The organism is Salinivibrio sp. MA607, assembly GCF_001996245.1.
GTDB lineage: Bacteria > Pseudomonadota > Gammaproteobacteria > Enterobacterales > Vibrionaceae > Salinivibrio > Salinivibrio costicola.
The window spans coordinates 57,672-111,930 of record NZ_MUFJ01000007.1; the positions used below are offsets into that span (position 1 = coordinate 57,672).

50 protein-coding genes and 5 tRNA genes (1 of these 55 running past the window's edge) are annotated in these 54,259 nt (G+C 49.0%); 19 read left to right on the forward strand and 36 right to left on the reverse strand.

Annotated elements, in window-relative coordinates:
• Positions 1 to 96: the start of a bifunctional NUDIX hydrolase/phosphatase PAP2 family protein gene (locus tag BZG81_RS15540; RefSeq protein ID WP_158075530.1), read on the reverse strand. The gene continues 1,386 nt to the left of window position 1, outside the view; the window shows 96 of its 1,482 coding nt (coding positions 1–96); its start codon is at positions 94 to 96; the stop codon falls past the left edge of the window.
• 48 nt (positions 97 to 144) lie between these two features.
• Here BZG81_RS15540 and BZG81_RS05165 point away from each other — a divergent pair, with 48 nt between their 5' ends.
• Entirely contained in the window at positions 145 to 1,776 is a 1,632-nt protein-coding gene (locus tag BZG81_RS05165; RefSeq protein ID WP_077669877.1) for a VRR-NUC domain-containing protein, read from the forward strand.
• 44 nt (positions 1,777 to 1,820) lie between these two features.
• Here BZG81_RS05165 and BZG81_RS05170 read toward each other — a convergent pair whose 3' ends face one another.
• Positions 1,821 to 2,561, reverse strand: coding sequence for a flagellar brake protein (locus BZG81_RS05170; protein WP_077461288.1), 741 nt, complete (start codon positions 2,559 to 2,561; stop codon positions 1,821 to 1,823).
• A gap of 164 nt (positions 2,562 to 2,725) precedes the next feature.
• Entirely contained in the window at positions 2,726 to 4,012 is a 1,287-nt protein-coding gene (locus BZG81_RS05175) for a DUF945 family protein (protein ID WP_077576535.1), read from the reverse strand.
• A gap of 360 nt (positions 4,013 to 4,372) precedes the next feature.
• Here BZG81_RS05175 and BZG81_RS05180 point away from each other — a divergent pair, with 360 nt between their 5' ends.
• The 3 genes from BZG81_RS05180 (at position 4,373) to BZG81_RS05190 (ending at position 7,496) form a co-directional block, all read left to right on the forward strand.
• The gene (locus tag BZG81_RS05180; RefSeq protein WP_198533628.1) at positions 4,373 to 6,316 is read left to right on the forward strand and encodes an ATP-binding protein; all 1,944 of its coding nucleotides are present in this window, start codon (positions 4,373 to 4,375) and stop codon (positions 6,314 to 6,316) included.
• Entirely contained in the window at positions 6,313 to 6,813 is a 501-nt protein-coding gene (locus BZG81_RS05185) for a response regulator (RefSeq protein ID WP_077676886.1), read from the forward strand. Before BZG81_RS05180 ends, BZG81_RS05185 begins: the two co-directional genes overlap by 4 nt.
• Before the next feature lie 134 nt (positions 6,814 to 6,947).
• On the forward strand, positions 6,948 to 7,496 hold the full coding sequence (locus BZG81_RS05190; RefSeq protein WP_021022772.1) for a hypothetical protein: 549 nt from the start codon (positions 6,948 to 6,950) through the stop codon (positions 7,494 to 7,496).
• A gap of 87 nt (positions 7,497 to 7,583) precedes the next feature.
• On the opposite strand, the gene BZG81_RS05195 is transcribed toward BZG81_RS05190, so the two are convergent.
• The gene (locus tag BZG81_RS05195) at positions 7,584 to 8,435 is read right to left on the reverse strand and encodes a universal stress protein (protein WP_077576532.1); all 852 of its coding nucleotides are present in this window, start codon (positions 8,433 to 8,435) and stop codon (positions 7,584 to 7,586) included.
• A 370-nt stretch (positions 8,436 to 8,805) separates the two neighbouring features.
• Here BZG81_RS05195 and BZG81_RS05200 point away from each other — a divergent pair, with 370 nt between their 5' ends.
• From BZG81_RS05200 to BZG81_RS05210, 3 genes are read left to right on the forward strand one after another with little or no spacing between them, the layout of a single operon-like run.
• Positions 8,806 to 9,831 (forward strand): Preprotein translocase subunit SecY, encoded by a 1,026-nt coding sequence (locus BZG81_RS05200; RefSeq protein ID WP_077676887.1) that lies wholly within the window; start codon positions 8,806 to 8,808, stop codon positions 9,829 to 9,831.
• Positions 9,832 to 9,863: 32 nt separating this feature from the next.
• On the forward strand, positions 9,864 to 10,586 hold the full coding sequence (locus BZG81_RS05205) for an AzlC family ABC transporter permease (protein ID WP_077461281.1): 723 nt from the start codon (positions 9,864 to 9,866) through the stop codon (positions 10,584 to 10,586).
• Entirely contained in the window at positions 10,583 to 10,903 is a 321-nt protein-coding gene (locus BZG81_RS05210) for an AzlD domain-containing protein (RefSeq protein ID WP_021022769.1), read from the forward strand. The genes BZG81_RS05205 and BZG81_RS05210 overlap by 4 nt, the downstream gene beginning before the upstream one ends.
• 79 nt (positions 10,904 to 10,982) lie before the next feature.
• Here the strand turns inward: BZG81_RS05210 and BZG81_RS05215 are convergent, their stop codons facing one another.
• From BZG81_RS05215 to BZG81_RS05225, 3 genes are all read right to left on the reverse strand, one after another.
• Positions 10,983 to 11,300, reverse strand: coding sequence for a YrhK family protein (locus tag BZG81_RS05215; protein WP_077676888.1), 318 nt, complete (start codon positions 11,298 to 11,300; stop codon positions 10,983 to 10,985).
• 38 nt (positions 11,301 to 11,338) lie between these two features.
• A complete protein-coding gene (locus tag BZG81_RS05220; protein WP_021022767.1) occupies positions 11,339 to 11,572 on the reverse strand; it encodes a DUF3955 domain-containing protein in 234 nt (77 codons plus the stop codon).
• Between the two features lie 157 nt (positions 11,573 to 11,729).
• Positions 11,730 to 13,613: a methyl-accepting chemotaxis protein gene (locus tag BZG81_RS05225; protein WP_077669883.1), complete on the reverse strand. Its 1,884-nt coding sequence runs from the start codon at positions 13,611 to 13,613 to the stop codon at positions 11,730 to 11,732.
• Between the two features lie 379 nt (positions 13,614 to 13,992).
• Between BZG81_RS05225 and BZG81_RS05230 the strand changes: the two genes are divergently transcribed.
• The 3 genes from BZG81_RS05230 to BZG81_RS05240 are packed head-to-tail and all read left to right on the forward strand — an operon-like array spanning position 13,993 to position 19,547.
• Positions 13,993 to 15,537, forward strand: a complete 1,545-nt coding sequence (locus tag BZG81_RS05230; RefSeq protein ID WP_077676889.1) for a DUF3369 domain-containing protein — start codon at positions 13,993 to 13,995, stop codon at positions 15,535 to 15,537.
• A 59-nt stretch (positions 15,538 to 15,596) separates the two neighbouring features.
• The gene (locus BZG81_RS05235; RefSeq protein WP_077676890.1) at positions 15,597 to 17,555 is read left to right on the forward strand and encodes a sensor histidine kinase; all 1,959 of its coding nucleotides are present in this window, start codon (positions 15,597 to 15,599) and stop codon (positions 17,553 to 17,555) included.
• A gap of 15 nt (positions 17,556 to 17,570) precedes the next feature.
• Entirely contained in the window at positions 17,571 to 19,547 is a 1,977-nt protein-coding gene (locus BZG81_RS05240) for a sensor histidine kinase (RefSeq protein ID WP_077676891.1), read from the forward strand.
• A 50-nt stretch (positions 19,548 to 19,597) separates the two neighbouring features.
• Here the strand turns inward: BZG81_RS05240 and betA are convergent, their stop codons facing one another.
• Together betA and BZG81_RS05250 are read right to left on the reverse strand one after the other, a co-directional pair.
• Positions 19,598 to 21,289, reverse strand: coding sequence for a choline dehydrogenase (gene betA / locus BZG81_RS05245; protein WP_077676892.1), 1,692 nt, complete (start codon positions 21,287 to 21,289; stop codon positions 19,598 to 19,600).
• A 104-nt stretch (positions 21,290 to 21,393) separates the two neighbouring features.
• Positions 21,394 to 22,134 (reverse strand): FadR/GntR family transcriptional regulator, encoded by a 741-nt coding sequence (locus BZG81_RS05250; RefSeq protein WP_021022761.1) that lies wholly within the window; start codon positions 22,132 to 22,134, stop codon positions 21,394 to 21,396.
• A gap of 276 nt (positions 22,135 to 22,410) precedes the next feature.
• On the opposite strand from BZG81_RS05250, the gene BZG81_RS05255 reads away from it, so the two are divergent.
• Both BZG81_RS05255 and BZG81_RS05260 read left to right on the forward strand, forming a co-directional pair.
• Entirely contained in the window at positions 22,411 to 23,898 is a 1,488-nt protein-coding gene (locus BZG81_RS05255) for a SulP family inorganic anion transporter (protein ID WP_021022760.1), read from the forward strand.
• Between the two features lie 10 nt (positions 23,899 to 23,908).
• Positions 23,909 to 24,751 (forward strand): universal stress protein, encoded by an 843-nt coding sequence (locus BZG81_RS05260; RefSeq protein WP_077576522.1) that lies wholly within the window; start codon positions 23,909 to 23,911, stop codon positions 24,749 to 24,751.
• A 167-nt stretch (positions 24,752 to 24,918) separates the two neighbouring features.
• Here BZG81_RS05260 and BZG81_RS05265 read toward each other — a convergent pair whose 3' ends face one another.
• From BZG81_RS05265 to BZG81_RS05295, 7 genes are all read right to left on the reverse strand, one after another.
• Positions 24,919 to 25,341, reverse strand: coding sequence for a GNAT family N-acetyltransferase (locus tag BZG81_RS05265; protein WP_021022758.1), 423 nt, complete (start codon positions 25,339 to 25,341; stop codon positions 24,919 to 24,921).
• Positions 25,342 to 25,430: 89 nt separating this feature from the next.
• Positions 25,431 to 25,958, reverse strand: a complete 528-nt coding sequence (locus BZG81_RS05270) for a nucleotidyltransferase family protein (protein ID WP_241827357.1) — start codon at positions 25,956 to 25,958, stop codon at positions 25,431 to 25,433.
• 108 nt (positions 25,959 to 26,066) lie between these two features.
• Complete coding sequence (locus BZG81_RS05275) at positions 26,067 to 26,459, reverse strand: hypothetical protein (protein ID WP_077461264.1); 393 nt, start codon at positions 26,457 to 26,459, stop codon at positions 26,067 to 26,069.
• Positions 26,460 to 26,684 carry a membrane protein insertion efficiency factor YidD gene (gene yidD / locus BZG81_RS05280; protein ID WP_077676894.1) on the reverse strand — a complete coding sequence of 75 codons (225 nt, stop codon included), beginning with the start codon at positions 26,682 to 26,684 and terminating at the stop codon, positions 26,460 to 26,462.
• Positions 26,684 to 26,899: a DUF4177 domain-containing protein gene (locus BZG81_RS05285; protein WP_021022754.1), complete on the reverse strand. Its 216-nt coding sequence runs from the start codon at positions 26,897 to 26,899 to the stop codon at positions 26,684 to 26,686. Before BZG81_RS05285 ends, yidD begins: the two co-directional genes overlap by 1 nt.
• Positions 26,900 to 26,952: 53 nt before the next feature.
• Positions 26,953 to 29,037, reverse strand: a complete 2,085-nt coding sequence (locus BZG81_RS05290) for a M13 family metallopeptidase (protein ID WP_198533629.1) — start codon at positions 29,035 to 29,037, stop codon at positions 26,953 to 26,955.
• A gap of 74 nt (positions 29,038 to 29,111) precedes the next feature.
• On the reverse strand, positions 29,112 to 29,654 hold the full coding sequence (locus tag BZG81_RS05295; protein WP_077676895.1) for a GNAT family N-acetyltransferase: 543 nt from the start codon (positions 29,652 to 29,654) through the stop codon (positions 29,112 to 29,114).
• Positions 29,655 to 29,860: 206 nt separating this feature from the next.
• Here BZG81_RS05295 and BZG81_RS05300 point away from each other — a divergent pair, with 206 nt between their 5' ends.
• Positions 29,861 to 30,244 carry a hypothetical protein gene (locus BZG81_RS05300; protein WP_077676896.1) on the forward strand — a complete coding sequence of 128 codons (384 nt, stop codon included), beginning with the start codon at positions 29,861 to 29,863 and terminating at the stop codon, positions 30,242 to 30,244.
• A gap of 105 nt (positions 30,245 to 30,349) precedes the next feature.
• Here the strand turns inward: BZG81_RS05300 and yegD are convergent, their stop codons facing one another.
• A complete protein-coding gene (gene yegD / locus BZG81_RS05305) occupies positions 30,350 to 31,702 on the reverse strand; it encodes a molecular chaperone (RefSeq protein WP_077676897.1) in 1,353 nt (450 codons plus the stop codon).
• A 112-nt stretch (positions 31,703 to 31,814) separates the two neighbouring features.
• On the opposite strand from yegD, the gene BZG81_RS05310 reads away from it, so the two are divergent.
• Entirely contained in the window at positions 31,815 to 32,090 is a 276-nt protein-coding gene (locus BZG81_RS05310) for a type II toxin-antitoxin system RelE/ParE family toxin (RefSeq protein WP_077676898.1), read from the forward strand.
• 244 nt (positions 32,091 to 32,334) lie between these two features.
• Here the strand turns inward: BZG81_RS05310 and BZG81_RS05315 are convergent.
• From BZG81_RS05315 to BZG81_RS05335, 5 genes are all read right to left on the reverse strand, one after another.
• Positions 32,335 to 32,425 (reverse strand) — tRNA-Ser (locus tag BZG81_RS05315).
• 130 nt (positions 32,426 to 32,555) lie between these two features.
• Positions 32,556 to 33,308 (reverse strand): phosphate ABC transporter ATP-binding protein PstB, encoded by a 753-nt coding sequence (gene pstB / locus BZG81_RS05320; RefSeq protein ID WP_443216218.1) that lies wholly within the window; start codon positions 33,306 to 33,308, stop codon positions 32,556 to 32,558.
• 133 nt (positions 33,309 to 33,441) lie between these two features.
• Positions 33,442 to 34,746, reverse strand: coding sequence for a phosphate ABC transporter permease PstA (pstA, locus tag BZG81_RS05325; RefSeq protein WP_077576674.1), 1,305 nt, complete (start codon positions 34,744 to 34,746; stop codon positions 33,442 to 33,444).
• Positions 34,739 to 36,121 carry a phosphate ABC transporter permease subunit PstC gene (pstC, locus tag BZG81_RS05330; RefSeq protein ID WP_021023114.1) on the reverse strand — a complete coding sequence of 461 codons (1,383 nt, stop codon included), beginning with the start codon at positions 36,119 to 36,121 and terminating at the stop codon, positions 34,739 to 34,741. Before pstC ends, pstA begins: the two co-directional genes overlap by 8 nt.
• Positions 36,122 to 36,187: 66 nt before the next feature.
• Complete coding sequence (locus BZG81_RS05335; RefSeq protein WP_077676900.1) at positions 36,188 to 37,228, reverse strand: substrate-binding domain-containing protein; 1,041 nt, start codon at positions 37,226 to 37,228, stop codon at positions 36,188 to 36,190.
• A gap of 292 nt (positions 37,229 to 37,520) precedes the next feature.
• Here BZG81_RS05335 and BZG81_RS05340 point away from each other — a divergent pair, with 292 nt between their 5' ends.
• Complete coding sequence (locus BZG81_RS05340) at positions 37,521 to 37,961, forward strand: hypothetical protein (protein WP_021023116.1); 441 nt, start codon at positions 37,521 to 37,523, stop codon at positions 37,959 to 37,961.
• Positions 37,962 to 38,029: 68 nt separating this feature from the next.
• Here BZG81_RS05340 and BZG81_RS05345 read toward each other — a convergent pair whose 3' ends face one another.
• Both BZG81_RS05345 and BZG81_RS05350 read right to left on the reverse strand, forming a co-directional pair.
• Positions 38,030 to 39,646: a methyl-accepting chemotaxis protein gene (locus tag BZG81_RS05345; RefSeq protein ID WP_175993598.1), complete on the reverse strand. Its 1,617-nt coding sequence runs from the start codon at positions 39,644 to 39,646 to the stop codon at positions 38,030 to 38,032.
• A gap of 140 nt (positions 39,647 to 39,786) precedes the next feature.
• The gene (locus BZG81_RS05350) at positions 39,787 to 40,260 is read right to left on the reverse strand and encodes a DUF3429 domain-containing protein (protein ID WP_241827355.1); all 474 of its coding nucleotides are present in this window, start codon (positions 40,258 to 40,260) and stop codon (positions 39,787 to 39,789) included.
• Positions 40,261 to 40,456: 196 nt separating this feature from the next.
• Here BZG81_RS05350 and BZG81_RS05355 point away from each other — a divergent pair, with 196 nt between their 5' ends.
• Positions 40,457 to 42,130, forward strand: coding sequence for a BCCT family transporter (locus tag BZG81_RS05355; RefSeq protein ID WP_077676902.1), 1,674 nt, complete (start codon positions 40,457 to 40,459; stop codon positions 42,128 to 42,130).
• Between the two features lie 70 nt (positions 42,131 to 42,200).
• On the opposite strand, the gene glpC is transcribed toward BZG81_RS05355, so the two are convergent.
• The 5 genes from glpC to BZG81_RS05380 form a co-directional block, all read right to left on the reverse strand.
• Entirely contained in the window at positions 42,201 to 43,454 is a 1,254-nt protein-coding gene (gene glpC / locus BZG81_RS05360) for an anaerobic glycerol-3-phosphate dehydrogenase subunit GlpC (RefSeq protein WP_077676903.1), read from the reverse strand.
• Positions 43,448 to 44,755 carry a glycerol-3-phosphate dehydrogenase subunit GlpB gene (glpB, locus tag BZG81_RS05365; RefSeq protein WP_077676904.1) on the reverse strand — a complete coding sequence of 436 codons (1,308 nt, stop codon included), beginning with the start codon at positions 44,753 to 44,755 and terminating at the stop codon, positions 43,448 to 43,450. The genes glpC and glpB overlap by 7 nt, the downstream gene beginning before the upstream one ends.
• The gene (gene glpA / locus BZG81_RS05370; RefSeq protein WP_077486923.1) at positions 44,752 to 46,443 is read right to left on the reverse strand and encodes an anaerobic glycerol-3-phosphate dehydrogenase subunit A; all 1,692 of its coding nucleotides are present in this window, start codon (positions 46,441 to 46,443) and stop codon (positions 44,752 to 44,754) included. Before glpA ends, glpB begins: the two co-directional genes overlap by 4 nt.
• A 303-nt stretch (positions 46,444 to 46,746) precedes the next feature.
• Positions 46,747 to 47,427, reverse strand: a complete 681-nt coding sequence (locus BZG81_RS05375; RefSeq protein WP_077676905.1) for a YoaK family protein — start codon at positions 47,425 to 47,427, stop codon at positions 46,747 to 46,749.
• Between the two features lie 14 nt (positions 47,428 to 47,441).
• Entirely contained in the window at positions 47,442 to 48,206 is a 765-nt protein-coding gene (locus tag BZG81_RS05380) for a glucosaminidase domain-containing protein (RefSeq protein WP_198533630.1), read from the reverse strand.
• A gap of 453 nt (positions 48,207 to 48,659) precedes the next feature.
• Between BZG81_RS05380 and BZG81_RS05385 the strand changes: the two genes are divergently transcribed.
• Complete coding sequence (locus tag BZG81_RS05385) at positions 48,660 to 49,829, forward strand: MFS transporter (protein ID WP_077676906.1); 1,170 nt, start codon at positions 48,660 to 48,662, stop codon at positions 49,827 to 49,829.
• A gap of 32 nt (positions 49,830 to 49,861) precedes the next feature.
• Here the strand turns inward: BZG81_RS05385 and BZG81_RS15590 are convergent, their stop codons facing one another.
• The 3 genes from BZG81_RS15590 to BZG81_RS05395 form a co-directional block, all read right to left on the reverse strand.
• The gene (locus tag BZG81_RS15590) at positions 49,862 to 50,038 is read right to left on the reverse strand and encodes a hypothetical protein (RefSeq protein ID WP_158011828.1); all 177 of its coding nucleotides are present in this window, start codon (positions 50,036 to 50,038) and stop codon (positions 49,862 to 49,864) included.
• 48 nt (positions 50,039 to 50,086) lie between these two features.
• Complete coding sequence (locus BZG81_RS05390) at positions 50,087 to 50,749, reverse strand: epoxyqueuosine reductase QueH (protein WP_077676907.1); 663 nt, start codon at positions 50,747 to 50,749, stop codon at positions 50,087 to 50,089.
• Positions 50,750 to 50,988: 239 nt separating this feature from the next.
• A tRNA-Ser gene (locus BZG81_RS05395) sits at positions 50,989 to 51,079 on the reverse strand.
• Positions 51,080 to 51,262: 183 nt separating this feature from the next.
• Here BZG81_RS05395 and BZG81_RS05400 point away from each other — a divergent pair.
• A complete protein-coding gene (locus BZG81_RS05400) occupies positions 51,263 to 51,622 on the forward strand; it encodes a HopJ type III effector protein (protein ID WP_021023128.1) in 360 nt (119 codons plus the stop codon).
• A 67-nt stretch (positions 51,623 to 51,689) separates the two neighbouring features.
• On the opposite strand, the gene BZG81_RS05405 is transcribed toward BZG81_RS05400, so the two are convergent.
• On the reverse strand, positions 51,690 to 52,667 hold the full coding sequence (locus BZG81_RS05405; RefSeq protein WP_077676908.1) for an arginine deiminase-related protein: 978 nt from the start codon (positions 52,665 to 52,667) through the stop codon (positions 51,690 to 51,692).
• Between the two features lie 258 nt (positions 52,668 to 52,925).
• Between BZG81_RS05405 and BZG81_RS05410 the strand changes: the two genes are divergently transcribed.
• Positions 52,926 to 53,897, forward strand: a complete 972-nt coding sequence (locus BZG81_RS05410) for a sensor domain-containing diguanylate cyclase (RefSeq protein ID WP_077461232.1) — start codon at positions 52,926 to 52,928, stop codon at positions 53,895 to 53,897.
• Positions 53,898 to 53,933: 36 nt separating this feature from the next.
• Here the strand turns inward: BZG81_RS05410 and BZG81_RS05415 are convergent.
• The 3 genes from BZG81_RS05415 to BZG81_RS05425 all read right to left on the reverse strand — a co-directional run bounded on the left by BZG81_RS05415 (position 53,934) and on the right by BZG81_RS05425 (position 54,233).
• Positions 53,934 to 54,009: transfer RNA gene (locus tag BZG81_RS05415), tRNA-Gly, on the reverse strand.
• A 35-nt stretch (positions 54,010 to 54,044) separates the two neighbouring features.
• Positions 54,045 to 54,121, reverse strand: a tRNA-Met gene (locus BZG81_RS05420).
• 36 nt (positions 54,122 to 54,157) lie between these two features.
• A tRNA-Gly gene (locus BZG81_RS05425) sits at positions 54,158 to 54,233 on the reverse strand.
• Between the last annotated feature and the right edge of the window lie 26 nt (positions 54,234 to 54,259).

Sequence of the window (54,259 nt, forward strand, 5' to 3'; positions counted from 1 at the left end):
TTGCTCCTTTGAAAACGTATCGTCACCTTGTGCTAAGGCATAACTCGACACCCACCAGCTAAATACTGACAATAGTACAGCGATACTCCGTTTCATTCGGCGGCTCCTGAATGCACCTGTCCTGATAAAAGATAAGGAAAAAGAATGACACAGCCAGACCCTCTCAGTCCCTATTATTACCATCATAACTTTCAAAGCTTGATCGGTTTAGTGTCTGAACGTGACTGGGATCTGCTCACAGGCAAAGAACGGGCTTGGCTTACCTGCTTTCAACAGCTTAGCTTCAAAGCTCAATGTTTGCTGGTCCGTTTATTGATGCGCCGCCATGATTACTTCTTAGCCGACAAACTGACCTATCCCGAGCTCGGAGACACCAGGCCACTGCTCCACAACTTGGCCGATAACGGATTTGTCAGCATCACCGATACTGCCCCCGCTGACGTCTTATTTAACCTACTGAGTAAGGCGCAACTGATCGATGCGTTTCCAGCAGTGGCCTTAGCGAAAAGTGCGAGTAAGACAAAGTGGCAAACAGCGATCACTGACACCTATGACGATCCGCTCACCAGTCCCTACGCGCTAGTCGTCTGCCACCAACCAGACCTACTCCCCGTCTTATTGTTATTGTATTTTGGTAATTCACGCCAAGATTTGAGCCAATTTGTCATCGCCGAGCTCGGTATTCAGCAATTTGAATCGTATCCTGTTAGTCAGTCTGAGCGTTTATTTCAACACCGCCAACACATTGATGATTGGCTGCACTTGTCTGCGCTTACCGACACGGTCTGGCAAGCAAAAAAAGCCAAGCGCCCAGCATCGATTCTTGCGCTACAATCACGCCTTCCTCAGCCGTTTGAGTGGCCGCCACTTGAGCGCAAACGGCAACGGTTAGTTAATCGTATTGCACGTGAGTTTGAGCGCCACGATGACTTCCCTTGTGCCACATTGCTTTACCAAACCACCACGCAGCCGCCAAGCCGGGAGCGACAAGCTCGCATGTTGATTAAACAAGGTTATATTGATGACGCATCACGCATCATTGCGGCCATGCTCGATGCGCCTCACGATGAGGAAGAATATGACGTCGCCTGTCGTATCGCCAAACAAAAGCCCCTCCGAGAGCATGCCCGTTTGGTGCCGACAAACTCAGTCAATCCTGCCATTGTGGATAGTGAGACATTGACACTCCCCCTTGCACATCGGGTGGAATGGGACGTTGCGGCGTATTATCGATGCCAAGGCTGGCAAGTATGGTATAGCGAAAACAGTTTGCTGAATGCGCTGTTCGGACTCTTTTTTTGGGACATTCTGTTTTTACCCATCAGTGGCGCCTTTGTGAATCCATTTCAACGTGGCCCGCGCGACCTGTATAGCGACGACTTTGTCACCAAAAGACAGCCCCAAATTCATACGCGCTTAGCGAACATTGATCAAGCACGCGATTGGATAGCACGACACTATCAACAAAAACAGGGGCTCAGTAATGATTGGGTCAACTGGTCTGTGGTTGAATGGCCGCTGCTTGACGCCGCCTTACACGCCCTCAGCGACACGCAGCTCAGCGCGTGTTTTAAGCGTATTTTGTTCGATCGACGCCATAATCGACGCGGTCACCCCGATTTGTTTATGTGTCGAGGCGATGCTTATCAATGGGTGGAAGTGAAAGGCCCAGGAGATGTGTTGCAGCCTCATCAAAGCCGCTGGCTTCAGTTTTTTCACCAGAATGGCATTTGTACCAAAGTGGTCTATGTCACTTCAGCTACGTCAAACAGCTAGTCAGGTCTAATCGTCAATAGAAACGATCAATGTATGTGACGTTGTCACTTAGCGTCTTCAGTATGAGGATTAAAGATGTAGTGCGAGCCATCGTAAACAAGTCGTTTAATCAAGGCTTCACAGTGTTTAAGGCCACCGCGGTCAAACGATACGCCGTAGCGTTGCATTCCCCATTTTTGCTGACGGTTTTCCACTTGCCCGCTTAATACAAAGCAATCGTCGCTATCGGGCGCTTGGATTTGTATCGCGATTTGATGGTGCTTTTCAAAAACGGGCGCTATAGCATCAAAACTAAACCCACAGCCACCTGCAGAAATATCGGTAAGATTGACCAACAAACGACGACTACCTAGAGGAACTTCACCTTTCACATTTAATTCATAACGATTATCTTTGCGCTGTTGAATCAATTTGGCTTGCTGTGGTAACTCAACCACCACCAAATTAACGGGCGCTTTGAGTACGGTGGAAATTTTGGATGCAAACCGTACTTTCGCGCCTTCACCCTCATCAGAAACGGCATCCACGGCGAGGCGATAACCTTCAATAAAAAATTGATTAACCTGATTGAGGTTTTCCGTGGGCAGAGAAAAGAACAACCGTTTTTCGCCATCAAAACCGATAAAGGTACAGTCAGAGCGATATGTTTGCCCCACCGGGGTTTTAATTTGTACCTGGGTGGTCGTTCCGTGTTTCATGAATGCCACGGCTCGCAGACCAATGACGGTGTCTTCTCTTACGGTTCTATATTTTTTGGCCTTAAGCTGAGGCAAAGACTGCATCATTCTAAATTCTTGCGGTTAAGAGAACAAAGGTAACGGCAAATTCAATCCCCGTTACCACTTAGAAGCCATGACGCGCACGTAATGAGCTATTGGCACGTCCAGCTGTTGACACGTCAAGCTGTCAACACATCAAGCTATTGCACGTTAACGATAACAGCCGTTGGCTACAGCAGGTACATAACAAACTGCATTAAAGGTACTGTATTGCCGCTCGATCCAACCACTTGATTACCTTCAATCCGGGCGGTAAGCGTGGTTGTTTTTTCCGACTGCGTGACGAACCCCGCACTGGATAAGTTACTGACTTTTTCTCGCCATGGCGACCGTGAAAGCAACACGTTTGGTACCGCCACATCTAGATTGCCAGACAACTGACTCACCAGCTGATTCAGGCCAAACTCACCCGTGGCGTCGCCACCGCTTAGCTCAAGGCGCATATCAACGCTAACGTCCCCTTCTGGAAGCGTCAGGCTTGCCGGCGACAAATTAACCGATAACCCCGACTGCAACAAATCCACAACGGCTTGTTCCATCGCAGACGCACTTCCCGGCGCCTGGCCCTCTTGCCACTGTGACGATAGCAATGCGATCTGAGACATAGCCGTATAATCAAGGTGGTTAGCATCTAACGCTACCACCAAGTTGCGCCAACGGGTTTGATCTGGCAACGTTATCTCACCAACGGTGAGTTGATTGGTATTATTCAGCGACCGCGCTGACGCCGATTCAACCAGCTCATTGCCAATTTCAAGCTCAACCTGAGCAAGCTGGACCGATTGACCATTGCCGTTATCTAGCTGCGCTTGCTCAATCGAGAGCGACTGATTACCAATCCATAATCCCTCTTGCAGATAACCTTGGCCGCTCCCTGTGATGGTATCAACTTTCAACTGCTGGCCATTATCATCATTAAAGGCGAGAGCAGGCAGTGAGAAGGTTGCTTTACCGCGTCCTTTGCGGTCAATCTCGCCTTTAACACTCAGTTCACTTGCGGTTAGATTACTGTTTGACTCCGAAAGCGAGAAAGGCGCCACCGTCAGATGATAGTCAGAGGCGCCGGTCAGCAGCGTATCAAGGTCTAAGCGAACCGGTGTCGGATTACCTGGCCATACCTTTTGAGTAATTTGTTGTAGCTCTGGGGTCATTACCAAGGTATTGCTCGACGAGACCCCCAATACACCGTGAGATATCTCTGATGTGATCTCGTAGGCAACCGGCAACCCTGACTGCTCCAATAACACTTTACTCTCGCCCTTAAACTGGACACGCGTAACCGCTTGTGAGCTTAAGTAGCCTCGCTCATAGCTCTGTTCCTCGAGCGTAAAATCTGCGGTTGTGCGTTGATCCACTTCACGCTCATACATTGAATGTGCAATTTGACCCGTTGCAAATGGCCAACACGCAACCACCGCAAGGCCGCCGGCAATGGCGCCATACTTTCCTAAAAACATGTCTTTTTTGCTCCAAGGACACGAAAACCATTAGTGTAACCAAAAATGGACGCTGACGATAATATACTAATAGATTGGGATACAGGTTTAAGTCAGTCAGCAAGCATCATTTGTCTATCCATCGAATAGGTCACGATAAACACACGCATCATGCCGACGTTCATATTGTAGTCGCTGATTTAGCCAGCTGACTGCCGATGTATTAAGCGCCATACAGGATCACGATGGGCGCGCGCATTCAAGTTGCGAGGTTTAGCAGGATATGTTCATGAATGTCGACTATTTCGCATCATTGAAGCGAATAAATGCCTATAATCAAAGCGAATTCGCGACAAATCGGCAGAGTGTATGAACCCTTATGTGATATTGTGCATTGACCAAGACCCTCTCGCGGTGGAAAAGCTCTCTCACGACCTCGCGCCGTTTCGCGATGTCTTTGATCTATGCAGTACTGACACCCCTGATGATGCCTATGCGTTGTTACATGATTTGAAAGCGAACGAGCAACAGGTGGCGTTATTGATTTGTCATAACGCGCCTGGGAACAATGATGGCATTGATTTATTAGTCAACGTTGACAACCATGCCGCCAGTAAAGGGGCGCGTACTATTTTGCTCAGCGAAGCGCCGCAGTACGATGTCATTTTGCAGGCAGTCAATGAGGGTCGGTTAAATTATTGCATGCACAAGCCGTGGCGAGCAGATGAATTACAGCGGGTTGCAGAGAAAGAACTCACAACCTATGTCTTGCGGCATTGCCAACACGATTTATTGCGTTATAGCGAAGTGCTGGATCATCGCACCTTACTGGATGCGCAAGTCGAACGTGAGATAAACCAATTTCAGTCACAATTGCTCGCGCCAGCCGAAAGCAATAAAGCAGACATTGCCGACCGAGTGATTGCTGGCCTTTATGCCTTTTTTGACGGCAATGACGAAAGCCGTGCCTGCCGAACCTACAGCGCCAACCATGTACTCACGAAAGAAAACCAAGATAACGCATTTTTATGGTTTATTGCCGAAGGCGACGTTGGGCTCTATAAAACCGACGATAAAGGGCAAGTGCACCATGTCTCTACCCTCTCTGCCGGCAGTTTGATTGGTAGCATGTCGTTTGTCACTGGCGAGGTCTCTTTCTCGACTGGGCGCACACTCACTCGCACCCGAGTGATCAAAATCGACCATACGCTATTTAGCAAAATAATGACCAGCCGCTCAGAGCTGTTACCCCTGTTTATTCAATACCTACTATTGCATTTTAACCAACGCTTAAAGCGCAGCATTGATACCGAAATCCAGCTACAGCAAACACTCGCTTCGCTGGATGAGGCCAATCGCCAGTTGTTAGAAAAAGAAAAAATGGCGCTCCTGGGCCAGCTGGTCGCCGGTGTCGCACATGAACTCAATAACCCTGTTTCCGCGATTTTACGTAATAGCGACGCACTTGCCGACGCTTTAGAGCACGTCGCAAAAACGCCCCTTGATGCTGCCAGCCGCGAACAAGCCCTTACCCTTTTGCAAAACAACCGCGACAGCACCCCGCTATCAACCGCCACCGCGCGAACACATACACGTACGTTAAGTGAATTGACCGGGAGTAAACGCACAGCACGAGACCTGGTGAATATTGGCCTGTATCAACAAGATACGGTGACCAACTGGCAACAACGTTTGGGATCACATTTTGACACTGAATTGGCGACTTGGAAGCAATACGCCCGTTGTGGTCGCCTATTACGCTCTAATCATGTATGTGCAGGTCGGATCGCCGATCTCGTCAAAAGCTTACGCACCTATGCGCGCCAAGACAGTGAGCAGCGCCAGCGTACTCATATTATTGAAAGCATTGATGACACCCTGACATTATTCGAGCACCGACTCAAACCACACCAACTAGAAAAGTACTATGACTGGGTGCCTGACATTATCACTCAGCCATCAGCTTTGGCACAGGTTTGGACCAACCTTATTGCCAACGCACTGGATGCGATGCCAGAGCCGGGCACACTTACCGTGACAGTTAAAACCCTTAACGACCAAGCATCTGGCATGATTCAAGTATCGGTGACGGATACGGGGATAGGAATGACGCAAGAACAGCAAGAAAAAATGTTCGCGTTGAACTACACCACCAAGCGCGAGGGGCATTTTGGTTTGGGTATTGGCCTGACCATGTGTCAAACCATTGTTCATCAGCAAGGGGGCGATATTCAGGTCCGCTCCCAACTCGGGAACGGCACCACGATGACAGTCACCTTGCCCATAGCACTCCCCGCCTCTGCTAATAAGGAGCCTCAAGCATGAGCCAATATTTAATTTTATGTGTGGATGATGAACGCGATGTACTCGATAGCGTGATAGACGATTTGCAAGGTTTTACCGATCACTTTGAGGTCGAAGCCGCCGAGTCCGTTTCCGAGGCACGCGATGTGATTCGCGATATGGCCACGGAAGGAACACAACTGGCACTTATCTTGTGTGATCACATTATGCCAGGTGAATTAGGCGTCGATTTTCTCATTGAGCTGGCTAATCAGCCTCAAACCGCTTCGGCACGCAAGGTCTTACTCACGGGTCAAGCAGGGCTGGAAGATACAGTATCAGCGGTGAATCATGCCAGTTTGCACTATTATCTCGCAAAACCGTGGCAGAAAGACACCTTAGTGAGCGTGGTGACCGATCAGTTAACCAGCTATGTAGTTGCTCACGAACCCAATTTGTTCCCTTGGGCTAGCGTACTCGATACCCCGCGTGTCGTGGAGGCGATTAACCGCAACAAATGGAATATGGACGGCGAATAGCCCCAATTTATTGCCATAACCGCGCATTGGGTCAGAAATGCGTAAAAAAGCCTAAATGACGGGCGGATGTGCTTGTTTCAGCGCGCAATCGTCTTATAGAATGACTTCAACACCAATAACAAGTGGAATTGATAATGCGTAAATCTCTTTTAGCTAGCGCGATTGTCGCGTTGGCTTCTTTCAGCGCCGTGGCCAATGAAGAAGACGCCAACCTCACCACCATGAGTAATTTTAGTTACGATTACTTGGAAGGACGTGTCGGTGTTAGCCCCCTCACCTATGGTGCAGGATTTAGCATGTCTATTCACCCTAATGCGCACATTCGTGTTGAAGCAGATACCGAGTTTGATTCGGATTGGGATACCGCTGCAGGGATTGGTTTTCATGCACCGATCAATAACTGGGCAGACTTAACCGGTGAATTGCTTGCGCGCGGCGTCAACAAAGAGAACTTCAATAGCGATGTGGGTTTAGAAATCAATCTTGGTATTCGCCAATGGTTGGGGCCACAAGTTGAAGTGGGCGGTGAAATCGGCCTACTCACCGTGGATGATGAAGAAGATACATTTGGCTCTGCTTACGGTCGATTCCACGCAACCGAACTGTTCTCGTTAGGCGCGGCATACCGGGTTAACGAGTGGTATGGCGATCAGTTTATGTTTACGACACGCTTTAAGTACTGATAGCGATACAGCCAAGATCAAAAAAACCCGCTTTGATGCGGGTTTTTATTTTTCTGTCAGTGACGAAGGCTCGCTTCTGCCCAGCCCTCAGCGAATCAATAACATGGGTACCGTCGATTCAATCAGCAGCTTGGTGGTGTTACTTCCGACAAAGAACTGACGTAGTTTTGAATGCCCGTACGCCCCCATCACAATCATATCCACTTGATTTGACGCTTGATAATCTAAGATTGCTCGGTGTACTTCACCCGTGAGTTGCGCTTGCACAACATTGACGCCTGCCGCTTGCAATCGCTCAGCCGCCCGTTTAAAAGCAGCCAATTTCTCTTGCGAATCTTCTACCATCACTAAGTGACAAGTCATTCCCGCTAATAATGGGGTGACGAGCGCCTTCTCCACCAGCTTTTCGCTGATGTCACTGCCGTCAAATGCGAGCAAATAACTGTCAGGTGTCGAGAACTCACCATTAGCAATCAGCGTGTGTGCCTTAATTGAACGCACGACACTTTCAAGTTGTGAACCGATGGCTCTAGCATCACTTTGATGCACTTCACCAGATTTTCCCAGCACCAAGACACGCGTTTGCGCTTCCAGCTCAAGCAAGGTTTCAACCAGGTTGCCATGACGTTGCAAGGTGCTAACATCATTCAACCCCTTCGCTTTGGCGTCGTCTGCCAGCTCAGAAAGTAGCACTTTCCCATGCTTCATTTCGAGCTTAGCGCGCTGACCATCTAGCTCAACCAATTCTTGTAATAGTTGCTCTCGACTGCCTGCAGCTAAGTTACCGGATAGTTCAGGCTCCGGCTGGCGAGACGATTTATCCAGCACATGGAGTAGTGTTAAGGGTACAGACAGACGGCTTGCCGCCCAAATGCTCAACGCTGCCACTGGCTTTGAATAATGCGGGCCATCGACGCATGCTAGGATCCGTTGCTCCAAACCTTCTCTCCTCTTTGTTGAATATCGCTGCCCATTCACTCAATCATTTGCTGACAACGATCAACCTTTTATCATATTTGCTACTATGCCATTGATAGTGACAGACACACGCGTCTCGTAAAGCGTAAATCGGTAAAAAATTGATCCCGCCACTTTTATACTTAGATATCCGGTATCCTGACAGTAACAGGGCAAATCACACCTTGGTTCACCAAACTGACGATGTCTTTTTCTCACTGACGATGCCTTTTAACGCAGGTTGGTGAGGAATCAGGCGTTCATTCGAATTTTCACACCTGACTAACACACAAACGCCACGATCTGCGCTAGGCTTTGCGACTTCTTCATTTCGTCAGGATAAAAAGACAGCATGAATCCAGTTGCCGGGCCTTTCCCTCGAGATACCTATCGTTTCCCAAAGGGCCGCTTTTCGATAGTGAGTGTTTACAGCTTTACCAGTGCCGCGATTGTGGCCTCAACGATTTTCTCGCTCCTTTTATTTCTCTCGCTTGATGACAACCCGTTAATGCAGTGGTTGTTTGGCGCGCTTGCTGTCATTTTTGAAGCAGGTAAGTTTTATGCTTGGTATGAGTTTGGCGAACGTCGTGCCCACGGTAACTATACTGGCGCCGCCTCGGCACTCGGTTTTTATCTCATTTTGGCTCTAATCTCGATTGGCGGTAGCATCGGCGGCATTAACAGTGCCACGAATGCAGCACAGAGTGAGCAGCAACAAGGCCAAGCCAAGGTCGCGGCTTATGACCGCCAAATTGAAGCAATTGAGCAGCAAATTGCACTGAATAACGAGGCCGCTGAACGGTATATTGAACTAGATAGAATTGCGACAGGTGTAGCACGGCTACAACGGGAAAACACCCAGTTGCGCAAAGAACAACAACAACTGGCATTAACGCGTGACAGTTTACCGGCGGTGGCTCAAGGCTCTGTTTTAGGACTCATCAGTAATCTCGCCAATACCTTAGGGGTGAGCACTGATCAGGCCCAATCTTGGCTGGTGATATTTCTTTCAGTATTATTAGATTTATTCGCGGCTTTTTTTGTTGGCGTCATCGGTGAGGAACAACGCTTTCGCCACTGGTACCATCACCCACACAGCGGTCCTTTAAACGCGACTGCACCTGCAACATCGAGCGAGACCCAGACGGCCTCAGACCAAGCAACCTCCTTGCCTGAAACGCCTAATGATGAGACGCTTGAGTTCCCTTATACCGATATAAAAACCGCACTTGCTGCCAAAACGATACGCTGTAGTAAAAAAGCGGTAAGCACTGAGTATGCGCTAAGCCAAGACACTGTCGATGCGCTTTTTACTCAATTGCAAAAAGAGGGGCTCGTCGCCAAAAAACCTAACCATCATTATCATTGGGTCGGTTAGACTAGACGAAAAACACAACAAGAAGGTGACCTATGCATAACGCTGCACAAGAGCTGCATGCTCCCAAAGCATCGCTATGGCGAGCATTAGGCGATGTTAGTCCGCTTTGCCTCGCCGTTCTCCCGTGGGGAATTTTATGTGGTTCATTAGGGCTGCAAATGGGCTTTAGTGCCTTGCAAACACAGGCGATGTCATTACTCGTTTTCGCGGGTGCAGTGCAGTTGTCCGGCACCATGATGGTTGGCAGTGCGGCTGGCCTACCCGCCGTGTTGGGCTCTACTTTGGTGATCAGCGCACGCCACCTGTTATATGGCGCACACTTTCGTCAGTACATTACCCCTTTGCCTCTCAAGTGGCGCCTCGGCCTTGGCTTCTTATTGACTGACGAAATGTATGCACTTTCAACCGCACATACTCGCAAGCACGATAGGTTTTCTAAACATTATGCCCTTTATACCGGCGCGGCGTTTTACATCGGTTGGAATCTTGCCACCTTAGCGGGCATTTTGGCGGGGTCACAACTTAAAGCATTGGAGGCCATTGGGCTCGACTTTGCCATTGCGGCAACATTCATCGCGCTCACGGTACCCAGTATAAAAACACGGCCCGTTTTACTGTGCGCCTTAGCGAGCGGTTTAAGCATGTTGCTACTTACCTATTACCAGATCCCTCATGCGCTGATTATGGCAACCGGAATTGGCATGGCGTCGGGGTTGCTCGCTGAATCGCTACCCGCTAGGAGGATGACATCATGAACTATTGGTTAATGATCGTCGCCATGGCGTTGATCACCTTCTCCGTGCGCTACCTTCTGCTTGCACGCAGTGTGCCTGTGCGCATCGGTCCTCGATTGCAACGGCTGCTTACCTACTCAGCACCGGCGGTATTGACCGCGCTGTGGGTGCCGATTGTCTTCTTTCCCGAAGATAAACTGGCTATCTCTACTACCAACCCTTATTTGCTAGGCGCGATGGTTGCCATTGGCTTAGCGTGCACCCGTTTATCAACGTTATTAGTCGTCGGGATATCGATTGGCTTCTTTGTTGCCCTTCAGCTACAGGTGTTCGGCTAACGCATAGAAAAACAAAAGGCGGGAGCATTTACCCGCCTTTTTTATCATCTTCAATATATCTGTGATTCACATATGAACATCAGTTATTTTGAACACGTTGCTTTTGAACACATTGCTTTTGAACACCTTGCTTTTGAACACGTTGCTGCACGCGTGAGACGTGCACCAATCCTGTTAATTTGATACTCGGCTTGAGCAGAAGCTGCGCACTCCCGACGATAAAGAGCCAGGTGCCGCTTTCTATCAATGCATCATTGAGAAAAAAGAAGCTTCCAATCAAAAACCAGATCGCAATCAACAGGTCGTTAAATGCACCAAAGGCTTCATAACGACGCTGAATCGCAAAATGCTTATTACCAATATCAATATCCAGCTCTCGGCCATTACGCTGTATCATTTGCTTCCTCTGGACCTTGGTATTAATAATCGATGGCATTAACAGTCAATGTGTTGGCGTTTAATCCCCAGCATCGTCTGCACCATATTCAAGAAGAAGGTGACAGCACTCATGCCTAAAAACAACCATGCAAGAGGAATGAAGGCGAATAGCTCTTGTATCGAACTGTTTGCAGCTATTTGTGGTGTGGAAAGGTTGAAAGCGAGCAGGCAACCGATGCCGAGTAGAAAGAAGATAAAAGATGTACGAAAATGTCGCAGTAGGGTTAACATAAAACCTTTTTTAATTGCTTCAGTACCCTTTGTGACTGACTACTGTCTCAGAAGTTCCCTGTTTTTTGCATTTTTTTCAAAAAAAAGCGTTCACCATGTTGGTACCAAGGTGAACGCTGGCCTACGTGATTAGCTTAACACCAATAAACCATCGAACCTACAGCTTGTAGGTCGAGACTTTGTCGTTCAGTTTGGTGGCTTGATGACGCAGATTATCCGCCTCTTGTGAGGTATCGTTAGCGCTGTGTACTAAGTGCTCAGACACATCCTTGATTGAGGTAATATTCTGTGTGATTTCACTCGTGACATGAGTCTGCTCTTCCGCTGCCGTGGCAATTTGCGTCGCCATATCACTTATCTGATTTACCGCCGCATCAATTTCACTCAGCGCCGCAGTAGCTTTATCAACATCAGCAACCGAATCGCCCGCCAGGGATGAACTGCTTTCCATGGTCGACACAGCGCTAGCAGTTGTGGTTTGCAAGGTCTCGATCGTTGATTTAATTTCTTCTGTGGAGGCGTGTGTACGTTGCGATAAGATACGAACTTCGTCGGCTACCACCGCAAAACCGCGACCTTGTTCACCCGCACGTGCCGCCTCGATCGCCGCATTCAATGCCAACAGATTGGTTTGCTCGGCAATACCTTGAATGGTCGATAATACGGTTGAAATCTCTTGCGAGTGTTTGTCCAACTCGGCAACGATGGTGCTCGCCTGCTTGAGTTCATCCGATAAGCGTGTGATCGATGTTTTGGTATTTTCAACCACCGCACGCCCGTTATCGGTACTCTCCGTCGACGCTTGCGCTGTACTGGCCGTGTGCTCCGCGTGAGAAGCAATCTCTTGCGTGGCGGAGGCCAGTTCAGTAACCGCCGTGGCTACCATAGTGACTTCTTGTTGCTGTTGATTAATATCATCTACGTTACGGTGAGCGCGTTCCGTACTGCTATCTGATTGCGAGGTCAACTGCTGCGCTTGTTCACGAATATGGCTGATGAGCTGATGCATACTGCCAACGAAAGTGTTGAAGTTTTTTGCCAACTGCCCCACTTCATCGTCGCTTTCTACCTCAATCCGTTGCGTAAGATCACCGCTACCATGAGCAATTTGTTCCAACGCGTTGGAAACATTGGTTAACGGCCTAAACAGTATATTAACCAGTAAGTTAAATAACAGCGTACATGCAATAACAACCGCAATAGTGACCGCAATTTGTCCCCACACTGCATCAAACAGTGGTGCCACTAAGGAGTCGTAATTAATGACGGTCACCGTGATCAAGTCGGTATCTTTGATCGCTTTTGCGTAAACGACACTTTCAGCGCCGCCTACCTCAGCGGTGACACTCCCACCGGAATTCATCGCCGATTTTATCGTATTAAACGATAACCCTAGTTCACTGATGGATTGATTAAGCAGATCGGTGTTCGCATGAGTAAAGATATTGCCATCCTGGTTGGCAATAAACATATAACCACTACCAGGCAAAATAACTTTCTCCAAGCCCTCGATGATATCGCCAATCTCTACATCTGCGCCCAACACCAAGGTTTGCCCATTAAACTGCAATGCTTTACCCAATGAGACAACATTCGCCCCCGTTGCTGCAGCTACCGTTGGATTATCCATAAACACATTAGACGGCGAAGCCTTGGCATTGGTGTACCAGCCCCATTTTCTAGGGTCGTCATTACCCGGCGGCAACACCACCCCATTGGCATTATCTTGGCTACCGTCCGGATACGCGAGAAAGACATTATCAAATCCGCCCGAATCGCGAACCTGTTTGAGGTGAGTAACCATGTTGTCTGGATCCGCTTCGCGGGTCAGTGATGTCATGGCTCGCTCTTTGGATGCCACCCAATCCGACACATACTGATTATACGACGCTGTTGTACTCTCTAGTCGTTGCGCCACTTCTGTATCGAGTCGCGACAAAGAGGCTCTAAAAGAAAGCGCCTCGACCAGAAAGCCACCGATAATAATGGCAAGCCCGGCAGAGACCGCCAGCTTGTGCTTGAGGGAAAGTTTTTTAAACATAACTGCCTTGTTAGTCCGTCATAATGTGTTAATAATAATTTCAGTAAAACAGTGTTCCTGACGCCCGGCAAAATGGGCGCCAAACAACTGATAGGTCCATCACAACATTTTTGTGAAAGGGTTACTCAGTCTGTTGTTAACTGGCTATAAAACAGACCACATACTGCAACAAACCTAAGCTTACGGTCACTGTTATTGTATCGCACTCACAGCTTAACAGGCATGGTAGCGGGTTGCCTGCGCCAGATCAGATAAATGTAACAAGCTAAAGAGTTGAATATTACGTTCAACATCCAAATCCTCATTCTCACCTCGCAACTTTTAATGACCTACACTAGGCTTTAACTAATTGAGATAAACGCTAATAGGGGCGAATTGAATGGACTTGTTTGCAGATCAACGTGACGGCGCAGCGCCCAAGTCTACTGACACAAATACAGCGTCGGCGGCAACGCCATGGCGTATACTACTGATTGATGACGATGATCTGATGCATGAAGTGACACGGCTAGCGCTGACAGGGTTCACTTTTCAAGGACGCCCGCTAGAGCTGCTTTCTGCCTTATCAGGTCAGGAAGCAAAAGAGATTTTACAGCGAGAGCAGGACATTGCCTTAGCGCTTGTCGATGTGGTGATGGAAACCGAACACGCTGGACTTGACCTGGTGCGCTATATCCGTGACGAGATGAACGATCATGTTATTCGGCTAGTGCTACGCACAGGTCAAGCAGGTCAGGCGCCAGAAGATAGCGTGATTCGTGACTATGACATTGATGACTACAAAGAAAAAACCGAGCTGACGACACAAAAGTTGAAAACCTTACTCTACTCGATGCTCCGCTCGTACCGCGATCTATGTACGATAGAAGAACAAAAGCAAGGCCTTAAGCGCGTGATTGAGGCATCAGCCAATGTACAGAACACCACTAATCTTCAACATTACGCCACTGCGGTGTTAGAACAGCTTACCTCTCTGCTTTATATTCACGATTCTGCCTTTTATTGCGTGGTACAACCACGCCCTGGCGCCGAAGAAACAAGAGCGTTAACCCTAGCCGCGACCGGTGAATATGTGGACTGCTATACCGAGTGCGCGTTTGAAAAACTGCCTCCTATTGTATCAGCGCGATGCAAACAAGCCCTCGAAACTCGGACGAGTATTCAGTTTGATGATGGGTTTGTTCTATTCCATCGTGATGATGAGGATGTCGAATTTCTGTTGTACGTCAACCACGCGAAAACTCTTTCGGAATTAGATCAGCATTTACTCAAAATATATATGCAGAACATTGGTTTAACCTTTGAGAACCTCAGCCTCATGGTGGATCTTCGCGAAACCTCCAAAGAGCTGGTGTACAACCTTGCCAATGCCGTTGAAGCGCGGAGTAAAGAAACCGGCGCTCATGTACAACGTGTGTCTTTATTTTGTGAAAAACTGGGCGAGCTGTATGGGCTGGATGAACAAAAAACGATGCTGATGAAACATAGCTCACCGCTGCATGATGTGGGTAAAGTCGCCATTCCTGACGCGATTTTACATAAACCCGGTAAGCTCAATGCAGAGGAGTGGGACATCATGAAAAAACACGTTGAATATGGCGTAGAAATACTGAGCCATTCAAAGCGGCGATTAATCTTAGAAGCCAAGGAAATAGCAGCCACACATCATGAAAAGTGGGACGGCAGTGGCTATCCTAACCAGCTAGCCGCAGAGGCAATCCCGATTAGCGGGCGCATTTCAGCTTTGGCCGATGTATTTGATGCGCTAGGGTCTAAACGGTCTTACAAAGAAGCGTGGACAGATGACGATATCCGTCATGAGTTATTCGCGCAACGCGGCAAACATTTTGAACCCAAGCTCGTCGATTTACTCCTTGAGCATTGGGATGACTTCGTTGCCATTAGGGAAGCGTACCCAGATTGAACTGAAGATTTACATTTAGATTTTTCTCTTAATCATCATTACAGCGCGACAGTCTATCTATGACCCGAAGCCATAAATTCGATGACAGCATTCGTAACCCTTTCTTCAGCCTGGTAGGCCGACGCATTCTGCTAATTATGGTTTGTCTCAGCGGTTTTTTCACGCTATTGACCACAGTGTTACAGAGCTATTGGCAGTATGATGAAGCCTTTAGTCAAGTGGAAAATCGCCATGATGAAATTGAGCATATCCACGCCGAATTAATCGCGAGCTCACTGTGGATTTACGATCTCACCAGTGTTCAAGAGCGAATCGATGGATTAGTCAACCTTCCTCATGTTGACTACCTAGCCATACGGTCCGAAAACTATCTTTTTGAGGCAGGCAAGCCAGTCGACCTGAAAAAGATGGTGAATGAGTACCCACTGGAATATGATGACCCAGATACAGGTAAAACGCAGCGCGTCGGTACCGTCTATGTTGAGTCAAATATCCAGACCATCTATACCGAATTGACGCAGCGTTTTTTTATTACCTTGCTACTCAACCTCATAAAAACCTTACTGGTTTGCTTCTTCATTCTCTTAGTCTTTCATTATACCGTCAGTCAAAGAGTCTTTAAAATTGCGCAATTTCTTCGCCACTACAACCCACTCGATCCCAAAGAAGAAAAACTCATTTTGCCGAGAAAGCGCTTCATTATGGAAAGAGAGGATGAGCTCGACTGGCTTGCCGACGAAACGAATAAAATCACCAATAATATGTCAACGCTTTACCGTAATATTATGTTAGAGCGTGAACGGTTATCGGACTTTACCCATGTATCTTCTGACTGGCTCTGGGAAACCGATGCCGATCTCAAGCTCACTTTTTGTTCTGAGCCAATGCGACAAGCATTCGGTTTAGGGGCCAATCGCTTTCCCAACCTCAAAGACTTAGTGCATGGCATTGGCTGTCAGCAATTTGTGACTTATCTTAATCATCAACAAGACTTTGCCATGTGTGAAGAAACCATCCCATTCGGAGAGCAAAGCCGTTATTTTGTATTTCAAGCGATCGCCCATCATGGTGTGAATGGCTTTCGGGGGTTTCGTGGTACCGGCATTGATATCACTGAGCTCAAAGCCGCGCAATTTGAACTGGAAGCATTGAACCAAAATCTAGAGTTAACGGTGGATGAGCGAACTAGAGAGCTGCAAGAAAGTATGGAACACCTAACAGCGGCGCAAGAGCAGTTAGTTGAGTCAGAGAAACTGGCCGCGTTAGGCAGCTTAGTCGCCGGCGTTGCACATGAAGTTAATACCCCGTTGGGGATCGCGGTTACCGCCTCCTCGGTTGTTCAAGACGTCACCAAAACGCTCAATCAAGCATTTGAAAACCAAACCCTGACCAGCACGCAGTTTGCTTCTTTAATGAAGCAGGCGAATGAGAGCATACAAATGCTCGAGCATAACCTAACACGTGCCACACGTCTTATTCGCGACTTTAAACAAACCGCGGTCGATCAAGTCTCTGAAGCACTCACTGAATTCGATGTCAAACAAACCTTAGATGCATTGATTGCTAGCCTGCATCCAGAAACGCGTAAAGTCCCAGTGACGCCGCAGGTTGTAGGTGATAACAATATACGGATGTACAGTTTACCTGGTGTGATCACTCAAATTATCTCAAACCTTGTCATGAACAGTATCAATCATGCTTTTGAGGATACTCAATCGCCTGAAATCATTATTGAATTTGAAACACAAGACGACCATCTGTACCTCAGTTATCAGGACAACGGATGTGGTATTGATCCCGCTCTACATCATCGTATCTTTGAACCTTTTTATACCACTAAACGCGGACGTGGCGGATCAGGCCTAGGGCTGAATCTGGTATTTAATTTGGTTCGGCAAAAGTTAGAAGGCGAGCTTCAATTTGAATCAGAGCCAGGAAAAGGCGCTAAATTTATGTTTTTAATCCCTTTGAGCTTATCGACTCGCAGCTCGCGAAACGTATGCAAAGACAAGCACTAAGGCGATAAAAAGAGCATGGGAAAGCTGCAAAAATTTGAACAAGGGTTAAGTCATCCACTGTTTAGCATTGTTGGACGGCGGATCATTTTATTGATGGTACTTCTCAGTGGCGTTTTCACCATCATGACAACGCTCTTGCAACTATCATGGGACTATGAAGAGGCATTCAATAACGTTGATAAACGCCAATATGAAATCAAGAATGTGCATGCAGATCTGCTTGCATCCTCACTCTGGGTCTTTGATCTGGTCAGTGCGCAGAACCGCCTCAACGGTCTGGTTAATTTACCCTATATTGATTACCTATCCGTTGAGTTTGATGGGGTTGTTTTAGATGCCGGTCAACCCAACACACAAAGCACGGTCACGAGCGAAACAGTGCTGACTTACGTGCACCCAGACACCGAGCGTCGTATCGAACTCGGGGTTTTAAAGATTGAATCAGACACACAAAAAATCTATGACGTGTTGCTACAACAATTTTTAGTCACGCTGCTTCTTAATGGCGTTAAAACACTGATTGTCTGCGCGTTAATCCTGTGGGTATTTCACCAAAGTGTCAGCCAGCGAGTATTCGCCATCGCCAAGCATTTACGTCAGTTTGATCCGTTAGCACCGACTCATGAGCCGCTAAACCTAAAACATCGTAAGTTTATCATGGAAAAAAATGACGAACTGGACTGGCTCGCTGACGAAACCAATAAAATCACCTTACGGATAAGTAACCTTTATCAAAATATTATCTTAGAGCAACAACGATTAGCTGACTTTACTAACGCTGCGTCAGACTGGCTTTGGGAAACCGACGCGACACAGCGACTCACCTTTTGTTCAGAAGCAATGCAGTCTGCGTTGGCTATTTCCATTGAGCCCCCCACAAAAATAAAAGCGGTTCCAGCACTTATCCATTGCGCGTCGCTGCTAAACAAAATGGATGCCTGTGAAAACTTCACCATGTGTGAGGAGCAGATCACCCTCGACGGCAATACCCATTATTTTATTTTCCAGGGCGTCGCGCATTTCAACCATCAAGGCTTCGTCGGTTTTCGAGGGACAGCAATTGATATTACCGAGCTAAAGCAAACACAGTTTGAGCTAGAAAAATTGAATCAAACCTTGGAGGCTACCGTTGAAACGCGAACTCAAGATTTAGAACACAGTATGGCCCATCTCAAAGCGGCACAGAATCAGTTGGTCGAATCAGAAAAACTCGCGGCGCTCGGACGTTTAGTCGCCGGCGTCGCCCACGAGGTCAATACACCACTTGGGATAGCCGTAACCGCCAACTCAGTAATTAAAGAGGCCGTTTCACGCTTAAATACCGCGTTCGAGCAGCAAACGCTAACCAGCCAACAATACACAGAATGGATGCAACAAATCACAGACGGCACTGGCATGCTAGAAAATAACCTCAATCGTGCCGCCCGCTTGATTCGAGATTTTAAACAAACCGCAGTCGACCAAGTCTCTGAGAGCCGCAGTCAATTCCGCCCTGTACAAACCCTGGATGCGCTCGTAGGGAGCCTGCATCCTGAAACGAAAAAAGTCCCAGTGACACCTGTTGTCGAGGGCGATGCGGAACTACTGATGAATAGCTTGCCGGGCGTATTAACGCAAGTCATTTCAAACTTAGTGATGAACAGCGTTCGCCATGCCTTTGAAGGGGTAAGCAATCCGAATATCCACATCAAAGTGATAGACTATAACGACGAGGTTGACATCGTATATACTGACAATGGTGTGGGGGTGCCTCCCGACTTACATCAACGCATTTTTGAGCCCTTTTATACGAGCAAGCGCGGCAAAGGAGGATCAGGGTTGGGACTGAACCTTGTTTTTAATTTGGTGTATCAAAAGCTGCAAGGCCAGCTCAAATTTGACTCTGACGTTAACCAAGGCGTGACGGTCACATTAACGTTACCCAAGTTTCTCCACGTATCACCCCATTTGGAAGACACAGAGACAAAAAATGGCGGGGCTTTAAACGAGTAAAGAGCCAGCATGGCTGGCTCTTGGTGATTAACGCCTAACGCAGGCAGAATTTAAGCCAGCGCCGCGTCTTCTTCCGGTGCGGAGGCATGCTCAGGAAGATAGCGGTAGTATTCCGCATCTTTCGCCGGCGAAAGCGTGTGGCCCATGATCATATCAGCGGCCTTTTCTGCCACCATAATCGTCGGTGCGTACAAATTGCCATTGGTGATCGCCGGGAACACGGAGGCATCCACCACACGCAAGTTATTCACGCCATGGACGTTCAGCGATTCATCCACCACGGCCATCTCGTCACTCGCCAAGCCCATTTTACAGGTACAGCTTGGGTGATACGCACTTTCCCCTTCTCGAGCCACAAAATCGAGGATCTCCTGATCCGTCTGTGCCTCGCTGCCCGGTGAAAGCTCTTTGCCACGCAAATGATCAAAAGCCGGCTGGGCAATGATATCGCGAGAGACACGGATCGCTTCCACCCACTCTTTACGCTCTTGTGGCGTTGAAAGGTAGTTAAAGAAGATCTCTGGCTTCTCATCCGGGTTGGTACTACGAATTTTGACATGGCCACGCACATCGGTATTCATCGGCCCAACGTGTAACTGGAAGCCATGTCCTTTGTTCGGTGCCGAACCATCATAACGGATCGCCAACGGCAAAAAGTGGAACTGTAAATTCGGGTAGGCGACTTCGTCGTTACCGCGCACAAATCCACCCGCTTCAAAGTGGTTGGTCGCGGCAGCACCTTTACGACGGAAAAGCCAATCAAAACCAATTTTGGGCTGATTGTGATACTTCAAGGCCGGATACATACTCACAGGCTCTTTACATTCGTACTGCACATACAGCTCTAAGTGATCTTGTAAGTTTTCTCCCACGCCTGGCAAATGATGCACCGGTTTGATACCTAAGTTTTTCAGCGTATTCTCATCACCTACACCGGATAATTGTAAGAGTTTGGGTGAGTTAATCGCGCCGCCGCAGCTGATAATTTCAGCCCCATAAGCGGTTTTTTTGCGACCCCACTTACGGTATTCCACCCCAATCGCGGTTTTACCTTCAAACACGATCTTATCGGTCGTTGCCCCTGTCAGTACTGTCAGATTTTTACGGTTCATGACCGGGTGTAAATACGCCCGGGCAGCACTGTGACGACGGCCGCGATAGATATTTTGATCAAAAATACCAAAGCCTTCTTGCTGATAACCATTCACGTCGTCGGTCAATGGATAGCCCGCTTGTTGCGTCGCGTCAAAGAACGCACTAAACAGAGGGTTATCACATTGTGCGGTTTCAATCGCCAGCGGACCATTGTTGCCATGATAGTCATCTTGGCCTTTTAATCGCGTCTCACACTTGCGGAAATACGGTAAGCAATGGGCATAATCCCATTTTTTCAGCCCGTGATCGTTGGCCCACTTTTCATAATCCAACGCATTACCACGAATATAAATCATGCCATTAATACTACTGCTACCACCCAGCACTTTACCGCGCGGCTGCGCAATGCGGCGATTATGCATATTCGGTTCGGGCTCGGATTCATAGAGCCAGTTATAGGTGCTATCTGTTAGCAGATAGGTTAACGCCGCAGGCATGTGAATACGAAAATCAATACGATAGTCAGGGCGTCCCGCCTCGAGTAACAGCACCTTGTTATCTGGATTGGCACTTAAACGATTCGCCAGTACGCAGCCTGCCGAGCCTGCACCAACAATGATGTAGTCGTAATTTTGTTGCTGTCCCATAAAACCTCCAGTTTTTGTCCTTCCCGCGCGCAGGGCATAAGCCCGGAATAATCGCAACACGGGTGATGGGTATGATTGTGTAGAGGTTTCCTTTTTGATGATTTTTATAATTCGCTTGATACTTGTGCATCAATGCATTGTTGTAGCAACCGATAATGGTGGCTAATCGTTGCTTGTGCCTTAAACGGCTCCGCAGCGATAATGTGGTTAACGGTCTGTTGCCAGTTTTCCACTGTAAGACGACGGTAATCTGTCGCCTGATAAAGCGCATAGTCGTGTGAGCTAAACCCTTGCTGTATCGCATGCATCACCCACTCAAAAATCGGATTTCCCGACATGGTAGCAATCAACAAGTTCAGTGCTCGGTCGAGCTCCCCTAAGCGAGCGAGATCGGGCTCATCATCTTTGGCAAGTGCCGCAAGCTCGGCGACCTTATCGTTTAACTGTTGCTTTTGTTCTATTGTTCCACGACTGATCGCGAGCAGTACTAAGCTGTGATCGACGGTTTCACGAAATTCCGCCACTTTGTCTGCTTTGACGTGACTTTGTTTTAAGAACAATGCCAGTGACTCGCTAATATTGTGCACGTCAACCTGGCGGACAACCGCTCCACCTTTTTGCCCTTTACGAATTTCAATCAAGCCTTTTTGTTTGAGTGATTGAATCGCCTCGCGTACCACTCCACGCCCCGTCCCAAACTGTTGCTGTAGCTCACGTTCACTGGGTAACTTGTCTCCCGGCTTCAGCGCTTCCGATAAAATCGCAGATTCGATCTGCAAGGCAACGTCTTCACTGGCACGTCCCATTTGTACCGGATGAAACAGACTGGTTGTGGATGCTGTCATGATGGCTCCTCGCTTTTGGTCCTACCAAACTAACAAAATAATCGTAATATCGTCAAATTTATCTTTAAAAACCGCTTTTGGTAGTACCTTAACGATGAGCTTGGCGATTAAACCTCGATATTTGGGGTTGGGTCTTGAATAGAGAGTAGTCAGTGACTATCATCACGTTTTTTATTTATAAAGGAGAGTTGCCATGCGCATGACGCCGCCCTAGTCGTTCCCGCCTTATTTTTTCACCTTGTATAATCATATTCCTTTAAAAGACTGAGACTGTTCATGATTGAAACGATGAAACGTGATTGGTTCTCCAATCTGCGTGGTGACGTGCTGGCTGGCATTGTGGTAGCTCTAGCGTTAATTCCAGAAGCGATTGCTTTTTCTATTATTGCGGGTGTCGACCCAAAAGTGGGGCTGTATGCCTCATTCAGTATTGCAGTGATCATTGCCTTTGTCGGTGGCCGACCTGGGATGATCTCTGCGGCAACCGGCGCCATGGCGTTACTGATGGTGACACTGGTTAAAGAGCACGGCCTTGAATATTTATTGGCCGCCACCGTACTAACGGGTGTTTTGCAGATTCTAGCCGGTTACCTCAAGCTCGGCGATCTCATGCGCTTTGTATCACGCTCGGTGGTCACTGGATTTGTTAACGCCCTTGCGATCCTCATTTTTATGGCCCAGTTACCCGAACTCACTGATGTGACGTGGCACGTGTATGCCATGACGCTGGCAGGATTAGCCATTATCTATTTGTTCCCATACGTTCCTGTGGTCGGTAAATTATTGCCATCGCCATTGGTGTGTATTTTGGTCCTAACAACGCTTGCCATTAGCGTTGGGTTAGATATTCGGACTGTGGGTGATATGGGCGAGCTGCCAGATACCTTACCGGTGTTTTTATGGCCCGATGTGCCGCTTAACCTGGAAACCTTGATGATTATCTTCCCGTACTCAGCGGGACTAGCGGTAGTCGGTTTGCTCGAATCGATGATGACCGCTACCATTGTGGACGATTTGACCGACACCGGCAGTGACAAAAACCGCGAGTGTAAAGGCCAAGGTATCGCGAATATTGCCACCGGCTTTATTGGTGGTATGGCCGGTTGTGCGATGATTGGTCAATCGATCATTAACATCAAATCCGGCGGTCGTTCACGCTTATCCACCCTGTGTGCCGGTACACTTCTGTTGATCATGGTGGTGTTTTTAAGCGACTGGATTAAGTTGATCCCCATGGCGGCCCTAGTGGCGGTGATGATCATGGTCTCGATTGGGACATTCTCGTGGAGCTCTATCAAAGATCTTAAAACCCATCCTTTGTCGACCAATATTGTGATGGTCACCACCGTGATTGTGGTAGTGGCAACCCATAACTTAGCCATTGGTGTTTTGGTCGGTGTGTTATTGGCATCCTTGTTCTTTGCCAACAAAATTGGTCGCTTTATGGTGGTTAAAAGCGAGCAAACCCAAGCTGACGAGCGTACCTATCGCGTTGTTGGGCAGGTCTTTTTTGCCTCTTCCGAGCAGTTCATTACATCGTTTGATTTTAAAGAAGCCGTTGAACGCGTCACCATTGATCTCTCTGATGCGCATTTTTGGGATGTTACTGCCGTCTCATCGCTCGACCGCGTGGTGATTAAATTCCGCCGTGAAGGCACCGAGGTAAATTTAGTGGGCATGAATGAAGCAACCGCCACCATTGTGGACAAGTTTGGCGTCCATGATAATCCGGAAGAAGTGGAAAAAATGATGGGCGGACACTAAGGAGCGCACGATGAATAAAATTATTGCTTGTATTGATGGTGCGTCGTACACCCAATCGGTGACAGATCTCAGCGTTTGGGCGGCTTCACGCCTGTCTGCACCGCTGACCTTTTTACATGTGTTGGAAAAACCCGCGAGTAGCGATTCTGAGTTATCAGGCAGTATTGGTTTAGGCAGTCGCGATCAGCTCATGAGTGAGCTGGTCGAGCTGGATGAAAAGCGTGCCAAACTGGCCTTGCAACATGGTAAGGCCCTATTGCATGAGTGCGAAGAAGTGGCGCTATCAAAGGGGCTGACCGAGGTCACGCGCTTGCAGCAACATGGCCACTTGCTTGAATCTTTGCTAGCGCTTGAATCGACCATGCGGGTGCTGGTGATTGGCCGGTCCGGTGATTTGCACCAGAACGATGCCAAAGCGATTGGATCGCAACTCGAAAGCGTCGTCCGCCGTATTCACAATCATATTTTGATTGCCACCGGGGATGTCACCCCACCCGATAGCTACCTTCTCGCGTTTGATGGCAGTGAGGTCAGTGAAAAACTGGTAGAGAAAGCCCTGAACACGCCCCTTCTTAAGGGCATGACCTGTCATTTGGTGATGGTGGATAACGACGCACATTCAGAGGCGTTTGAACGTGCAGCCCAACGCTTAACCGCCCAAGGTGTCGATGTTGTTCAAGCACGTTTATCGGGTGAGCCCGCTCAGGCTCTGTTGGCGTACCAAGCGCAACAAAATGTGGGCTTAATCACCATGGGCGCTTACGGTCATACCAAGCTGCGTCAGCTGTTTGTGGGTAGCACCACCACACGCATTGTGATTGATTCGCCCGTCCCTCTGTTATTGATTCGATAGCGGTTATCTATTGAATCATACGTAAACGCCATGAGCCTTGCTCGTGGCGTTTTTGTATCAAGCCAATTCATTTACTTTAACGCGTTCATACTTATCACTGGTATAACGAACAAGACACTGACATAACGAACAAGACAAACGTGGCCGTTAAGCTTCGTTAAGCTTCGTTAAGCTTCGTTAAGCACCTTGGTCATAAAGTGCAGTGCATGATCAACAGGATAGTCCGTCAATGTCATTTGGCACTGATAACCGTGCTTTTCATAGAAGGGTCTGGCTTGAAAGCTGAAGGTATCGACAAACGCCATTTTACAGCCTATGTCCTTGGCATATTCTTCCAGATTATCTAATAGATGGCTGCCGACATGACGATGGCGAAAAGCATCATCGACCCAAAGGTATTTAATCAATAGCCATTGGCCCCAGGTATTGGCAACAATGCCACCGATGCGCTCATCATTGTCATTATAGGCGTAGCCGGCAAGCGTGCCCTCAGGGAGACCTGCCAAGAAGGGGGCGTTGCTTTGTTTTAGCCCCTGACGGATAGCGGTAATATCGTCATCACTCGGGCTTGCATCCATGCGGTATTTCATTGTCGTCCATTTACTTACCAATCAGAAGATTGGGGTAGTATGCCCTTTGTGTTTTCGCCAATCTGTGCCAAGGCGCACTCTATTTGGCTTTACTCTTCATCAATCGGCTTGGCAGCGACTGAGCACTGGGTGGTCACGGTCAGTTTAGGCCAATGGGTTAACCATTGTTTTTCTTCAATACGCTGCTGAAAAACAGCCCATGGCCGTGCCGGGTTATGGCTCAGCTTCAACTCGAACAGCGACTGAACCCCAAACGCGGCAATGATCTCACAGCGCTGATTCATATCGAGACGGACCGCAATGGCCGTTTCTTTTTCAGGCCAAAATCGCATGGCGTCCAGGGTGCCAGCATACGCGGGGTCTTGGTGCTTTTCGTGCATCCGTGCTTGGTTACGGACTTGCCAGGTAATCTCTGGCATGGTTTTTTGGAGTAACCCTTGAAGATATTGCTCACGCTCACGGCTGGTATCGCTCGGATCATAGTAGATCACATCGATATCATTCAGCGCACTTGGCGGATATTTATGCATCGCATCCCAGACAAGGTTTCTCACAAACCCGGCGGCGATATAGCACTGAGGCAAATTGAGAGACTGAACACATCGTAATGCTCGCATCCTCACAGGATCTGCTTCAATTAAATCAATTAAGGCGCGACGATATGTCTTCTGGCATAAAAAGAATTGATGCTGGTGGCGTTTACGGATCCGACGGCGCTTCATGGATTAGTCACCGTGGCGGACGTGTTCATAAATTGAGCGTGATACATGGTAGTTGTACTGCCTGGCAATTTTTTGGGCCAAAAAAAGCTGTGGTAATTCAAATAGCACTAAACCAACCAAAATCAAAGCGAAATACGGCTGGCTCATCACTAAGCCAATAATGGCGATTACCAATAACGTACATTCTACGATAAACAACCGGTACTTTCGCAAGTAAAGATGATGGAATCCGCCTAAGAAAGCCCAATTGAGTACCGCATAGGTGTCTGGATCTTTCAGTTGTCTGGTTTGCTCGGCAAAATAGCGTTTTTTCTGGCTTGGGGTTAAGCCATTCACTTGATCACGCAGCAAGGCTTCCTGTGTTTCCAGCTCTTGCCATGGTTGCGTTATCCGCATCTAAGGCACCTCATCGTGAATTATTTCTACTGCATCGGGATCATTACAACGACGAATGCGCGCTAAGCCGAGTTGCCAGCCGCGAAGTGCGCCGTACTTTTCGATCGCTTGGCGCGTGTACTCCGAGCAGCTCGGCTCGAAATTACACGCAATATTGAACCGTTTCTTTGATCCACCTTTAGCTTGGTAACGATGGATCAAACTAAGCGACAAATACTTGAGCATTAGCGACCTAGGGTGACAATCACAGCCTCACGCTGCCAAAACAGCATGTAACGTTTCTTTTCAATCACTTGAAAAACAACCTGCCAACCATCTTGTGCGTATTGATTGAGTTCGGCTTCGAGGCGTTGCAACGGCAAGCCACTTGAGCCCAGCAATAAGGTGCCGCAACCACCTTCAACAATATGAACGACTTTGTACTCGGTAAACTTGCTCATCAATATTCTCCCTCTCCGAAACAAAAATGCCGCCTTGAAGGCGGCATCAGAGATTACCAGATATTCACCCGCTGATCTTCGGGTAAATACATGCCATCACCTTCCTTAATATCAAAGGCTTCATAGAACGCAGGGACATTGCGCGGCGCACCGAGCACGCGATATTGCGGTGGCGCATGCGGACCCAGCGACACGCGCTCACGCAGGGCATCTTCACGCATCTTCATTTTCCAAATCTGCCCCCAGCTGAGGAAGAATCGCTGCTCGCCGGTATACCCGTCCATCACTGGAGACGATTCACCCTGCAACGATTTTTGATAGGCGCGGAAGGCGGTGGTCAAGCCGACTAAATCACCAATGTTCTCACCCAAAGACACTTTGCCGTCAATGAACAAGTCCGGCAATGGCTCAAACTGGCTAAATTGCTCGGCCAGCTTTTGGGTGCGTGCATCAAAGCGCGCCCGGTCCTCATCCGTCCACCAGTTTGATAGGTTGCCATCGCCATCATAACGCGAACCCTGATCATCAAAACCATGCCCCATTTCATGACCAATCACCGCGCCGATACCGCCATAGTTCACGGCATCATCCGCATTCATATCAAAAAACGGTGGTTGTAAGATCCCGGCGGGGAACACAATCTCATTGGCGGTTGGGCTGTAATAAGCGTTGACCGTTTGCGGGGTCATACCCCACTCTTTGCGATCAACTGGCGCACCAATCCGCGACAGCATATCTTGATAGCCCCAGCGTGCGGCACGTTTGCTGTTGCCAATCAAGTCATCGGCGTTAATGGTCAGCGCGCTGTAATCTTCCCATTGCTCTGGATAGCCGATTTTGGGCGTGAATTTACTCAGCTTATCCAATGCTTTCGCTTTGGTTTCATCGCTCATCCACGCTAATGATTCAATCGAGTCTTTAAACGCGGCACGCAAGTTATCAATCATGGTTTCCATACGCGCTTTGGCTTCTGGCGGGAAGTAGCGGGCGACATACTCTTGGCCGAGCGCTTCACCCAGCACCCCTTCGGTGGCTTGCACGCCCCGCTTCCAACGGTCACGCTGCTCAGGAATGCCGTTAAGGGTTTTGGAATAGAACGCAAATTGACGTTCAACCAGCTCATGATTTAAGCGCGGTGCAAACGCATTGAGCGTGCGAATGGTGAGATAATCTTGCCACGCTTGCAAACTGGTTTGCTCAAACACCTGCCCTAGCGCCTCAAAATAAGACGGCATGCGCACCACAACCTCATCGGCTTTGTCGATACCCGCGCGCTTGGCAAAGCGAGCATAATCAAACTCGCCCATCAACTGGTTGAGCGCCTCAATGGGCATTTTATTATAGGTTGCTTGCGCGTCACGGCGTTTAGCGCGTGTCCAGTGGTGTTCTGCCAGCGTTTTCTCCAGCTGATAAATTCGATCAGCGCGTTGTTTGGCCTGATCGTAACCCGCTAAGCGCAGCATGTCTTCGAGATAGCTTTTATACGCGGTGCGGATACGCTCAGCGTCCTCGGTATCACGAAAGTAATAGTCTCTATCCGGCAGGCCCAACCCACTTTGGCTTAGATACAGAGCGTTATAGTCAGGGTTTTTCGCATCGGCCCATGCATAAAAACTGAACGGGATCCCAACGCCAACTCGTCGCAAGTCGGCCATCGCGTAAATCAGCGCAGGCTTCGAGGAAATCGCGGCAATACGATCGAGCTCAGGTTTGATTGGCGTCACCCCTAGGGCATCGATTTTATCTTGGTCCATATAGCTAAGATAAAAATCACGCAGCTTTTGCTCATTGGAGCCAGGCTTGAGATCATCACGCGCCACCAGCTCATCAATGATGCCTTTCAGACGCTTTTCATTCTCTTCAGCCAAGATACGGAACGCACCATAGCTGGACATATCATTGGGGATTTGGGTTTGGTCATACCAAGTACCGTTCACGTGACGGAACAAGTCATCTTGTGGACGAACCGAACGATCAAAATCTTGTAGATACAGACCGGATTCGCGCTGTACTTCAGCGTGTGTGGTGTTAGCAGCGTACACCTGCCCAGGCACCAGGCTCATCACGCCTAGTGCAAACGCGACCCCCATCGCGGCTCGCTTAAATCGCACTCGGTTGACTGATTTATTTTTCATCATTCGTTTACCTAATTCCTTCCATAACATGGCTCAAGCGACGTAATCTTGTCGATTCCCGAAAAGACATGCGCTGTTCACGACATAAGGTCTCGATAGAGCACCACACAGTGATAATCACGCCCCTCGTCTTGCTCGGGTTCAAAATGGGTAATACGACAAAACCCTTGCTGATACCAGAATCGAAACGCGCGAATGTTCTCGGCATAAACATTCACCCCCATGCGTCGATAGTCCCCATAAGCTTGCACGGTTTCAATCACGCTCGCAACCGCTTCGCTGCCATAGCCATGCTTTTGATATCTTGGAGAAATAGTGAGCATGGGCAGCCAAACACTCTGTGTATCCGGCGCATTGAGTGAGATTTGTAAGTAGCCAATATCTTTACCGTCATGGGTCTGAATGCGACGAAGGTAAAAGGCCTCTTCTACGTCGGGCGCCTTTTTCTCCGCACTGTCGGCAATCAATGATTGATAGGTGGATAACGACCAAGGCTTAAACGTGGGATCTTGATATTGCAGATGCTGATTTTGCTCAAACAGTGCTTTAACGCGCTTTGCATCACTGTACTCAAACGCACTAAAACACAAACGCTTAGAGCGCCATGTGGCTGGAAACATGTTTAATTCCTATTTTATCAGCGCATACATTGATTGATATCGCGCACAGTTTTAAAAACTAGCTGGTTGTCTGGCGTAGAAATCGCGGCTTTTGCGCGATTATTGTGCCCAAAAGAGGCAAATACGTGGCTTGCGCTTTTCTGTTTTTCGAAAAAATAAAATCCCTAATATGGTGGCTACGTTTCGACCTCTTCAGAGACACTTCGATGGATGATAACGCTCGGCAACTGCTTAACCACCTATGCCACGGCTATGACCAATTGGCCCAACGTCATCAGACGCGTGCTTTTCCAGAGCTCTCCACCGCTATCAAGCACCCACTCGGCTATTGTCTGGTTCACTGTCCGATCGGTAGTCAGCGATTATCGATTGTTTCGCTACAATTTGCTCCCAACGTTCGCGGCCAAGGGGTGCTGACGGCGTTTATCGACTACATTCAAGCGCATCCGCATCACTACCGCGGCATTGAAGTTGCCACCATTCAAAATCAAAGCTTAGCGAAACGACTACTGGCATTGGGTTGGCGATATAAGTCTGCCCTAACCAAGCTATTTCGCGCCAACCCCCCCACCTTGGTGCATGATTTCTAATCAAAATACGGAAGTTTTCGCTAAGTAGGGTTCCTATTATTGACAACTTTTTTTCTTTCGCAAGGTATTACAAGTAAGCGTCAAACCCAGTTCGTCAAGCGACGGTTACTTAAAGCAGACTTCCGCCCAACGCGCTAAGCCCGCGGTGACTGAGCCAAAGTAGTCGCCACTCACTACAGGAATGTTCGGCAGCTCTGCTTGTACAGCCTCCCGTAAGAAGGGCGAGCGCGCCGAGCCACCTGTCATAAAAATCACGTCAGGCTTTACATCGGCCTGCGCGACCACATCGTGCACTAAGGCGATCATCTTACGTTTGGGCGCCTCAATCGCATCAATCATGTTATCGCGCGTTACATCAACGTCCACGCGCTCGGAGAACAGTTGAATGCCCGCTCGATAAGCCGCTTGATCCGACAACGCAATCTTTGCCTCTTCCGCACGACGGACAATGTTGTGACCCAACGACTCGTGATATACCTCAAGCAAACGGGCCAGTTTATGTGGCTCTTGCGCTTGCTTGTGCAGCCCTTTGAGCACCGCCAAGTTTTCAAACGCATAGAAATCGTTTTGCGCTTGTACGTTGTTAATCGCGATGGGGTTGGAAAACTGCGTAATCGGCATCTCAATGCCAGATTCCATCTTACTGCCCATCCCAAACGGGAACATCATTTGTTTGAATGCCAACGCAATATCTAGGTCATTGCCGCCAATACGCTGACCTTTGTGCGCTAACAAACTTGCACTACGATCGCTACTACCGCGCCATGATGGCCCCATCTCAATCAATGAACAGTCTGTGGTGCCCCCACCGATATCGACCACAAGAACGATTTGGTCTTCGCTCAGTGTCGCTTCATAGTCCAGACCGGCAGCGACCGGTTCAAACTGAAATTCAACCTGTTTAAAGCCCGCCCGCTTAGCCGCATTGAGCAAAATACCTTCGGCTTGGTGGTTTGCCGTCTCGCCTCCACGGCCTTGAAAATTGATCGGCCGACCAATCACCGCATCATGAATACTCTGTTGGGTTTGGTGTTCGGCTTGCGTTTTGATGTTATCCATCATTGCGCATACTAGGTCTTCAAAAAAGCGCAGTTGGGCATCACGCAAACCTGACGCGCCAAGGAAAGATTTAGGGGATTTCACGTAGTACATATCACGCGGATCATCGAGATAACGATCGAGCGCCGCTTGACCAAACGCCATGTCCTCCGCCTCAAGTTCAATGCTTTCCTCTCGGTTTACATGGATGGCGCGGCGTAACATCTGCTCGCCAATCGTATCTAGCGGCTTGATGCCCCGATGACGAAACAGATACTCAGACACCGATTCGCGCGTAGGTGCGGCAAGGGAGGAAGGAATAAACGAGCTGTCCCCTTCTAGGCGTAACAGCGTCGGTTGACCGTTTTCAATCTTCGCCACCGAACAATTGGCTGTACCATAGTCAAAGCCGATATACATAAATGCCTCTCACCGCAGAAAAAGTCGGCAATGCTACCTCAACCGTCGCGGGATTTCTAACATCCGTCTACAGAGACCAATCAGTCGCGGCGTCGCTGCGAAACGCCACGCGTTGACAGTCCCTCTTGAGTCGTTTGTTGATCGTGAAAAGATCTTCGAGTTTCTCTATGACTTCAACCCTGATGCGGCAGAAAAAACTGACAACCTCATTGAAGCAAAAGTAGAAAACTTGCTTGAACAATCTTTAATGGGTGCACAACGAGATGGCATCCGCGGTCGATTACTCATTATTCCTGAGATTTCGATGATTGTTTCTTACTGGGACGAGGGCGATATTATCCAAGTGATGCGTGTACTCCACCAGAAACAAAAATTCCCTACGGATTGATTGCTGCCTCTGGGGAACTAACGCTCGCCTAAGTGGTGAGCAACGCAATACCGATGTTGCCGCAAACCACTGGGGCCCAAAAGGCCATGTAAGGGACAGAAATATAAGAGTTAGCGTACCAGAGTGCAGAATAGCTGTTTAGGCATAATCGCCTAAAATGTTGGCGCAGTCAGGGTTTGGGGAGTTATGGGGGGGGGATATAAACGCAAAAAAGCCGCTGACTGAGCAGCGGCTTTTTAGTATGTGGCGGAGAGATAGGGATTTGAACCCTAGAAGGGCTATTAACCCTTGCCGGTTTTCAAGACCGGTGCTTTCAACCACTCAGCCATCTCTCCGGAACGGGGCGTATAGTAGAGGCTACTCAGTGCGATGTAAAGTAGGTTTTTACTTTCTCACGCTTAAGTGCTGAAATTATCAGCAAACACCTATTTGAATAGGTTTCCCCTCTGCCAACCCGTTGCTTATTTAACCAAAACGACCATTGATATAGTCAGACGTCAGCTTATGCTCAGGATCATTAAACACTTTTTGTGTTGTGTTAACCTCAACCAAGCTACCGAGATGAAAATAAGCGGTGCGATCAGACACACGAGCTGCTTGCTGCATGGAATGCGTCACAATCACAATGCTGAAGTTCTTCTTCAAATCCGAGATCAGCTCTTCAATCACCCCAGTGGCAATCGGATCGAGGGCTGAACACGGCTCATCCATCAAAATAACTTCCGGTGCGACCGCAATAGTACGTGCAATACAAAGTCGCTGTTGCTGACCACCAGACAAGCCGGTTGCCGGCTGATCCAGGCGATCTTTAACCTCATTCCACAAACCGGCGCGTGTCAGCGATTGCTCCACCAGCTCATCTAAGTCAGTTTTACTATCGACCAAGCCGTGAATACGCGGGCCATAAGCAACGTTGTCATACACGGATTTAGGAAACGGGTTAGGACGTTGGAACACCATGCCGACTTGTGAGCGCAATTCGACAATTTCACTCTCGCGGTGGTAAATGTCAGTGTCTCCCAAAATGATGTCCCCCGTCACCTCACAGCCCGAGATCGTATCATTCATACGATTTAAGCAACGCAAGAACGTCGATTTACCACAGCCTGATGGCCCAATCATCGCAAGCACTTCTTTCTCGCCGATATCAAGGCTCACATTTTTAATCGCCGGCTTAGACCCGTTGTCATAATTAACGAACACATTTCGTGCTGTCATGCGTGGCATATCAACAAACGGAATACCACAGGTTTCACTCGGTGCTTGTGTGCTTTGTGGTGCGGCTTCCACTACATCTTCAGTCATGGTTAGGTTGTTCATTGTTGTCGTCGTCATGATTCTCTCTCCCGACTTACCAGCGTCGCTCGAGACGCTTACGCATAATCACCGCACAGGCATTCATAAAGGCTAAGAATGCCAGCAGTACCATAATTGCGCCTGAGGTGTTTTCGACAAAGCCCTTTTCAGGATTCTCTGCCCATAAATAGATTTGCACGGGTAACGCTGTGGCCGCATCAAGCGGACCGGATGGCACATCAACGATAAACGCGATCATCCCGATCATCAGTAGCGGTGCCGTTTCTCCGAGTGCTTGTGCCATCCCGATAATGGTACCGGTTAACATGCCTGGCATCGCCAATGGCAAGACGTGGTGAAGCACCATTTGCATCTTAGATGCACCCACACCCAAAGCCGCATCACGTACCGAGGGCGGAACCGCTTTAATCGCCGAACGACTCGATATAATAATCGTCGGTAATGTCATGAGCGTGAGCACTAAGCCACCAACAACTGGCGCCGAGCGTGGCAGATCAGCAAAGTTCAAGAAAACAGCCAGACCCAGCAAGCCAAACACAATCGAGGGCACGGCTGCTAAGTTGTTAATGTTAATTTCAATAATTTCGGTAATGCGATTACGTGGCGCAAACTCTTCCAAGTAAATCGCGGCTGCTACACCAATCGGGAAACTCAACGCCAGTGTTACCAACAAGGTGTAGAAAGACCCAACAGTCGCGCCCCAAATGCCCGCTAATTCAGCATCACGGCTATCACCATTGGTGAAGAAGCGCGTGTTGAACACGGTGCGTACGCGATTATCATCTTCCAGTTGGTTAAACCAGTTTATGTGCTTGTCTTTAAACTGACGATTTGACTCTGGGAGTTTTCCGTCGATGTTGCCTTTGTTGAATTGGTTGACGTTATCACCCGCCAATGCCCAAATCTCAATCTTCTGTCCGACCAGATCGGGGTTTGCGGCAACGCGGTCACGCAAATCATATTCCGCGCCCGTAGAGATAAAGCGAAATAGATCACGTTTATCGCCCCGCGAGGTCACCTCTGGCATCGCATTAAATATGGCCTTCGCCAATACCGAACGATAACTGAGGTATTCCAATGTTTCATCGTTCAGTGGTTTTCCCTCAATGCCCAAGCTTTGCTCACTGAGATCAACCGTTAAACGGATTTCGGTGGTGTAAAACGCCGTATACCCTTGGGAGACAATCGACCCAATCAGCAATACCAAGAAGGTGAAAGCGAGAAAAATCGATGTCATACCATACCAGCGGAAACGCTTTTCTTTTCCGCGACGTTTCGCAAGGCCTGCTTTTACCCTAGCACGCTTCTCTTGCGCAATTTTTTCGATTTTATCAGTCATATTGTTCTCGATATTTTTTCACGATGCGTAGCGCCACGAAGTTGAGCGCTAGCGTCACAACAAACAGCGTGAGACCCAAAGCAAATGCAGCCAGCGTTTTAGGGCTATCGAACTCTTGGTCACCGACCAACAATGTCACGATTTGAACCGTGACCGTAGTCACCGATTCCAAGGGGTTCGCCGTTAAGTTAGACGATAATCCTGCTGCCATCACCACGATCATGGTTTCACCAATCGCGCGTGATACCGCCAGCAATAAACCACCGACAATGCCTGGTAACGCGGCAGGAATCACAACCTGACGCACGGTTTCAGAGGGGGTAGCGCCTAGCCCTAATGAACCATCACGCAGTGACTGAGGCACGGCGGATATCACATCATCGGACAGCGAGGAGACAAACGGAATGATCATAATGCCCATCACCGCACCAGCTGCGAGTGCACTTTCTGACGATGCACTGGTAAAGCCGATCGCATGGGCAACATCACGAATAAATGGCGCCGCAACTAACGCTGCGAAAAAGCCGTAAACCACTGTCGGGATCCCCGCAAGGATCTCTAAAATAGGCTTAACAATGCCGCGAACACGGGGCGACGCGTATTCAGCCAAGTAAATGGCACTCATTAACCCAACCGGTGCCGCGATACACATGGCGATGAATGAAATCATCAAAGTGCCGGTAAATAGCGGGATCGCACCAAAAGAACCACTCGAGGCTTGTTGATCTGCACGCAGTGCAATCTGTGGCGACCATTCGGTGCCAAAGATGAACTCGGTCACGGGGATCATTTGGAAAAATCGCATCGCTTCAAACAACACTGAGAGCACAATGCCGAATGTGGTTAAGATTGCGAGGGTTGAGCAGAACAATAAAAAGCCCTGCATCACGTTTTCGACCCGATTGCGGGCACGTAAACGCAGTCGTAGCGAGCGCCAGCCAAAGGCTAATCCCGCCAACGCAAGTGCAGTCATTGCGGTGAATCGTAATGTGGTCCCTAAATGGTTCAGGGTTTGATAATGGTCCGCCGCAGCCAACAAGACAGCATCGTCAGTTTGGGTGATGCCACGAGCAATATTACCGATTTGACTGTATAACAAATCCGCATTGCCGAACTGCGTGACGTACGTATCGGAAATTTGTGCCATCACCAAACTGTGGATCAAGTTCGGTTCTACCGCTTGCCACAACAATAAGAGAACCAGTGCCGGAATCGCCGCCAAAATGGCGACATATGAGCCGTAATAGTTAGGTCGAGAATGCAGTTTGCTCAAGCCACCAGCCATGTTGGCAAGCTTAATAGAACGCGTTCGAGCAATAAAAAAGCCGGAAATTGCAATAATAGCAATCACGGTCATCAGCATGGGTGTTGTCATTGTTCCTCCTGAACACGATTAAAGGGGGTACGTGACACGTACCACCCTTTCGTATTCACAATGCGCTTACAAGTTTGGTTTTAAATCGACGGCAGCACTGCGTACTTGTTGCCACTCGTTTTCACCCAGTGGAATAAGGCCACGGTCAGCGAGATATCCCATGCTGCCCATTGCTTCTTCTGAGGTGAACGCTTTCACATAATCGCTCAGGCCAGGAATCACGTTCTCATGCGCTTTTTTAACGTAGAAATACAGTGAACGTGATACGGGATACTCGCCGGTACCAATGGCATCAAATGTTGGCAGAACACCCGAGATTTTAGAGCCTTGTACTTTGTCTGCGTTTTGCTCAAGGAAGCTGTAACCGAAGATGCCAAGCGCATCTGGGTTTGCTTCAAGCTTTTGCACAATCAAGTTATCGTTTTCACCGGCTTCGATGAAAGCACCGTCTTCGCGCATGCCGTGACAAATCGCTTTGAATTTGTCTTCGTTACTGTCTTCAAGTGCTGCGACTTCGGGATACTCGGAGCAGCCCGCTTCCATGGCTAGCTCAACAAACGCATCACGTGTCCCTGATGTTGGTGGTGGACCTAGCACCTCGATTTTGGTGTTAGGCAGTGATGGGTTCACGTCTTTCCACGTGTCATTGGGGTTGTCGATAAAGTTGCCGTTAGCGTCTGGGACGGTTTTAGCGAGTGCGGTGTAGATATCTTTTAGGGTGAGATCATACTGTTGCGATACTTTCGAGTTTGCGATAGCGATACCGTCATAACCGACTTTGATTTCGACAATCTCGTCGACGCCATTTGACTGACAGCGTTCAATTTCCGAGCTTTTGATTTTACGTGATGCGTTAGTCACATCTGGGGTGTTTTCACCGACGCCCGCACAGAACAACTTAAGTCCACCGCCTGAGCCAGTCGATTCGATTTTTGGTACTGAATATTGCGACGTGCGACCGAAGCGCTCAGCAACAACAGTAGCAAAAGGGTAAACAGTAGAAGAGCCAACGATGCTAATGTAGTCACGGCTTGCAGCCGTTGCGCTACCTGAGGCCAGCACGGCCATTGATACTGTCGTCGCTGCAAAGAGAGCTTTAAGTTTCACATCAACCTCCAAGTCGATTATTTAAGTTAGTGCTGTGTAAATCAATTTATCTACACATAACGAAGAACTCGGTTAACGGGGAGACACATTAAGCGCACAAAGTGACAGTTCCTTTATGCAATGATGAAGGTTTGATGACAGCCAGAGGCATTGGTAGCACACTCAAAAGTTGCTCAAGGTGCGCTAGCGCTGCGCGCGGAAGTGGCTAGGATAGATGAAACATCGATAACATAGCAGCGAGATAACATCACAATTGAGATGTTAGCTGCGAACAATTTGGATAAAGAAGGCAATGACAGATGCTAACCACAATGAGGACACACGGTTGAACACTGATGCCAAGCCATTGGTACTCTTTTTGTGTGATGGAAAATACGGCGCGTCGTTAATGGCAGCCGCAATGATGAAAAGCAAAGCGAACAGTTTTTTTGATGTGCACTGTTATCACACAACGCAAACCATGAGCACCGATAAGGCCGCACAAGCGCTGATCCAGTTTCAAATATCGACTTACGATCTGGCGCCGGCGCCATTGGATGCGCTGACACTCGACTATGTCGATTATTTAATTGCTCTGAATCCCGCATCGGTACAATCGGGCCTGCCATTGCCAAGCTACGGCAAATTTATTCCCTGGGATGTGACCGAAAACAGCGACGCCGGGCTTGCTGCCGTTTTGCGTGCTATCAACCAAAATGTGAATTACTTTCTCTCTCTGTATTTATTTCGATAAAAAATGCGCCACTTAGGCGCATCTTTTGTTGTTAACAAGGCTCTCACAATGAGCCTTGGCTTTTCGGTTTATAGTCTAAACGCTTGAGCCTGCTCACTCATACTCGCGTTTTCTTTTTCTAACCGCTCGTACGCTTGGCGCGTTTGCTCTGCCGTTTCAGCCAAAGACTCCGCCGCACGGTGAATTGCTGCAACGTTTTGGTTTAAATCAGCGGCGGCAGTGGTTTGTTCTTCGGTCGCCGTCGCAATCGCCCCTGTCATTTCTGACACCTGCTGCGTTGACGCATTGATGGTCTCAATCGCCTCTGCCGCGCGTTTGGCGTCATCCAATCCTTTTTGGGTTAATGTTTGGCTGTCACTCATCACCTGATAGGCCTGACGCGCTTTGGTTTGCAGCCCTTCGATGATTTGATTAATCTCATCGGTTGATGACTGCGTCTTGGTTGCCAAACCGCGCACTTCATCCGCGACCACAGCAAAACCGCGACCTGCCTCACCGGCGCGCGCCGCTTCAATCGCCGCATTAAGGGCAAGTAAATTCGTTTGCTCGGCAATGGTACTGATCACCTCTGAGACCTTACCGATATTTTCACTGTCTGCGGTTAACGCTTCAATCACTTGCGACGCTTCGTTAACTTGATCTTTCGCGGCCACGCTTTGCTGGTAAGACTGTTCAAAGGTTTCTCGACCTTGCTGGGCATACTCGCGCGATTTATCAGTGTGCTCGGCCGCCGCGACCGTATTACTCGCCACTTCCCCAAATGTTGACTCCATTTGTGTCATAGCACTGGCGAGCTGTGATAGCTCACTACGCTGTTGCTCAACACTGTTGACCGTATCCGTCACCTGAGTCGAAAGCTCGTTACTGACCGTTTGTAGCCGCTGTGTGCCTTTTATCAGCGAACCAATTAAGTGGGTGATACTGCTTTGCATCTGATCGAATGTATTGGCGGCCTGTCCTAATTCATCACGGTTAAACTGAGCAAGATCGAGCCGTTGCGTCAGATCGCCACTTTCTACCCGCTGCATTTGCGTAACCAGTAAGGACAATGGTCCGCGGATACGGTTTTGGAGTAAAAGTGCAACGATAACCATCAACACGATCAGCGCGACAATTACCGCTATCCCTATGATAATCAGCTGTTCGATTTTCTTAGACTCTTGTGCTTTGATGGTATTGGCCTGTGCTTCTAGATCAGCTTGTAACGACGCTAGGTTATCCACTATTTGATCAAAAGGCGCTAACATTGGCCCAAGCATTTTGCGTCGAGCGTCGTCTATTCGCCCATTATCGATTAGACGAATATAATCATTTTGCATCTCGCGATAGCCATTCAAACGTGTCTCAATGGTGGTGACTTCATCGCTGTTGCTATCTCGAACCGTCAGCGTTTTCATATCCGTCAGCGCGCCACGTACCGATTCGTCATTGCGCTTAATTTTCACCAGGATGTCGCGATGCGCTTGTTTATCATCGGTTAGGCCATAATCGAGCGCAAAACGGCGGTAGGTTACCGTGTAATAGCGTAAATCTGACACCGTGCTGAGCAAACGCACATTGCGCTCGACAACGTCATTGAACTGGGTTTTAACTGAGCTAATTTCACTGAACAAATAGGCGCCACTCAGGGCGACTGCAATCCCGAGCGCAATAAACACCGTCCGCAAATACTGAATGATTGTCATAGATTCCCCATTACCCTTAAATACCATCACTAAATTAATTGTTTTTCTGCGCCAAGGGTAACGGATACGGCCAATAGTTGTAATAGGTTCAGCCAACTATGTAAAAACAAACCAACTAAAAAAGAACCAGCTTAAACGTATTAATTTGCAAAGAGCAGCAACGCATGAAAGGCCATCACACTAAGTGTGAGCCGATCGCGCATCGTTTGGTACCCCGCTGGCTGATCGTTTTTTTGTTGGCGATATCGAATCCACCGTTCGGTAAGCCACACTAAAAAGTAACCTGCCGTAAGCACGCTTACGGTCAGGGATAGAGGTGTCGCCCCTTTGACCAATGCGCCCCATGCAAGCAGGGCGAACACATTACTGAGTACCAACGCATACCGATTCGATGTAGGAGGTGGGTTATCCAGGCCGTTCCCCCACAACACGCCGGATAAAAAGCTTAAAATCACGGCACTGTAGGTAATAAACAATTGTTCGCCAGCTAAGCCAAAAACTGTCAGCCCAGTCCAACTGACCCCGAGGGCCCCCGCGAACGGTAATAGGCCAAGATAGCCTAAATTCAACATGGTGCGATCCGCTGACGATGAACGAACATCGGGTTGGGGCATTGTTTTACTCCTACTCATAAACCAGTCCAGCTCGTTTATACGGTATCACTGCCATGATGGCTGATAGCTCGTGCCGGTTTGCTGCTTTTCTCATCACTTTGCACTTCACTACCGTGATAAAGGCCTCTTTTTTTTGCAAAGAAAACGCACCTTGCGTAAATTGTTGCGCGTTTTGTTGTTTAAAAAGGAGTTACTCATGTCAACACGAAGTACGTCGGATGCGAGCAATGCCAGCACATTGCAGCATCCGTTTGCCGATTGCGTCACCCAAACGGGGCCGTTTAAGGGCGTTCATAAAAATATGATGATCGCCGCTACCCTTCTGGTTTTCGTCTTCGTTTTTTTTACCGGGTTTAACACTCACCTAGCGGCCAGTGTGTTTGCTGCTGCTCGCGGATGGGTAGAGTCTACGTTCGGTTGGTATTACATGTTGGTGCTTGTTCTCTTATTGGCCGCCAGCTTCATTATTGCAGTCACCCGTTTTGGTAATGTTCGTTTGGGTGACGACGACGATCGCCCCGAATTTAGTACTTTTTCGTGGCTATCGATGTTATTTTCCGCCGGTGTCGGTGTTGGCATATTGTTTTTTGGGGTAGCCGAACCCACGCTCTACTTTGATACAAGTGGTGCGTTCGGCTACCCCAACAATCCATATGCTGATATGGCAGGCGCAACCACCATGGGATTTGATCGCGCGGCCGCTGCCCTGCGTGTTACCTACTTTCACTGGGGCTTTCATGGCTGGGCCGTGTACGTCATTGTTGGCCTCGCGCTGGCGTATTTCTCGTTCCGTAAAAAACTGCCGCTCGCGCTACGATCCACCATTTATCCGCTGATTGGCGATCGGATCTACGGGCCCATTGGCCATATCACCGATATTTTAGGTGTCCTCGGCTGCGTATTCGGTGTCGCCACCTCGCTCGGGTTAGGTGTCAGTCAGATCGCGGTGGGGCTCGATCGCTTATTTGGCATCGATCCCGGTGTCATGACTCAGGTTATCCTGATCGTTTTGATTTCCGTGGCCTCAATCATGTCGTCTCTGTCTGGCGTCGGCAAAGGGATCCGCATTATTTCCGAGTGGAACATTATCGTCTCGGCATTGGTAATCGCTTACTTCTTATTTGGCGGTCCAACCACCTGGTTGATCCACGTCTTTGGGGCTTCACTCAGTGACTATTTGGTCGGTTTTATCCCAATGGGACTGTGGTTTCCTGAAACGCCAGGCCCAGCCGCATGGCAAAATGCCTGGACCATTTTCTACTGGGGTTGGTGGATTGGCTGGGCGCCCTTTATTGGCTTATTTATTGCCCGCATTTCTCGCGGACGTACCCTGCGTGAGTTTGTGGTTTGTGTGCTTTGCGCGCCAACGCTGATGATTTTTGCCTGGTTGGCCATTTTTGGCGGCAATGCGTTGCATCAAGAGCTTGTTGCTGAGACGGGTGTCGGTACAGCGGGAATCATTGATTTGGTGAATGGCTGGGACTTGCCTGCGGCATTGTTCGCCACAGCCGATGGCATTACCGGCGGCGGTATCTGGGGTTGGATACTGAACGCCATGATGATCTTTTTGCTGTTTAGCTGGTTTATTACCTCGTCCGATTCCAGCACCTTGGTGCTCACCACCATTCTGTCGATGGGCAATGATGATCCGCCGAAACGCTTCCGTGTTTTCTGGGGCACTATGATCGGCGCCGTCGCCGCGGTGCTTTTGGTCGCAGGCGGCTTAAGAGCCTTACAAACGGCCAACATGGTGACTGCATTACCTATCAGTGTATTGGTGATCTTAATGACCATCAGTGTGATGAAGTCTTTACTGGCAGAGCCGGTTGGCAAGCCCACCGCCTCGACGCCATCACAAGCGAATCACTAGACCAGTTTCACCGGCCAACGAAAGCGCCACCTAATACGGTGGCGCTTTTTATTCGAGGTCGTCGTCGCTTTTATGGGTTCGCATCATCCACGGCCATCGCCAGCACACTGACCGGATGCAAGGCTTCCAACGGGGTGTTCTCTTCAATTTGCCATTTGCAGGTTTCACAATCGGTGATAGCAAAGTCGGCTTCTGCAGCTCTAATCTGCGCAAACAAACCACTACCGATGGCAATCGAGGTTTGATAGTTCTCGGTTTTAAAGCCATAGGTGCCTGCCAAACCACAACACTCGCTATCGAGCACAACCACGTCTAGCCCGGGGATCATCCGCAATAGCTCAATGGTGAACATCGCATTGCCACTGCGCTCCAAGTGACAAGGGGTGTGATACACCACCCGTTTATTGACGGGTTTTAGCTTGGGCATCTCGCCATTCATTGCCGCTTTGAGTAAAAAACGGGTCACGAAGCTAATTTGTCCTGCCACATGCTGATTGTCGACGCCCAATACATGCGGATACTCTTCTTTGAGTGTCAGCGCACACGATGATGACGTCGCGATCACTGGGCGCTCGTCGGCAACAGAATCGGCAATCATCGCGGTATTGGCGGTGGCATTACGTCTTGCTTTATCATAAAAACCGTTAGCAATTAAGGGGACACCACAGCATTTGTGTTTCTCTAATAGCTGAACGCCATAGCCCATCGCATTCATTACTGTGACCAAGTCTTTGCCGAGCTGCGGATTGTTAAAATTCACATAACAACCGTGAAAATAGCTGACTTGTTTGGGGTATTCAGCTTGTGCCGCCGTTTGGCTTTTCATCCAGCGGCGGAAGGTACCAAAAGAATACTTAGGCAAGGATTTATGTTTATCTACCCCGATGGTGGCATGCATCACCGCTTTTACCGGTTTTAAATCCGTCATCGCATTCACAATCGGTGCCACCGGGTTCGCCAAGGTACCAAATAAATCGGTGTGGCTGAGCACGTAATCACGCATCAACTTAGGATTGATGTTTTTCTCGCCATGTTTACCCCGTGCCACGGCAATGATATCACCAATTTTTACCCCAGAGGGACAGGCGGTTTCGCAGCGTTTGCAGTTGGTGCATAGTTTGAGTAGGTCGTCATAATACTCTGGATTTTTAATCCGCAGACGCTCGCCGTCCGGCCCACACTCTTTGGGGCCCGGATACGCCGGATTCACTTTCGACACGGGGCAGTACACAGTGCAGACGGTACACTTGATACACTGGTCAAAACTGGTGGGCTGCGGTGCATGGTCGCGATATTCTCGCTGTTTAAGCCATTCAGTTAACATATGGCCTCCTTAGCGTTTGCCATCACGGCAAGTGCTCGTTGTGCCGCGGCGTAGCCTGTTGCAACCGCAACGCCTCCGCCGCAACCTTCAAAGACGGGGTCGTAACCACTGAGTACTGCCCCACATACAAACAAGTTTTGACAACGTTTTCCGCGCGCGGTAGGCCGCAGTTGGTTATCGGTGTTAATACCGAAGGCCATAAAAGGATGACTTTGCTGGCTGAAAAAGTCGTCATTGCGCCATTCGCTGCGGTCAGGGCTTTGTACCATATCTAACCCCAGTGTTGGCTCGCTAACTTGGGTGCGATCCGCATTCAAGCCGCGGCTAAAATAGCTTCCCGTCGCCAAGATCACTGCCTCTGCGGTTAACGGAATATCCTCTAGCTGACGGGTATGTAATGCGGTGAGGCGGCCACTGTCGTCAAACTCGCCGCTGGTGACTTGATCACCGCGTAGCAACATGCCACCTGCACTGGCAAACGCGCGCTGCAGGGCCTCTTCTATTCGAATCCCGAGTAACGAAGGCGGCATAGTGGGCACTTCATGGAAGCAACGATCGGTGCGCTGTTTAAGTGCATCCATACCCTGCTCGCCCGCGACGTTGGCAATGATGGCAGGCAAAATCACGAGCTCATCCGGTCCAGATTGCGCGATTAACTGCTCGCACAGGCTTTCAAAGGCGTTAGGCTCAGCCAGTAAGCGTGACAGATCAACCGAACGCAATTCATTGCGGTTACGGCGCAAACGCTCCGCACCAGGAATCGAAAGCGTGATGGTGCGACTCGGGCAGGAGGCAAAATCGCGCTGCGCGGTAATAGTGTCTTTGGCTAACGTCGGTTGCGCATCGCGATAGCCGTCAATGGCGGCAAAACAGAGACCCGAAAAACGGCGCGGGCCGCGATGTTGATACACGTGCCCTTGCGATAACCACGTCGGACGCACGGTGCCCAGCGGCGTGATCCGGCCATGATTGGCGTTGTCTTCTTGATGATACAAACACACTTTTTGCGCACTGAGTTGCTGTTGGAACCAGGTTAACGAATCGGTGATCTCATCAAGGCTAACCTTGGCATAAGGGTGCTCAGGATGCTGGCGCACCAATTTGGGAATCGCCTCAAACGGTTGGATAACCGGCTCACCATTAGGAAAATGGCCCAGTACATCAATTGAACCCGAGGAAAAATGCAGTGCACTTTGTCCCGCACTGATCATTACCGTTTTTTTGCCGGCTTCCAATGCACGTATCGCTGCCGTATACCCAGCAATGCCACCGCCAATCACCGCAATATCATAGTGAATCATTGTGAGACCTCCTGATCGACAGCTTGAGTGGACACTTGCTCATTCATTTCCGTTTTTGATTCCTCGCTCGACGACTTAGGCACATCACCGGCGCCAAATAATCCTTGATAAATCCAGTAACTAAATTCGGCTTCGCGTAAAGCGTCCCCCCAGAAGATAGGCTTGACGCCCTTCCAGCGCTCTTCAAGAAAGTCCACCAGCAGCCCAGCACTCGCTTGCCCATCTAATCCTCCGCACTCACTGAATAAGCTGGCGGCGCGATAACTGCACAACTCGCCCTGACACGGCCCCATTCCAAGACGGGTGCGACGGCGTAAATCAGTGATGTTTTTTGCATCCAACGATTGAATGGCATAATTCACCTCGCCTTTGGTCACCATTTCGCATTCGCAAATCACCGCTTGGCTGTCGTCACTTTCATCCAAGAAATGGCTGACGCGTTCGCCATGGCGATAATAGGCGGATTGATAGACGGGTTTGACCAAGCTTGCACTGGCTTTGCTGATCCCTTTGGAGGGCTCAGAGCCCGGTAGCGGCCGTGTCGCGGTTTGGCAGGCATTGCGGTTACCCAGTTTTTCAGCCACCAAATCTGTGGCTTGCTCGGCCATCAGTCGATAGGTCATGAGTTTGCCACCGGTAATGGTGATCAAACCGTCAAGGCCATCGCGCGCTTGGTGGTCAAGCAACACGATGCCGCGGCTGATATTACGACCACTGCCATCATCGTCCACCGAGACCAACGGGCGTACGCCTGCATAAGCCCGTAACACCCGAGTATTGGCCATGATGGGAGCCAGCTTGGCGCCCTCGCGCATCAGCACATCCACTTCTTGTGGCGTCACCGCCAACTTATCAATTTGGTCGTACTCAATATGCTCGGACGTCGTACCAATTAAGGAAATAGTATCGCCAGGCACCAAGATGTCCGCATCGGCCGGTTTGCGACAGCGGTTGATCACCCGATTATTAATGCGGTAATCGAGGATCAGCAGTGAGCCCTTGGCAGGAAACATTTTGATGTTGAGATCGGCATACTCACAGATAGTCTGGCCCCAAATCCCTGCCGCATTGATCACTTGCTGGGCCATAATCGAAAAGCGCTCACCCGTTAGAGTGTGGATACAATGAACCCCTTGTACCGTCGCGCCTTGGCGAATTAATCCAGTGACTTGGGTATGATTAAATACCTTGCCGCCATGCTCTTTACCGTCTAACACATTTGCCGCACACAAACGAAAGGGGTCAACCGTGCCATCGGGCACTTGCACGGCGCCTATCATGGCCGGGTTAGCATTGGGCTCTAGAGCGAGCGCCTCATGCGGTGTGAGTTTTCGTGTCGGAATACCGGCTTTATCACAACTGGCGATAAAGGTATCTTGGTAGGCCAGATCGTCTTCCGGCAAGGTAATAAACAGCCCCTTGGTATCTTCCACGCAATGACGCGCCACGGATTTAAGAATGGTGTTTTCTTGGATGCATTCGCGTGCCGATTCGGTATCCGTGACCGCGTAACGAGCCCCAGAATGCAACAACCCATGGTTGCGACCCGAAGTGCCTGCCGCAATATCGTCACGTTCGAGCAAAATGCACGAGATGCCGCGAAGCGCACAATCGCGCATGATACCAGTGCCGGTCGCACCGCCACCAATGATGACCACATCCGTTTCAATATAATGGCGAGTTGGCATGGGGCCTCCTTGTTACTTTATCGTAACCAGAGTGTGGCATTTCCCGTGCAACAATGACGGCGACAACATCACACTATGCGCGAAAGCGAAAAGGAAACTGCGGCTTGTTTGATTTAGGACAAACTTTTCAGTGGCGGATAGCGCGCGAATGGTGACACGGCAAATGAGCACTACAAGAAACCAGTCCACGTTTATCCGCCATTTGAGGAAAACACCTAGGAATAGCATGGTCGTGAAAAAGAAGACAAAGAAGACAAAGCCGCCATGCTCGAAAACGCGCATTGTTAATAAATTGTGTATTTATTAGCTATTATTGCCCGATCTCAAATGTTGTCGAGTCATGGTGGCGCGATAACACAGTGCCACCACGAAGCATAATCCCGCCGGAAACAACAAGGCCGTAAAGTGGAAATGCGCAAATAACGCCGCCCCTACCACGCCGCCGACAATAAACCCCGACGCAATCAGTAAAAACAGCATCAGTTTACGCTTATCAACGCGGTTACCGCGCAGCTTGCCGCCCAACATTAAGCCTAAATCGGTGACAATACCGGTTAAATGGGTTGAGCGTACAATCGCACCACTATAGGTGGTCGCCATCGCATTTTGCAGGCCACAAGCCGCCGATGCCGCCAGTTGACCAATGGCAAAGCCGCGGGATAAAAAATAAAACGCCACCACAATTAACCCGGCTTCAACAAAGAGTGCCGAGTCATAATGGCGGCCCAGCTTTAGCGTGCTGCCATGCAACAAGCAGCCGGACACCGCAGCACCAAGGAAAAAGGCCAACAATAAGCCACCCAGCTGAACAACGTGCATCCACTGGCCCGCAAACAGCCCCGAGCCAAATTGCGTCGCGGTGCCTGACACGTGGGAGACGGCTTGGTGTTCAAAGCCCAACAAGCCGATCGCATTGATGGTGCCGGCGATCAGTGCCAACACGAACGCCCCGGATTCAACCCACCGAGGCAAACGGGTAATCATTGGCTTTCCTTGCGTTAGTTAGTCGATGACGATGCTGGCGGGTCGAGCCTATCGAGTTGGTTATGACGGATCATCGCTTGCAACTCTTCCACATAGGCCTGCCCACGCTCAGAGTAGCGCCCTAACCCATTGGCGAGCACCGCGCCTGAAAGCGTTTTGTTTTGCTCTCGCAGACGGGCGCGGATCTCGCGTAGTCCTTGATATGCGGCATGGGTATTAAGGTTGTTGATATAGCTTTCTACCGAGGCTTGTGGGCCTTCAAACGCAGCCACTTCATGGGTTTTGCCTTCCGTTCGCTGCTTAGGCACCAGACCACAGCCTTTGCTGAAACACCACTGGCCAAAGTAGTTATTGCCTTCACGTGCAAACCGTGAGGTGCCCCACGCACTCTCATTGGCTGCCTGCGCTAACACCAACGACGGCGGAATGATATCCACTCGTTGGATCAGCGCCATCCAATTCGCTTCCTGGCTAACATCAAAGTCTGCTAACTCGTACTGATTCGCCAGCGCTTGGACGCGTTTTGTTTCTCGGCTACTTAACGCATTTTTACGCGCATGCCATGCCAACAATGCGGTACGATCGGCCCGTATTTGGCTATTAATCGTATTGACAACGGGCGTGAAGTAATCAAAAAACGCCTGCTTGCGCTCTGCCCCCGCGGCAAAAGATTGGAAATCAGGAACAAGGGGAGCTTTGGGCTGCTGACGCGAGATCAAAATGGTGATAGCCACAGCAACAATAGCCATGCCAATCAAGACAAAGTTACGATGTTTCATGATGCCCCTAGGTTTGTCGATGTGAGCGGTATTATACGCGAAATACCCGTTGGCGACGAATATCGCCCTCTCAACGTCATACTGGCAGTGCCACATCTATGTTAACAGGGAAAAATCACCCGAAAACACGCCCCACCTAAATCACTATGGTCAACCTCAACATGGCCGTGATGGCGGGGACTCTCACTAAGTAATTCGACCACCGGTCAATGGTGGCTCGTTTTGTTTCATATTGCCTTCCGCAATATAATATATTGTTTATCATGTAAAAAATACTTTCCTGCACCCACTAACTGTATTTATAGGCTGTCATTGAAGCCTTCAATAACATTTTGTTACATTTACTAATCATCATACAGTTGCACCTTACTTGGAATTATTTTCTTATCGCCATCCGCGCTTCAATTGGCGACATACTCGCGACTTTTCAAACACTCACGCGCTAGGCTAACCATGAAAAACATTTTATTTTTACCCATTGCGATGTTTGCGTTCGGTATGGATGCATATGTCGTTGCGGGCATTATCCCGGAAATTTCGACCAGTTTTCATATTACTGAAGCCCAAACAGCACAGATGGTGACTGCCTTTACGTTGTGCTATGCCCTTTCCGCACCCATACTGGCTACCTTATTGGCTGGCTTTCCTACTAAAAAGGCCCTCGTGCTGTCGATGTTGGTATTTATTGCCGCTAACCTTGTCACGATTTTCAGCACTCACTTGACCATGCTACTTGCAAGCCGTGCGCTAGCCGGTATTGGCGCAGGCATTTTCTCACCTTTAGCGGCGGCGAGTGCGGCATCTTTGGTGCCTGACGAAAAGAAAGGTCGCGCATTAGGTCTTTTACTGGGTGGAATGAGTGCTGGCACTGTTGTCGGGGTTCCCGCCGGTCTCGCTCTGGCGACTTGGCTTGGATGGCAAGGTGTTTTTGCTGTCGTGATCGGTATCGCGCTTATTGGGCTTGTTGGCGTGGTGCTCGGAGTGCCGCATATCTGTGTCGCGCCGCCGCCATCATTAAAAGCGCGCGTCGCGTTACTCACCGATCGTTCAGTATCTGCGACGATTACTGTCACGTTTCTGACGGCTGTCGCCAGCTTAGGACTCTATTCTTACCTCGCACCGGTGATTACGGGTATCACACAACAAACCAACCTTACGCCATATTTATGGGTTTGGGGGCTGGGTGGTATGATTGGCAGCTCCATCATCGGCCATTTAATCGACTGGGTAAAACACCCAAGGGCGATCCTGCTAGGCATACTGGCGCTAATGTCAGTGGCAATATATAGCATTCCGAGTAGTTTGCCTCTGTCTTCACTGATTGCCTTTGTGCCATTCTTCTTGTGGGGTGCGGCCGGTTGGTCGTCACTCGCGCCACAGCAACACACACTGATTAGCCTCCAACCTGATCATAGCGCCGCGGTGGTGGCACTGAATAGTTCTTCAAACTACCTAGGGGGTGCGGTGGGTACCTTATTAGGTGGTTTGTGGCTCAGCCACGGCCTTTCGGTGACTCAGCTTGTCTATGCAGCCGCGGCAGTTGGTGGCGTTGCTATCGTTATTCAAATTGGGATTCTACGCCAAAGCGCCCACTCAGTAGCGACAAGGTGCAAAAGCACCTAGCTCGACAATATTCCAAGTATCCAAAACCTTTATTAGACGTTGAATTTACTTGCCTCAGTCGGCAGTAATTCAGGTGGTGGCATGGTCACGGTTTGCAGTCCTGCCGTTTGCAAGGCGACTTTTATGATATCAAGATGCGCTTGTGTTGCCTCTAGCCAATTGCTGGCATCGCCCTTCACACCTGCTCGGTGAAAGCCATTTAACCGCACGGAAAAGCACCTGAGAGGCGCCTTTCGGTTTAAATCTGGTGCTTAGTTTTAATCGTCGCCGTAGTATTGCACGCCGAGCTTAATTCGCTCGCGTCCTTGCGCTAGGCGGTGTTTATTCGTATCCCGCAGCGAATAAATACACCCGCAGTATTCCTGCTGGTAAAAACGCTCGCGCTTGCTGATTTCTATCATTCGCTGACTACCACCTTGCTTGCGCCAGTTGTAATCCCAGTAGCTTACATCTGGATATGGGGCGGCTGCGCGATGGCCACAATCATTAATTTGCTGCATGTTCTTCCAGCGCGAGATACCCAGTGAACTACTGATAAACCGGAAACCATGTTCGGCGGCATATAGCGCTGTGCGCTCAAACCGCATGTCAAAGCACATGGTGCATCGGATGCCGCGCTCAGGTTCAAACTCCATCCCCTTAGCTCTGGCGTACCAGTTATCGGTATCGTAATCCATATCGATAAACGGCACGTCATGATCTTCTGCAAAGCGAATATTCTCCTGCTTACGGATTTCGTATTCTTTAGCCGGATGAATGTTGGGATTATAGAAAAAGATACTGTAGCGGATCCCGCTTGCTTGTATAGCTTCCATCACCTCTCCCGAACAAGGGGCACAACAAGAGTGAAGGAGTAACTGGTCGTTGTCGCGATCAAAGTCAGGCGGCAAAGGCAACGGCGTACGTGTAAATTCAGGCATGGCAATTCCGTGTTCACAATGCAAAAAATAAAACGCCAATATTCATATATTTGCGTATGTAACGGATTCTAGCACGCCATCGCCCAAATTTGCAGACGTTGTGATTTTCGAGCGGTGTTTTGCGCTTATTTATGATGAACTTTACATCACTTACTCGGGCGAGTGTGAACAGACTTCGGAAAGAGAAGGTTAAAATAGATACAAAAAAGCCGCTGATTTTTCAGCGGCTTTTTTAGATTTGGCGGAGGGACAGGGATTTGAACCCTGGAAGGGCTATTAACCCTTGCCGGTTTTCAAGACCGGTGCTTTCAACCGCTCAGCCATCCCTCCGAACAGCTTTGTATACTAATGATGCCCTAGTGCAATGTAAAGTACTGCAACACTATTTTTTGTTTAAGTGATGGATATTCATCCGTTACTGACATGTCGCGGCTTCACATTCGGTGAACAAGTTGGTACAACGTGCATATACTCTCCATTGAGAGCTCGCATGTTACTAACTCAGGAACCGACATGACCTTAGACAGCTTTCTCGCCAAAGTCACACAAACACCCGATATGGTAATGTTTGATGAGACGATGGCGGTGATAGATGCACATTACGACTACGCGCCCACGCGATTTACTAACGGTAATCTCGCCAATAAAGCTGGACAAAATACAGGCTCTTGCAAAGTGCTCGCGTTTTGCCGGCTGCATGAGTTAACAGAAGCGCAAACGCTCGCGTGTTTCGGAGGGTACTACCGCGAGGACGTGTTGAGCCATCCCTCTGGGACTGATCATAAAAATATTCGTAATTTTATGGTAACCGGATGGAAAGGTGTGTCGTTTGACAAAATGCCCTTAAAAGCAAAAACGCGAACGCATTCTTAAATGACGTCCGATCAAAAACGGCGACCCGCGGTCGCCGTTTGCCTATGACGCCATACTTGATCGAACGCTAGCTAGTATGCTGACGCGGCAGAAATATCTCCCCCATCATACAACGTACGCTACCGCCGCCAATTGTCTCTATTGTTGTGACATCGATAGGAACCAGTTTCCCAAACTGGCGTAATGTACGCTTTTGCGCTTCTGTAAAAGCACTGTAAGCAGACAACGACATCACAATCACCGATTCGCCATGTCGATTTCGCAATTGCAAGATATTGCCACAAAGCTGATTCATTTGTGATTCACTGATCGAGACGAGCGTTTTGTCTTCGCTCAGTGTATTGCAGACCAAATCCCGCTGCCCGGCCTCTATTACCTCATCACAAACCACGGCAAACGCTTCGCCCACAGCCATCATCACATTAGTATGATAAACCGGATTGCCATCGCTCATCTCGGTGTTGAAGCTCACGACTTGTCGCATGCCCACCTTTGCTGCCCATTCGGTCAATAAAATACTGTCACAACGGTGTGAAAGTGCCGCATAAACACGCTGGTTAAGGTGATCGATAACCATTGCGCCTGTGCTTTCGAGAAACGCCTCTTCTTTATCATGACATTTGACCTTATGCACATGATTAACGTCATAGCCGGCACGATCCAATGCTGCCATTAAACGCTCTGGCTTTACCTCCAACTGACGATTTGGGCATGCCATAGGGTAAAGATAAAGCTCACCACTGGGCAAGGTGCTAAACCAGTTATTCGGGAAGACGGCATCCGGTGTCGCCGGATCCGAGTCAGGGTATTCCATCACCACCACATCAATACCATGGCGACGCAAAATCATCACCATGTTATTARACTCTGCCATGGCGCGCGTTTTTACTTCCTCGTCGGGCAATGAGGGAGCGTGTTGAAAACCATTATCCTCACTGGTTTGTGCATTAAACTTAAAATGAAGCGGGGGCACCATCAACACGGCCGACGCTGCGTGGGGATGGGATAGCGGATATTGGGTATCGTAGCTCGCTAAAAACGCCATAAGCAAACCTTCTAAAACAACATGACTTAAAGAGTATAGATGGGCTATGGGGTACGCGATCAGTTTTAAACGCGCAACAGCCTCACCCAGTGGAATGAATAACCGCAGGAAAATATCATTGAAACAAGTTTTTTACAAATAGGGTTTTTTACACCCCGGTTTTTACAAATCATTTTTTTACAAATCCAGGTGAATCCGCACATTGCAGGGCGGAAGTTTAGTTAACTACACTATTAAAATAAACAGGGAGAACAAAGCATGAAACCAGCGCAGCCAACTCGCCACGAAGATAAGCGTCTTCACGCCTTATATGATCTAGGGATATTAGATACGGGCCGTGAAGATCGATTTGAGCGAATTGTGCGTGTCGCTGCCTACGTATCTGATTGCCCGGTGGTTGCGATTAGCCTGGTTGATGAAGATCGCCAATGGTTTAAAGCCAAACGTGGGTTAGCCGTTAATCAGACTGGGCGCAGTGAGTCCATTTGTGGGCATGCTATTCATCAACTCGAACCATTTATCATTGAGGACACGCTTAATGATCGTCGATTTGATGATAACCCATTGGTAACCGGCCCTCCTAACATCCGTTTTTATGCTGGATTCCCTTTTAGTCTTGATAGCGAGCACTTGCTTGGTACCCTCTGTGTCATCGACCACAAGCCTCGTCAGCTCACTGACGCCTGTGAGCGCGCGCTGTCAGATCTCGCGCGAATCGTGGAACATGAGCTGGTCATGACTCAACAAAATGTGATCGACCCTTTGACAAGCGTATTTAATCGCCGTGGCTTTTACCGAGAAGTAACCAGCTATTTGACCGATGAGATGGTGATCGAAGATCAACATACTTTGCTGCACTTTGACGTCCGTCAGCTACAAGGCATAAATCGGCACTATGGCAAGCATGCGGGTGATGGCGTCCTGAGAGCATTTGCCGCCTGTTTAAGGGATGTCTTTGATGATACAGGCTGGATAGGACGTTTAGAAGGCTGTGAATTCGCCGTATTATTGATTCAACAAGACGTTGACGCCGTCGAAGCCCAATTAGATCGATTTTACCTAAGGCTCTGCCGGCGTTTATCGTCAGAACGTTATCCGTTTGTCTATTCGGTCGGCCTCGCCCACTTCACCCAGATCGATGAAACAGTGACATTAGAAACCATGTTATTAGACGCAACGAACGACACTCGGACATACCCTGTGCCTTCGGAAACACGTGATATTGGATAACGCTAACAAAATAGATGAGAAAAACGATGAGAAGATTGGAGCGACATACGAGGTTCGAACTCGTGACCTCGACCTTGGCAAGGTCGCGCTCTACCAGCTGAGCTAATGTCGCTTGTTCAATCAAGCGCCTAAAAGCGCTTAGAAAATTGGTTGCGGGAGGCGGATTCGAACCACCGACCTTCGGGTTATGAGCCCGACGAGCTACCAGACTGCTCCATCCCGCGTCCGTAACATCAATCATGCTTGATGTGGGCAAAACTTGGAGCGACATACGAGGTTCGAACTCGTGACCTCGACCTTGGCAAGGTCGCGCTCTACCAGCTGAGCTAATGTCGCCTATGCAATTAAGCGTTGCATCACGC

Excerpts from the sequence above, each read along its gene's own strand:
- BZG81_RS05285 (WP_021022754.1), bottom strand. The coding sequence starts at position 26,899 with ATGAGCAAGTTTACCGAGTACAAAGTCGTTCATATTGTTGAAGGTGGT.
- BZG81_RS05175 (WP_077576535.1), bottom strand. The coding sequence starts at position 4,012 with ATGTTTTTAGGAAAGTATGGCGCCATTGCCGGCGGCCTTGCGGTGGTT.
- glpA (WP_077486923.1), bottom strand. The coding sequence starts at position 46,443 with ATGCCAACTCGCCATTATATTGAAACGGATGTGGTCATCATTGGTGGC.
- BZG81_RS05235 (WP_077676890.1), top strand. The coding sequence starts at position 15,597 with ATGACCCGAAGCCATAAATTCGATGACAGCATTCGTAACCCTTTCTTC.
- BZG81_RS05400 (WP_021023128.1), top strand. The coding sequence starts at position 51,263 with ATGACCTTAGACAGCTTTCTCGCCAAAGTCACACAAACACCCGATATG.
- yidD (WP_077676894.1), bottom strand. The coding sequence starts at position 26,684 with ATGCTCAAGTATTTGTCGCTTAGTTTGATCCATCGTTACCAAGCTAAA.
- BZG81_RS05165 (WP_077669877.1), top strand. The coding sequence starts at position 145 with ATGACACAGCCAGACCCTCTCAGTCCCTATTATTACCATCATAACTTT.
- pstB (WP_443216218.1), bottom strand. The coding sequence starts at position 33,308 with ATGACAGCACGAAATGTGTTCGTTAATTATGACAACGGGTCTAAGCCG.
- pstA (WP_077576674.1), bottom strand. The coding sequence starts at position 34,746 with ATGACTGATAAAATCGAAAAAATTGCGCAAGAGAAGCGTGCTAGGGTA.
- BZG81_RS05410 (WP_077461232.1), top strand. The coding sequence starts at position 52,926 with ATGAAACCAGCGCAGCCAACTCGCCACGAAGATAAGCGTCTTCACGCC.
- pstC (WP_021023114.1), bottom strand. The coding sequence starts at position 36,121 with ATGACAACACCCATGCTGATGACCGTGATTGCTATTATTGCAATTTCC.
- BZG81_RS05345 (WP_175993598.1), bottom strand. The coding sequence starts at position 39,646 with ATGACAATCATTCAGTATTTGCGGACGGTGTTTATTGCGCTCGGGATT.
- BZG81_RS05215 (WP_077676888.1), bottom strand. The coding sequence starts at position 11,300 with ATGATACAGCGTAATGGCCGAGAGCTGGATATTGATATTGGTAATAAG.
- BZG81_RS05350 (WP_241827355.1), bottom strand. The coding sequence starts at position 40,260 with ATGCCCCAACCCGATGTTCGTTCATCGTCAGCGGATCGCACCATGTTG.
- BZG81_RS05260 (WP_077576522.1), top strand. The coding sequence starts at position 23,909 with ATGAATAAAATTATTGCTTGTATTGATGGTGCGTCGTACACCCAATCG.
- BZG81_RS05385 (WP_077676906.1), top strand. The coding sequence starts at position 48,660 with ATGAAAAACATTTTATTTTTACCCATTGCGATGTTTGCGTTCGGTATG.
- BZG81_RS05265 (WP_021022758.1), bottom strand. The coding sequence starts at position 25,341 with ATGAAATACCGCATGGATGCAAGCCCGAGTGATGACGATATTACCGCT.
- BZG81_RS05200 (WP_077676887.1), top strand. The coding sequence starts at position 8,806 with ATGAATCCAGTTGCCGGGCCTTTCCCTCGAGATACCTATCGTTTCCCA.
- BZG81_RS05375 (WP_077676905.1), bottom strand. The coding sequence starts at position 47,427 with ATGATTACCCGTTTGCCTCGGTGGGTTGAATCCGGGGCGTTCGTGTTG.
- BZG81_RS05205 (WP_077461281.1), top strand. The coding sequence starts at position 9,864 with ATGCATAACGCTGCACAAGAGCTGCATGCTCCCAAAGCATCGCTATGG.
- BZG81_RS05290 (WP_198533629.1), bottom strand. The coding sequence starts at position 29,037 with ATGATGAAAAATAAATCAGTCAACCGAGTGCGATTTAAGCGAGCCGCG.
- BZG81_RS05300 (WP_077676896.1), top strand. The coding sequence starts at position 29,861 with ATGGATGATAACGCTCGGCAACTGCTTAACCACCTATGCCACGGCTAT.
- yegD (WP_077676897.1), bottom strand. The coding sequence starts at position 31,702 with ATGTATATCGGCTTTGACTATGGTACAGCCAATTGTTCGGTGGCGAAG.
- BZG81_RS05295 (WP_077676895.1), bottom strand. The coding sequence starts at position 29,654 with ATGTTTCCAGCCACATGGCGCTCTAAGCGTTTGTGTTTTAGTGCGTTT.
- BZG81_RS05255 (WP_021022760.1), top strand. The coding sequence starts at position 22,411 with ATGATTGAAACGATGAAACGTGATTGGTTCTCCAATCTGCGTGGTGAC.
- glpC (WP_077676903.1), bottom strand. The coding sequence starts at position 43,454 with ATGTTAACTGAATGGCTTAAACAGCGAGAATATCGCGACCATGCACCG.
- BZG81_RS05230 (WP_077676889.1), top strand. The coding sequence starts at position 13,993 with ATGGACTTGTTTGCAGATCAACGTGACGGCGCAGCGCCCAAGTCTACT.
- BZG81_RS05225 (WP_077669883.1), bottom strand. The coding sequence starts at position 13,613 with ATGTTTAAAAAACTTTCCCTCAAGCACAAGCTGGCGGTCTCTGCCGGG.
- BZG81_RS05380 (WP_198533630.1), bottom strand. The coding sequence starts at position 48,206 with ATGAAACATCGTAACTTTGTCTTGATTGGCATGGCTATTGTTGCTGTG.
- BZG81_RS05240 (WP_077676891.1), top strand. The coding sequence starts at position 17,571 with ATGGGAAAGCTGCAAAAATTTGAACAAGGGTTAAGTCATCCACTGTTT.
- BZG81_RS05190 (WP_021022772.1), top strand. The coding sequence starts at position 6,948 with ATGCGTAAATCTCTTTTAGCTAGCGCGATTGTCGCGTTGGCTTCTTTC.
- BZG81_RS05340 (WP_021023116.1), top strand. The coding sequence starts at position 37,521 with ATGACAGATGCTAACCACAATGAGGACACACGGTTGAACACTGATGCC.
- glpB (WP_077676904.1), bottom strand. The coding sequence starts at position 44,755 with ATGATTCACTATGATATTGCGGTGATTGGCGGTGGCATTGCTGGGTAT.
- BZG81_RS05270 (WP_241827357.1), bottom strand. The coding sequence starts at position 25,958 with ATGCGAGCATTACGATGTGTTCAGTCTCTCAATTTGCCTCAGTGCTAT.
- BZG81_RS05355 (WP_077676902.1), top strand. The coding sequence starts at position 40,457 with ATGTCAACACGAAGTACGTCGGATGCGAGCAATGCCAGCACATTGCAG.
- BZG81_RS05220 (WP_021022767.1), bottom strand. The coding sequence starts at position 11,572 with ATGTTAACCCTACTGCGACATTTTCGTACATCTTTTATCTTCTTTCTA.
- BZG81_RS05170 (WP_077461288.1), bottom strand. The coding sequence starts at position 2,561 with ATGATGCAGTCTTTGCCTCAGCTTAAGGCCAAAAAATATAGAACCGTA.
- BZG81_RS05390 (WP_077676907.1), bottom strand. The coding sequence starts at position 50,749 with ATGCCTGAATTTACACGTACGCCGTTGCCTTTGCCGCCTGACTTTGAT.
- BZG81_RS05210 (WP_021022769.1), top strand. The coding sequence starts at position 10,583 with ATGAACTATTGGTTAATGATCGTCGCCATGGCGTTGATCACCTTCTCC.
- BZG81_RS05250 (WP_021022761.1), bottom strand. The coding sequence starts at position 22,134 with ATGACAGCATCCACAACCAGTCTGTTTCATCCGGTACAAATGGGACGT.
- BZG81_RS05185 (WP_077676886.1), top strand. The coding sequence starts at position 6,313 with ATGAGCCAATATTTAATTTTATGTGTGGATGATGAACGCGATGTACTC.
- betA (WP_077676892.1), bottom strand. The coding sequence starts at position 21,289 with ATGGGACAGCAACAAAATTACGACTACATCATTGTTGGTGCAGGCTCG.
- BZG81_RS05275 (WP_077461264.1), bottom strand. The coding sequence starts at position 26,459 with ATGCGGATAACGCAACCATGGCAAGAGCTGGAAACACAGGAAGCCTTG.